48 protein-coding genes are annotated in these 50,575 nt (G+C 60.2%); 29 read left to right on the plus strand and 19 right to left on the minus strand.

The genetic code is table 11. The features are described from left to right. Positions 1-194, plus strand: a 194-nt coding sequence (locus LD28_RS23715) for a hypothetical protein (RefSeq protein ID WP_206538765.1), incomplete at its 5' end; no start/stop codon positions are given. Between the two features lie 176 nt (positions 195-370). On the opposite strand, the gene LD28_RS0114550 is transcribed toward LD28_RS23715, so the two are convergent. Next, entirely contained in the window at positions 371-736 is a 366-nt protein-coding gene (locus LD28_RS0114550) for a YijD family membrane protein (protein WP_033137671.1), read from the minus strand. A 19-nt stretch (positions 737-755) separates the two neighbouring features. Next, the gene (fabR, locus tag LD28_RS0114555) at positions 756-1,376 is read right to left on the minus strand and encodes an HTH-type transcriptional repressor FabR (RefSeq protein ID WP_005339921.1); all 621 of its coding nucleotides are present in this window, start codon (positions 1,374-1,376) and stop codon (positions 756-758) included. Between the two features lie 148 nt (positions 1,377-1,524). Here fabR and LD28_RS0114560 point away from each other — a divergent pair, with 148 nt between their 5' ends. Beyond that, on the plus strand, positions 1,525-2,643 hold the full coding sequence (locus LD28_RS0114560; RefSeq protein ID WP_033137672.1) for a fatty acid desaturase: 1,119 nt from the start codon (positions 1,525-1,527) through the stop codon (positions 2,641-2,643). 78 nt (positions 2,644-2,721) lie between these two features. Here LD28_RS0114560 and LD28_RS23130 read toward each other — a convergent pair whose 3' ends face one another. Continuing rightward, positions 2,722-2,865, minus strand: coding sequence for a hypothetical protein (locus LD28_RS23130; protein WP_162182404.1), 144 nt, complete (start codon positions 2,863-2,865; stop codon positions 2,722-2,724). 187 nt (positions 2,866-3,052) lie between these two features. Here LD28_RS23130 and LD28_RS0114565 point away from each other — a divergent pair, with 187 nt between their 5' ends. Beyond that, positions 3,053-3,679 carry a lysoplasmalogenase gene (locus tag LD28_RS0114565; protein WP_033137673.1) on the plus strand — a complete coding sequence of 209 codons (627 nt, stop codon included), beginning with the start codon at positions 3,053-3,055 and terminating at the stop codon, positions 3,677-3,679. A gap of 79 nt (positions 3,680-3,758) precedes the next feature. Here the strand turns inward: LD28_RS0114565 and LD28_RS0114570 are convergent, their stop codons facing one another. Then, on the minus strand, positions 3,759-5,312 hold the full coding sequence (locus LD28_RS0114570; RefSeq protein WP_033137674.1) for a DHA2 family efflux MFS transporter permease subunit: 1,554 nt from the start codon (positions 5,310-5,312) through the stop codon (positions 3,759-3,761). Further along, complete coding sequence (locus tag LD28_RS0114575; RefSeq protein ID WP_033137675.1) at positions 5,312-6,364, minus strand: HlyD family secretion protein; 1,053 nt, start codon at positions 6,362-6,364, stop codon at positions 5,312-5,314. Before LD28_RS0114575 ends, LD28_RS0114570 begins: the two co-directional genes overlap by 1 nt. A 96-nt stretch (positions 6,365-6,460) precedes the next feature. Between LD28_RS0114575 and LD28_RS0114580 the strand changes: the two genes are divergently transcribed. Together LD28_RS0114580 and LD28_RS0114585 are read left to right on the plus strand one after the other, a co-directional pair. Next, positions 6,461-7,363 (plus strand): LysR family transcriptional regulator, encoded by a 903-nt coding sequence (locus LD28_RS0114580; RefSeq protein WP_033137676.1) that lies wholly within the window; start codon positions 6,461-6,463, stop codon positions 7,361-7,363. Between the two features lie 9 nt (positions 7,364-7,372). After that, the gene (locus LD28_RS0114585) at positions 7,373-7,687 is read left to right on the plus strand and encodes a putative signal transducing protein (RefSeq protein WP_033137677.1); all 315 of its coding nucleotides are present in this window, start codon (positions 7,373-7,375) and stop codon (positions 7,685-7,687) included. A 7-nt stretch (positions 7,688-7,694) separates the two neighbouring features. On the opposite strand, the gene LD28_RS0114590 is transcribed toward LD28_RS0114585, so the two are convergent. Next, positions 7,695-8,978: a dicarboxylate/amino acid:cation symporter gene (locus LD28_RS0114590; RefSeq protein WP_033137678.1), complete on the minus strand. Its 1,284-nt coding sequence runs from the start codon at positions 8,976-8,978 to the stop codon at positions 7,695-7,697. 209 nt (positions 8,979-9,187) lie between these two features. On the opposite strand from LD28_RS0114590, the gene LD28_RS0114595 reads away from it, so the two are divergent. Together LD28_RS0114595 and LD28_RS0114600 are read left to right on the plus strand one after the other, a co-directional pair. Then, a complete protein-coding gene (locus tag LD28_RS0114595) occupies positions 9,188-9,433 on the plus strand; it encodes a YecH family metal-binding protein (RefSeq protein ID WP_033137679.1) in 246 nt (81 codons plus the stop codon). Between the two features lie 99 nt (positions 9,434-9,532). Continuing rightward, the gene (locus tag LD28_RS0114600; protein WP_033137680.1) at positions 9,533-10,132 is read left to right on the plus strand and encodes a YhgN family NAAT transporter; all 600 of its coding nucleotides are present in this window, start codon (positions 9,533-9,535) and stop codon (positions 10,130-10,132) included. A 79-nt stretch (positions 10,133-10,211) separates the two neighbouring features. On the opposite strand, the gene LD28_RS0114605 is transcribed toward LD28_RS0114600, so the two are convergent. Next, positions 10,212-11,180 (minus strand): LysR substrate-binding domain-containing protein, encoded by a 969-nt coding sequence (locus LD28_RS0114605; protein ID WP_033137681.1) that lies wholly within the window; start codon positions 11,178-11,180, stop codon positions 10,212-10,214. 276 nt (positions 11,181-11,456) lie between these two features. Here LD28_RS0114605 and tatA point away from each other — a divergent pair, with 276 nt between their 5' ends. From tatA to LD28_RS0114620, 3 genes are all read left to right on the plus strand, one after another. Then, positions 11,457-11,618, plus strand: coding sequence for a twin-arginine translocase TatA/TatE family subunit (gene tatA, locus LD28_RS0114610; protein WP_005339944.1), 162 nt, complete (start codon positions 11,457-11,459; stop codon positions 11,616-11,618). 16 nt (positions 11,619-11,634) lie between these two features. Continuing rightward, complete coding sequence (locus LD28_RS0114615; protein WP_033137682.1) at positions 11,635-11,937, plus strand: YfcZ/YiiS family protein; 303 nt, start codon at positions 11,635-11,637, stop codon at positions 11,935-11,937. A gap of 230 nt (positions 11,938-12,167) precedes the next feature. Next, positions 12,168-13,589 (plus strand): MltF family protein, encoded by a 1,422-nt coding sequence (locus LD28_RS0114620; protein ID WP_193354318.1) that lies wholly within the window; start codon positions 12,168-12,170, stop codon positions 13,587-13,589. On the opposite strand, the gene LD28_RS23580 is transcribed toward LD28_RS0114620, so the two are convergent. After that, on the minus strand, positions 13,567-13,743 hold the full coding sequence (locus LD28_RS23580) for a hypothetical protein (protein ID WP_005339947.1): 177 nt from the start codon (positions 13,741-13,743) through the stop codon (positions 13,567-13,569). The two genes, LD28_RS0114620 and LD28_RS23580, sit on opposite strands and share 23 nt — an antisense overlap. Positions 13,744-13,816: 73 nt before the next feature. Between LD28_RS23580 and LD28_RS0114625 the strand changes: the two genes are divergently transcribed. Beyond that, positions 13,817-15,070, plus strand: coding sequence for a phospholipase D-like domain-containing protein (locus LD28_RS0114625; protein WP_033137684.1), 1,254 nt, complete (start codon positions 13,817-13,819; stop codon positions 15,068-15,070). 526 nt (positions 15,071-15,596) lie between these two features. Here LD28_RS0114625 and LD28_RS0114630 read toward each other — a convergent pair. From LD28_RS0114630 to LD28_RS0114655, 6 genes are all read right to left on the minus strand, one after another. Beyond that, positions 15,597-18,152: a TRAP transporter permease gene (locus LD28_RS0114630; protein WP_033137685.1), complete on the minus strand. Its 2,556-nt coding sequence runs from the start codon at positions 18,150-18,152 to the stop codon at positions 15,597-15,599. Positions 18,153-18,255: 103 nt separating this feature from the next. Then, a complete protein-coding gene (locus LD28_RS0114635; protein WP_033137686.1) occupies positions 18,256-19,227 on the minus strand; it encodes a TAXI family TRAP transporter solute-binding subunit in 972 nt (323 codons plus the stop codon). 406 nt (positions 19,228-19,633) lie between these two features. Beyond that, positions 19,634-21,787: a S9 family peptidase gene (locus LD28_RS0114640; protein ID WP_033137687.1), complete on the minus strand. Its 2,154-nt coding sequence runs from the start codon at positions 21,785-21,787 to the stop codon at positions 19,634-19,636. 234 nt (positions 21,788-22,021) lie between these two features. Beyond that, positions 22,022-22,453: a DUF411 domain-containing protein gene (locus LD28_RS0114645; RefSeq protein WP_033137688.1), complete on the minus strand. Its 432-nt coding sequence runs from the start codon at positions 22,451-22,453 to the stop codon at positions 22,022-22,024. A gap of 45 nt (positions 22,454-22,498) precedes the next feature. Beyond that, positions 22,499-22,822 carry a hypothetical protein gene (locus LD28_RS0114650; RefSeq protein ID WP_033137689.1) on the minus strand — a complete coding sequence of 108 codons (324 nt, stop codon included), beginning with the start codon at positions 22,820-22,822 and terminating at the stop codon, positions 22,499-22,501. Positions 22,823-22,910: 88 nt separating this feature from the next. Continuing rightward, complete coding sequence (locus tag LD28_RS0114655) at positions 22,911-23,633, minus strand: SDR family oxidoreductase (protein ID WP_033137690.1); 723 nt, start codon at positions 23,631-23,633, stop codon at positions 22,911-22,913. Between the two features lie 143 nt (positions 23,634-23,776). Between LD28_RS0114655 and LD28_RS0114660 the strand changes: the two genes are divergently transcribed. The 5 genes from LD28_RS0114660 (at position 23,777) to LD28_RS0114680 (ending at position 28,897) form a co-directional block, all read left to right on the plus strand. Next, positions 23,777-24,619: a LysR family transcriptional regulator gene (locus LD28_RS0114660; protein WP_033137691.1), complete on the plus strand. Its 843-nt coding sequence runs from the start codon at positions 23,777-23,779 to the stop codon at positions 24,617-24,619. A 101-nt stretch (positions 24,620-24,720) separates the two neighbouring features. Then, positions 24,721-25,320, plus strand: a complete 600-nt coding sequence (gene kefF / locus LD28_RS0114665) for a glutathione-regulated potassium-efflux system oxidoreductase KefF (protein ID WP_033137692.1) — start codon at positions 24,721-24,723, stop codon at positions 25,318-25,320. A 64-nt stretch (positions 25,321-25,384) separates the two neighbouring features. Continuing rightward, a complete protein-coding gene (locus tag LD28_RS0114670) occupies positions 25,385-27,241 on the plus strand; it encodes a monovalent cation:proton antiporter-2 (CPA2) family protein (protein ID WP_033137693.1) in 1,857 nt (618 codons plus the stop codon). Next, a complete protein-coding gene (locus LD28_RS0114675) occupies positions 27,238-27,624 on the plus strand; it encodes a SirB2 family protein (RefSeq protein ID WP_033137694.1) in 387 nt (128 codons plus the stop codon). The genes LD28_RS0114670 and LD28_RS0114675 overlap by 4 nt, the downstream gene beginning before the upstream one ends. A 286-nt stretch (positions 27,625-27,910) precedes the next feature. Beyond that, positions 27,911-28,897, plus strand: coding sequence for a helix-turn-helix transcriptional regulator (locus LD28_RS0114680; protein ID WP_005339987.1), 987 nt, complete (start codon positions 27,911-27,913; stop codon positions 28,895-28,897). Positions 28,898-29,752: 855 nt separating this feature from the next. On the opposite strand, the gene LD28_RS0114685 is transcribed toward LD28_RS0114680, so the two are convergent. Continuing rightward, a complete protein-coding gene (locus LD28_RS0114685; protein WP_033137695.1) occupies positions 29,753-30,064 on the minus strand; it encodes a DUF1145 domain-containing protein in 312 nt (103 codons plus the stop codon). Beyond that, positions 30,048-30,677, minus strand: a complete 630-nt coding sequence (rsmD, locus tag LD28_RS0114690) for a 16S rRNA (guanine(966)-N(2))-methyltransferase RsmD (RefSeq protein ID WP_033137696.1) — start codon at positions 30,675-30,677, stop codon at positions 30,048-30,050. Before rsmD ends, LD28_RS0114685 begins: the two co-directional genes overlap by 17 nt. A gap of 111 nt (positions 30,678-30,788) precedes the next feature. On the opposite strand from rsmD, the gene ftsY reads away from it, so the two are divergent. The 10 genes from ftsY (at position 30,789) to hutH (ending at position 42,683) form a co-directional block, all read left to right on the plus strand. Next, entirely contained in the window at positions 30,789-32,525 is a 1,737-nt protein-coding gene (ftsY, locus tag LD28_RS0114695) for a signal recognition particle-docking protein FtsY (protein ID WP_033137697.1), read from the plus strand. Between the two features lie 89 nt (positions 32,526-32,614). Next, a complete protein-coding gene (gene ftsE, locus LD28_RS0114700; protein WP_033112579.1) occupies positions 32,615-33,283 on the plus strand; it encodes a cell division ATP-binding protein FtsE in 669 nt (222 codons plus the stop codon). Continuing rightward, entirely contained in the window at positions 33,283-34,236 is a 954-nt protein-coding gene (gene ftsX, locus LD28_RS0114705; RefSeq protein ID WP_033137698.1) for a permease-like cell division protein FtsX, read from the plus strand. Before ftsE ends, ftsX begins: the two co-directional genes overlap by 1 nt. Positions 34,237-34,687: 451 nt before the next feature. Continuing rightward, positions 34,688-35,542, plus strand: coding sequence for an RNA polymerase sigma factor RpoH (gene rpoH / locus LD28_RS0114710; protein ID WP_033137699.1), 855 nt, complete (start codon positions 34,688-34,690; stop codon positions 35,540-35,542). 125 nt (positions 35,543-35,667) lie between these two features. Beyond that, positions 35,668-36,327 (plus strand): carbonate dehydratase, encoded by a 660-nt coding sequence (gene can / locus LD28_RS0114715; protein WP_005339998.1) that lies wholly within the window; start codon positions 35,668-35,670, stop codon positions 36,325-36,327. An 11-nt stretch (positions 36,328-36,338) separates the two neighbouring features. Continuing rightward, positions 36,339-37,043 carry a histidine utilization repressor gene (hutC, locus tag LD28_RS0114720; protein WP_033137710.1) on the plus strand — a complete coding sequence of 235 codons (705 nt, stop codon included), beginning with the start codon at positions 36,339-36,341 and terminating at the stop codon, positions 37,041-37,043. A gap of 154 nt (positions 37,044-37,197) precedes the next feature. Next, positions 37,198-38,433 carry an imidazolonepropionase gene (hutI, locus tag LD28_RS0114725; protein ID WP_033137700.1) on the plus strand — a complete coding sequence of 412 codons (1,236 nt, stop codon included), beginning with the start codon at positions 37,198-37,200 and terminating at the stop codon, positions 38,431-38,433. Beyond that, entirely contained in the window at positions 38,426-39,370 is a 945-nt protein-coding gene (hutG, locus tag LD28_RS0114730; RefSeq protein WP_033137701.1) for a formimidoylglutamase, read from the plus strand. Before hutI ends, hutG begins: the two co-directional genes overlap by 8 nt. A gap of 54 nt (positions 39,371-39,424) precedes the next feature. Next, positions 39,425-41,146, plus strand: a complete 1,722-nt coding sequence (hutU, locus tag LD28_RS0114735) for a urocanate hydratase (protein ID WP_033137702.1) — start codon at positions 39,425-39,427, stop codon at positions 41,144-41,146. Positions 41,147-41,150: 4 nt separating this feature from the next. Further along, on the plus strand, positions 41,151-42,683 hold the full coding sequence (gene hutH, locus LD28_RS0114740) for a histidine ammonia-lyase (RefSeq protein WP_033137703.1): 1,533 nt from the start codon (positions 41,151-41,153) through the stop codon (positions 42,681-42,683). A gap of 145 nt (positions 42,684-42,828) precedes the next feature. Here hutH and LD28_RS0114745 read toward each other — a convergent pair whose 3' ends face one another. Then, positions 42,829-43,926: a calcium:cation antiporter gene (locus LD28_RS0114745; RefSeq protein WP_033137704.1), complete on the minus strand. Its 1,098-nt coding sequence runs from the start codon at positions 43,924-43,926 to the stop codon at positions 42,829-42,831. Between the two features lie 275 nt (positions 43,927-44,201). Here LD28_RS0114745 and LD28_RS0114750 point away from each other — a divergent pair, with 275 nt between their 5' ends. Then, positions 44,202-44,852, plus strand: coding sequence for a class I SAM-dependent methyltransferase (locus LD28_RS0114750; RefSeq protein ID WP_033137705.1), 651 nt, complete (start codon positions 44,202-44,204; stop codon positions 44,850-44,852). On the opposite strand, the gene LD28_RS0114755 is transcribed toward LD28_RS0114750, so the two are convergent. Further along, complete coding sequence (locus LD28_RS0114755; protein ID WP_033137706.1) at positions 44,849-46,375, minus strand: EAL domain-containing protein; 1,527 nt, start codon at positions 46,373-46,375, stop codon at positions 44,849-44,851. The genes LD28_RS0114750 and LD28_RS0114755 overlap by 4 nt on opposite strands. A 502-nt stretch (positions 46,376-46,877) precedes the next feature. Here LD28_RS0114755 and LD28_RS0114765 point away from each other — a divergent pair. Then, positions 46,878-48,806: an EAL domain-containing protein gene (locus LD28_RS0114765; protein WP_033137708.1), complete on the plus strand. Its 1,929-nt coding sequence runs from the start codon at positions 46,878-46,880 to the stop codon at positions 48,804-48,806. Positions 48,807-48,870: 64 nt separating this feature from the next. Here LD28_RS0114765 and LD28_RS0114770 read toward each other — a convergent pair whose 3' ends face one another. Beyond that, positions 48,871-49,797: a 1-aminocyclopropane-1-carboxylate deaminase/D-cysteine desulfhydrase gene (locus LD28_RS0114770; RefSeq protein WP_033137709.1), complete on the minus strand. Its 927-nt coding sequence runs from the start codon at positions 49,795-49,797 to the stop codon at positions 48,871-48,873. 87 nt (positions 49,798-49,884) lie between these two features. On the opposite strand from LD28_RS0114770, the gene LD28_RS0114775 reads away from it, so the two are divergent. Further along, the coding region (locus tag LD28_RS0114775; RefSeq protein WP_033137711.1) for a hypothetical protein at positions 49,885-50,575 on the plus strand (691 nt) is incomplete at its 3' end.

Here is a 50,575-nt window from a genome sequence, read left to right on the forward strand (position 1 = left end):
TTGGTGTTTTTAGCGTGTTAAACAGCCAATATCTTGCTTTTGTCTGCCGCAAGAGAACTAAAAAGCCGGTTATTTCCACCATCTCCTGGCTATATCAGAGCCTTATTAGCTTCATTAACAGCCATTTGAACGCCTCTACAGGCGGTCAAATCAGGCTTCTGCCGCTTGCTGGCTATAGGGCAGTGCCATATTGACCACCCCCTCTTCCATCTGGACGTCGATCTTGAAGCCACGTCGCTGGCGAGGTTGGCTATGTCGCGATTGCCGGGCGTGGCGGATTAATCAGGTACAGCGCAAACAAAGAGGCCTTCCCGTTGGGAAGGCCTCTTTGTTTTATCTATCAGGTGATTACCATCACTCGGTCGATTTATCAGGGCTTCTCTTTCTTGCCAATGCTCAGGCCCAGCTTGATGGAGAGAGCCGCCAGTAGCAGCAGCATCATGATCAGGGAGAAGAAGTTACTGCCGAGTTCCGGGTATTGCACCTTGAGCAGCGCAGAGTGGCCGAAAGCACCGATAAAGAAGCAGAGCAGGGTACAGATGGGGGTGTTGCCCACCATGGGTTCATGGCGATAGTGCTGGAACAGCTGATAGGCTGCCAACCAGAGGGCAATCAGCGGGAAGAAGGAGAAGGGCACGACCGAGTTGGTCAGCACTGCCAGAGAGGCATCGCCACAGATGCCAATCAGCATTGCCATGGCGAGCGGTTTTTTCGGGATCATAAGCTGTTCAGGCATGTCGTTCTCCATCCTGTGGTCATGGGTGAGGTTCACGGCGCTTCTGGTTTTGTACCTCGGCGCCCATGGCGATCATCCGCAGTTGGCGAATTGTACGGTCGGAGAGTGCCCGGCACTCTTCGCTGGTCATGTCGAGTGCATCGGCACCGGCACTGAAGACGATGGTGACCATGGCTTCTGCCTGGATGTAGGCATCTTCCCGTGGCGCTTCGGTGGTGGCTTCCAGATAATCGGTCAGCTCGGCAATGAAGTGCTGGATCTCGCGAGCTACCGCCTGACGAAAGGCGGCCGAGGTGCCGGATCGCTCCCGCAGCAGCAGCCGGAAGATGTTGGGGTTGTTCTCGACGAACTCCATAAAGGTCTGCACCGAGGTGCTGATGACACTGCCACCACCGGCAATGCGCTGGCGTGCCTGGCGCATCAGTTGGCGCAGGGTGAGACCCCCTTCGTCAACCAGGGTCAGGCCCAGTTCCTCCATATCGCGAAAGTGGCGATAGAAAGAGGTGGGAGCGATACCCGCTTCACGAGCGACTTCCCGCAGGCTGAGATTGGAGAAACTCCGATTGGCGCACAGTTGGCTGAATGCAGCATCGATCAATGTACGCCGGGTTTTTTCTTTTTGTTGAGCGCGAATACCCACGAAATCAGTCACCTTCAGCTTATTGAGGCCAAATGATAACCCGAAGGCGCCTCAGGGGTCAGGTTTGTATCCTACTTTTTTACCATTGACCGTGAGGAAATCGCCATAGAAAATGGCTAACAGCTGTTCGCTGAAAGGATGCAATGAGATGGCCAGACCCCCCATTATTTTGACTAATACCCTGCTGTTCTCCCTTTCCGGGATAGTGGCGCTGATTGTCGTGCCCTGGTACGGCGTGACCCACGGTTACGATCTCTGGCAGTGGGCCAGTTTCCTGTTGTTGTTCTGCCTGAGTGGTCTCTCCATCACTGCAGGCTATCACCGGCTCTGGTCGCACAAGGCCTATAAGGCGCACCCCGCTTTGCAGTGGTTGTTTGCCATCGGCGGTGCGTTGGCGCTGCAGAATTCGGCATTGCACTGGTCGGCCGATCATCGCCGTCATCATCGCCATGTGGATGACAACGAAAAAGACCCCTACAGCGCGGGGCGCGGTTTCTGGTATTCCCACATCGGCTGGATGTTGCGGGAGCATCAGGGAGAGCGCTATGGCGATTACAGCAATGTGCGGGATCTGCAGAACAACCCCGTGGTCGCGTTTCAGCATCGCCACTATCTGGCGCTGGTGCTGGCGACCAATCTGGGCCTGCCGCTGCTGTTTGGCCTGATCCACGGGGACCTGCTAGGCATGCTGCTGTTGGCGGGCGTGCTGCGGATGGTGATGACTCACCACACCACCTTCTTTATCAATTCGCTGGCCCATATCTGGGGCAGTCAGCCCTATACCGACCGCAATACCGCTCGCGACAACGGCATCCTGGCCTTTTTCACCTTTGGCGAGGGATACCACAACTTTCACCACCTGTTCGAGAATGACTACCGCAACGGCATTCACTGGTGGCAGTTCGATCCGACCAAGTGGCTGATCCGGCTCGCCTCCTGGTGCGGTCTGGCGGGGGACCTCAGATCCTCACCGGAGGAGCGTATTGAGCAGGCCCGGTTGCAGATGCAGCTGAAGCGGGCGCAAGCCAGATTGCGCAAGCAGGAAGATCGCGAACTGTGGCTGGCGCTGCTACAGGAGGAGTACGACAAGCTGAGCCAGCAGCTGCAACACTACTATGCCAGTCGCAAACGGCTGCTGGAGCTGCGCAAGCGCAAGGCGCTGGCGCGCTATGACAGCCTCAAGCTGCAACTGGAGTACCGAGCCCTGCGGGACGGCGTTATCGCTGGTAAACGCAACTGGAGTCGCCTGCTGGCAGGCATTGCATGATGCTTTTCTGGTATCACGCATACCAAAGAGAAGACCGCCAGCTGGCGGTCTTCTCTTTGGTATGCGTGTTTGAACGGGCTAGTTGGCTTGGCTCTGCTGTTGCTGCAACTGATCCAGTGCCTGTTGCTCCTGCTGGCTGAGACCCAGCTGTTCGCAGGCCTGCTCAAAGCTGATCCCCAGATGGCACATCATGATATCGATGGCGGGCAGATAGTTTTTCATAGCTTCTTCCATGGTGATCCTCCAGACCCGTCTCTTATGCCCTGAACCACTCGATGCGGCAATTAGACTTTAGGCTTAGTCTGTCCATTTGATAAGCACCCCTGCCACTGGGGGAGGGAATTTGTTACCCTGCACCATGATAAAAACGGTTGCCGTATGACTGCGAGCAACAGGTGAGGAGCAGGGCATGTTATTGAGTTTCTTGATCATCGCTTCAGGTTGGTGGCATATCCGTGCCGCCTACGGTTCAGACAGCCGCCAGTTCTATATCAGCAAGCCGCTGACCATGCTGTTTATCATCGCGTTGGCGTTCGGCTATCAGAGTTATGACCACGACGGTTCTCACGCCTGGATCCTGCTCGGTCTCTGCCTCTCGCTGGCGGGCGATGTGCTGCTGATGCTGCCAAGCGATCGCTTCATTCAGGGGTTGGCGGCATTTCTTGTCGCGCATCTCTGCTATATCGTCGGCTTTGCCCAGGGGCCGTTGGTGCTCAATCTGGTGGATGGTTTGCTGCTGTTGCTGATCGCCGGCATGGTATTTGGCCTGCTGTGGGGCAAGCTGGGGGAGATGCGGATCCCGGTCTTCTGCTACATGCTGGTGATCATCGGCATGGCCTGGGTGGCCGCCGGTGCCTGGCATGCCTCTCTCACTGCCGGTTCTGCCGCCGCTCTGGTGGGGGCGCTGATGTTCCTCTTCTCCGACAGCATGCTAGCGCTCGATCGCTTCCGCCGGCCTTTTCCCCACGCTCGCGCCTGGGTCATGAGCAGCTACTTCGCTGCGCAATTCCTGATCGCGGGGTCGCTGGCGGGCTAACGCCATCTGGTTGAGTGCAGGTAACAGATAAAGAAAAACGGGCGCTTGCCCGTTTTTCGTTTTATGCCTCGGCTGTTTTTCACGCCTCTAGCGGCTCGGCATCCGCTGTCTGTGGGGCGGGGGATTTGAGCAACAGCATCAGGCCGCTGGCGATCAGCAGGAAGATCCCCATGATGTAGAACACCTGGTTGTAGGCCATGATGGCCGCTTCCCGGTTGATGGTGTTGGCCAGTATGGCCCGCGCTTGCTGCTGGGCAATCTCGGGGCCTGAGCCCTGCGCCATCATGCTCTGGGCCAGTTGTAGCAGGTAGCTCTGCCCTTCGATACTGCTGGCGGCCAGAGTGCTGCCGATCTGCAGTGCATGGGTGCGGGTATCGTTGTCGAGCAGGGTCGCGATGATGGCGATACCGAACGCGCCGCCGAGGTTGCGCAGCACGTTGAGCAGGGTTGAGGAGGAGGGGATCTCGTCGTGGCTCAGACTGGCGGTGGCGACCAGGGAGAGTGGTACCATGATGAAGGGCTGCCCCAGCGCCCGCACGATCAGCGACTGGATCAGTTGCGGCCCGGCGTAGTCGGCACTCATGTTGACGTTCATAAAACAGCTGACGGCGAAGATCAGAAAGCCAAAGCTCACCAGATAGCGCGGGTCTATCTTGTGGGTCAGCCTGGGCACCAGTGGCAGCACCAGCAGTTGCGGCAGCCCCATCCACATCAGCACCTCGCCGATTTCCAGCGCGTTGTAGTTATGGATCTGGGTCATGTAGAGCGGCAGCACATAGATGGAACCCATCAGCGCCATGCCGAGGATCAGATAGGCGAAGCAGGCCAGCGCGAAGCGCGGGTTGTGCAGCAGCCGCAGATTGACCAGCGGGTGACGGCGGATCAGCTGGCTGATGACAAAGAACACCAGCGCCACCACCGAAATGACCGCCAGTCGCACGATGAAGCTTGAGCCGAACCAGTCCTCCCGGTTGCCCTCCTCCAGTACTACCTCCAGCAAGCCGAGGCCGAGTGCCATGGTGACGATGCCGATGAGATCCACCCGCTTGATCACGGCCCAGTCCACCGGCTTTTTGTCCAGTCCATGGGCCAGCATGGCCATCACCAGCAGTCCCGGCGGCACGTTGAGATAGAAGATGTAGTGCCACGACATCTGCTCGGTGAGCCAGCCGCCGAGGGTCGGGCCGATGGCGGGAGCGAAGGTGGCACAGAGGCCAAACAGCGCCATGCCGGTGGCCCGCTTCTGTAGCGGCAACAGGGTGACGATGAGGGAGAAGGCCATCGGGATCAGTGCCCCGCCGGTGAAGCCCTGCAGCGCCCGGAAGACGATCATGCTGGTGAGGTTCCAGCTGAACGAGCAGAGCACGGAGGCGACGATAAAGGCGCCGGTGGTCCACAGCAGGTAGCGGCGCACGCTCAGCCCCCGGCTCAACCAGCCGCTCAGGGGGATGGCGATCATCTCCGCTACCAGATAGGAGGTGGAGATCCAGGAGCTTTCGCTCAGGGTGGCAGAGAGCGCCCCCTGAATGTCCTTCAGGGAGGCATTGGTGATCTGGATATCGAGGATGGCCATGAAGGCGCCGATAAGGCCCCCCATGACTGCGATCCAGTTGCGACGTGGAATGGGTTCCATCAGTTGGCGGCAACCACGGGTTCAGGAGTACGGGTATCCACGATCACCTCGCTGGAGAGGCCCGGCAGCAGCTTGCCAGCCAGCGGGCCCGGCTCGGGGATGCGGATCTTGACCGGCACCCGCTGCACGATTTTGGTGAAGTTGCCGGTGGCATTCTCCGGCGGCAGCAGGGCGAACTTGGCGCCGGTCGCCGGAGCCAGGCTGTCGATGATCCCCTCGACCGGTTGATCCGGGTAGGCATCCAGCACCACTTCGACCTTCTGGCCCGGCTGCATATGGGCGAGCTGGGTCTCCTTGAAGTTGGCCTCGACCCACACCTGTTGCAGCGGCACCAGGCTGGCGACCTGCATGCCGGACTGGACGTAGAGCCCTTCCCGCAGGCTGCGCTTGCCGATGATGCCATCGGCGGGTGCCCGCAGTTCGGTGTAGCCGAGCTCCAGCTTGGCCTGCTCCAGTTGTGCTTCGCTCAATGCCAGCTTGGCCTGGTTCTGCTTGCGCTCGGCATCCAGTACCAGCAGCCGTTCACGGGCAGCCTGCAGGGCGGCTTTGGCCTCCTGGGCTTGCGCCTGATTGACCTGCAGACCGGCACGCACCTCGTCCAGACTGTCTTGCGAGCTGTAGTGGCGCTGGTTGAGCTGGCTGATCCGGTTGACCTGCTGGCTGGCGCGCAGCTGTTCGGCGCTGGCAGAGACGACCTTGGCCTCGGCCTGCTGGATCAGACTCAGTTGTTGGGTGCGGGTGGCCGCCAGATTTTCGGCCGTTGCCTGATTGAGGTGCAGGTCGGCTTCGGCCTCCGCGACCTTGGTCCTGTATTCGCGATCATCGAGACGGGCGATCAGCTGGCCAGCCTTGACCGGCTGGTTATCGGTGACCAGCACTTCGCTGATATAGCCGGGCAGCTTGGAGCTGATCCCGGTCACTTCACTCTGGAGATAGGCGTTGTCGGTGCTCTCAAAATAGCGGCCGTGAAGATACCAGTAACCGGCGAACAGCAGACCGAGCAGCGCCAATATCATGGCTGCCAGTAGCGGGATTTTTTTATGTTGACTCATTTTTGTGGTTCCTGAACTTAAGGCGGGCAGGCTAACACTGGCTAACTGTTTCGATTAGTATTGATTTACGAGATATACAGTTTCACTGGTGCAACAATGGATCTCAATGCCGCGTTAATTCTGGTACGTATTGTCGATAAAGGCTCGTTTACTGCCGCCGCCCAAGAGCTGGGAATGACCAAAGCGATGGTCAGTCGTCGTATCGCCGAGCTGGAACAGCGGCTCGGGGTGCGGCTGCTCTACCGCTCCACCCGTCAGCTCACCCTGACCGAGGAGGGGGAGCAGTACTATCTGCACTGCAGCAAGGCGGTCGATGCCCTGACCGAAGCCGAGCTGATGCTGAGCGCCAGCCAGCAGGAGGTGACCGGCACCCTCAAACTGGCGGTGCCCATCGAGACGGGGCAACTGGTGGTCGGGCGGCTGGTCGCCAAATTCTTGCAGGCCTATCCCGGTTTGCAGGTGGAGCTGGAGCTCACCAACCGGGTGGTGGACCCCATCAGTGAAGGGCTGGATGCGGTGGTGCGGATTGGTGACATGAGCGACTCCAATCTGGCGGCACGCCGCCTCTGGAGTACCGGACGGCTGCTCTGTGCCAGCCCCGCTTATCTGGCGCGTAGCCCGGCAATCAAGCAGCCGGAGGATCTGGCTCGGCATGAACGGGTTGAGGTCAGCGGCAGTTTTCTCGCCTCCCACTGGTGCTTCGAGCTGGATGGTAGAGAGGTGCTGGTTGATCCGCCTTCTCGCTTCCGGGTCAATAACATTACTTGTGCTCGCGAGGCGGCGAAGGCGGGGCTGGGGGTGGCTTCGTTACCCGCTATGCTCTGTCAGGATGAGCTGGCCAGCGGCGAGTTGGTGGCCTTGCTGCCGGAGTGGCAGCAGCCCCGAGTGCCCATCTATCTTTTGTTTCCGGAGCGGCAACTGATGCCGCGCAAGCTGCGTGCTTTCATCGATTTCATGGTAGAAAATGGCGCCGAGTTCGGCATCGACAGGCTGTTGTAAGGGGGAGCTATGGATAACTGGATCAATCTCTATCGCGCTTCTCACACTCTGGAGGCCCATGCCCTGAAAGGCGCGTTGGAGGCGGAAGGGGTGGCGGTGCGCCTCAATGGCGATGGCTTGTCAGGGGCGTTTGGCGAGCTGCCGGTCGATATGTTGCAGGTGACCCTGATGGTACGGGCCGAGGACCGCAGCAAGGCGGGACGGGTGATCGAGCGCTATCAGCAGCGTCAGGGCAATGGCTGGCTGTGTGGCCAGTGCGGGGAGGAGAACGGCGCCAACTTCGACGTCTGCTGGCGCTGTCATCACGATCCCCACGACAGCTGATCTTTCGCTAGCGCAACGGGAACTCGATATCTTCCCCTGCGCTGGCATCGTGATAGATCGCCAGATCCAGCTCCTTTTCGCTGCGGGCGATCAGTACTGACACCAGAATATCCCCCGAAACATTGACCGTGGTGCGCGCCATGTCGAGGATCCGGTCAATGCCCGCAATCAGTGCCACCCCTTCCAGTGGCAAACCGACCGCCGTCAGCGTCAGGGTCAGCATCATCAGCCCGGTGCCAGGAGTGCCTGCGGTGCCGATACTGGCCAAGGTGGCGATGCTGATGATGGTCAGATAATCCACCATGTGCAGATCCACCCCGAATGCCTGAGCCACGAACAGCGCAGTGACTCCCTGATAGAGGGCGGTGCCATCCATGTTGATGGTGGCGCCGATGGGCAGCACCTTGGCGGTGATGGAGGGGGAGACCCCCAGCCGCTTCTCGGCGCAGGCCAGGCTGATGGGCAGGGTGCTGCTGCTGGAGCTGCTGGTAAAGGCCACGGCCTGGGCATCGACGATGCTTTTGAAGTAGTGCAGCGGATTGAGCCGAGCCAGCAGAAGCAGCAGGGTGCTGTAGACCCCGAGCACGTGCAGCAGGCAGCCGAGGTAGACCGCACCGATCACCTTGAGCAGCGGCAACAGCAGGTCGAGGCCATACTTGCCGGTCATCCAGGCCATCAGGGCGCAGACACCGTAAGGGGCGAGCGCCATCACCATCTGGGTCAGCTTGAACATCCCTTCCGCCAGTGAGGTGAAGAAGAGGATGGCGGGCCGGCCACGGCGACCGCTGGCGTTGAGGGCGACCGCCAGCGCCACCGCAAAGACGATCACTTGCAGGATCTTGCCATCCACCATCGCCTGTACCGGGTTGCTGGGCACCAGATGGCTCAGCACGCTGGCCAGGGTGGGTGGTTCCGACATGCCGATCCGCTCATAGGGGCCCATGTCGGCGCCCATGCCGGGCTCCAGCAGCCAGCCCATCATCAGGCCGATACAGATGGCGATGGCGGTCGAGCAGAAGTAGAGGCATATCGCCTTGCTGCCGATGCGATCCAGCCCCTTGCCCTTGAGCAGGGAGGTGAGACCGGCAATGACCGAGCAGAAGATGAGGGGCACCATCAGCATCTGGATGGTATTGACGAACAAGACGCCAAGGGGCTTGAGCAGCAGTGCCTGTGCTTCAAAACTGACGCCGAGGGCAACCCCTGTCAGCATGCCGATCAGGGTTTTGAGCCAGAGGGGGCGGCGGGTCCAGATCTGCCAGGGTTTGAAAGCCTCTCCATGGAACTGCATGACGCCAATATCCTTATACATTGTCTGCGATGGTCAAAAAGGGGCGCCAGTGTAGCGATCCCTGTGGCGGGTTGCCACATTATCGACAAAGCGGAGATGGTGACTACTCCCTTGGTCAGGTAATGCGCAATTTATTGGCCTATATCAAGATCCCTCAGAACAGGGCAGGATTTAATAGACATTAAATATGTTTATTATTGAGGTGAGAGATGTCGCAATCGGTACATGGTCACGAAGTGATGGAGATGATGCTGGCAACGGGAGGGCAATTTACCCGTGCCAGTCTCAAGCAGGCGATGACGGAGCGGTTCGGGGCTGATGCCCGTTTTCATACCTGCAGCGCCCGCGAGATGGATGCCGAAGCGCTGATCGATTTTCTGGCCGCCCGCGGCAAGTTCATTGACTCGGCCGACGGTTTCCAGACCCATGCCGACAAGATCTGCCACCACGGCTAACCCCTTGGCGAGCGCATCATGGCGCTCGCTGAACTGCGCGCCATTTGTTATATTTCGCCCCTTCTCTTTTCCCTATTCAAGGCGTAATCAGGGCGTTGTATGGATACTTTTTCTGCCGCAGTCATGCTGTTTCTGATCATGGATCCGCTGGGCAACTTGCCGGTCTTCCTCTCCATCCTGCGTCATATCGATCCCAAGCGGCGGCGCAAGGTGATGATCCGCGAACTGCTCTTCTCGTTAGCCATCATGATGCTGTTCCTGTTTGTCGGTCAGCAGATCCTCGGGTTCCTCAACCTGCGGCAGGAGGCAGTCAGCATCGCGGGCGGCATCATCCTGTTCCTGATCGCCATCAAGATGATCTTCCCCAGTGAAGGGGGCGTGACCGGACTGGCTGCTGGCGAGGAGCCCTTCCTGGTGCCGATGGCGATCCCGATGATTGCTGGCCCCTCGATCCTCGCCTCTTTGATGTTGCTGGCCAATCAGGAGCCGACCCGGATGGTGGACTGGTCGCTGGCGCTCTTTATGGCTTGGGCTGCCAGCGCGGTGATCCTGATGTTCTACGAGGTATTCAACAAGTTGCTGGGTGAGCGTGGACTCACTGCGGTGGAGCGGTTGATGGGGATGCTGCTGGTGATGATCTCGGTGCAGATGCTGCTCGATGGTGTGCACCACTACCTGGCGGTCACCGGTCAGAACTGACCGACCAACAGCTTCAAATAGAGAGAACGGGGCCGCCAGAGAGCCCCGTTTTGCTGCCTGCGATAAGCAGACCCTGTGGTCAGGCGTGTTCGACAGCAGTGGGTTCCAGCTTGCTCATGATCAAGGCGAGCAGGGTCTCCCGCAGCCAGCGGTGGCCCGGATCCTCGCTATGGCGCTGATGCCAGATCAGCAGGTGGGAGATGCTATCCAGTTCAAGGGGCAGCGGCAGCTGCAACAGCGGATAGACCTGGGTGGCATGGCGGGCATAGAGTTTGGAGAGGGTCACGATCATATCGGAGTGCATGCCGATCCGCAGCGCCGCCTCGAACGAGGGGACCGTGGCCTCGATGCGCCGGTAGAGATCCTGCTCTGCCAGCTTGTGATCCAGCATCCAGCGATCCCGCCCCTCGCAGTAAGTCTGCACATGGGGATAGCTGAGGTAGTGATCGAGATTCCAGTTGGGCTCTCGCAGGGCGGGGTGGTGTTGCTGCACCAGGCAGGTGAGATCGTCGATGGCCAGCAGGCGCTGGCAGATACTGCCGGGCAGGGTGTCGAGCCGGTAATCCGAGTTGATACAGTTCTCCCGCACCGCGAAGGCGATATCCACCTGCCCTTGGCTCATCTCGGTCAGGCTGGTTTCGGTCCACTCTTCATAACGCAGACGGATGTGCGGCGCCTGCTGTTTCAGCTCGCTCAGATAGAGCGGAGCAAACAGGGTGAAGGCGCTGTCCATGCTGGCGATGACGAACTCCCGCTCTGAGCTGGCGGGGTCGAACTCTGGCGGCTGGATCAGGTTGTCGAGCGACAACAGAATGGGTTGCAGCTGCTGTTGCAGCGCCAGCGCGCGGCCGGTAGGTTCCAACCCGTAGGCGGAGCGGATAAAGAGGGGATCATCAAAGGTATCGCGCAGGCGACCGAGCGCCTTGCTGACGGCTGACTGACTCAGATGGAGGCGGCGGGCGGCCTTGCTGCCATTGCGCTCTTCCAGCAGCACTTGCAGGATGATTAGCAAGTTGAGGTCGATGCGACCCAGTTGTTCCAGTAGCATGATATGAATCCTTTTCAATTCTAAGATGAATTTATACCATTTGTTTTCATATCTTGGCGACCTTATCCTCAAGTGGTCTCAGGTTCGCATGAACCACTGGTACAGGATGTAGCGGTTGAGGGGACACGTAGCACACTTAATATGGCGACCTCAGGGTCGCCCTATTTTTTGGCTCTGATTTATTTGCCCGCTTGCACCCGCCTTGATTTTGCCCAACAATCCCAGCGTTCTATTTTGATATAAGTAACAGATATCTCTTTGTGAGGGAGTATCCCTATGGGACTCGGTGGAATTCATATCTGGCATATGTTGATCCTCTTGCTGGTTGTCGTGCTGGTCTTCGGCAGCAAGCGTCTGGCCAGTGCAGGTGAGGATCTGGGAACCGCTATCAAAGATTTTCGCAAGGCGATGCGCGACGACGCAAATCATCCGAAATAAGCAGTAGGAGTAGAAAATGTCTGTAGACGAGAAAGTTGAACTGAACGAAACCTGTGACAGCTGTGGCTGTTTTGCCGAGATCGGCACCATCATCGGCGAAGGCGACGATGTGATGGATCTGGTGATTGAAGCCGCTGCCGAGGCGGATGCCCGCACCAAGCTGGCTGCCTATGAAGCACTGGCCAAGCAGGTCACTGCCGAAGCTCAAGTGAGCAGCGAACTGACCCAGGGCGCCAACGGCGTGATCCTGAAAGCCCGCCTGCAATTCACCTGTACCGCTGAAAAACTGATTTTCGAAATGCGGGCTCGCTCTATCTGAGTGGTCTGATAACGCGGCAGGGTTTGCCTGCCGTGTTGACCCTTCTGCTGTGGGTCGGCGTTCTATAGTTACTCTATCCCGCAGACGTTTTTGCCCGGCGCGAGTCGGCCAACAGAAGGCGTAAATATGATGACGCAGCGATGGATCTCTGCCGTAACACCTACCTTCTATAGCGGTTTCTCTTGTGGGCAAATAGCCGATATCGCGCTGCAGAAGGTGAGCACATCATGATGCGGCGCTGGATCTGGGCTCTACTGGCCCTTTGTTCTCTTCCCCTGCTGGCGGCTGATCTCAAGCCACAGCGTCTGCCCCAACCCGGGGATCTCGACAGCATTCTGCAAAAGCGCGAACTCAGGGCCCTGGTGGTCTATGAGCGCGGCTTCTATTTTCTCGATCGTGGCTCCCAGTACGGCATTCTGGTCAACCAGCTGCAAGGGTTCGAGCGCTGGCTGAACAAGACCTATCTCGCCAAAGAGAAGGTCAAGCTCAAGGTGGTCTACATCCCGGTGCGGCAGGACAAGCTGCTGGACTATCTGGCGGAGGGGCGCGGCGATCTGGTGGCGGCGACCATGACGGTGACCCCGACCCGGCGCGAGCAGGTGGCCTTCTCCCGGCCGCTTATCTCCTCTATCGAAGAGTGGGTGGTGAGCCAGAATAGTCTGCCCGCCTTCAACCGCATTACCCAGCTCTCCGGCCGTCGGGTCTGGGTGCGGGCCAGCTCCAGCTACTACGAGAGTCTGCGCCAGCTCAACTGGCTGTTTCGCGAGTTGGGGCTGCCCCCCGTCTATATCGAGACGGTACCCGAATACCTGCAGGATGGCGATCTGCTGGAGATGGTGGCCGCAGGCATCATCCCGTTGACGGTGACCGATAGCTACAAGGGACGGATCTGGCTGGGGGGCATGATCTCCGGCCTCAAGGCCCACAAGCTGGTGCCGCTGCGCAGCAACGGCACCAGTGCCTGGGCACTGCGCAAGAACAGCCCCGAGTTGCTCAAGGCGGTCAACGGCTATCTGGCGAGTGCCAGCCGCAACAGCCTTTATAGCGACATGACTCTGCGCCGGTTGCTGGTTCACAGTGATCAGATGAGCAATATATTGGCGCCGGATCCTATGGGGCGACTGGCGACCATTCGCAAGGTGCTGGAGCTGCACGCCAATAAATACGATCTCGACTGGCTGATGCTGGCGGCGCTCGGCTACAAGGAGTCCGGCCTCAACCCCAAGGTGCGCTCGCACAAGGGGGCTGTGGGCATCATGCAGCTGCTGCCCAGCACGGGGCGGGAGGTCGGCATCAATGGCGCCAAGCTGACCACCCTTGAGGGCAATGTGGAGGCCGCCTGCCGCTACATGCGGTTGATCCTCGATACCTACTTCAATGATCCCAAGCTGGATCGGCTCAACCGCCACCTGTTTGCCCTCGCTGCCTACAACGCGGGGCCGAACCGGGTGCAGGCGCTGCGGGGCAAGGCAGAGAAGCTGGGGCTCGATCCCAATGTCTGGTTTGGCAACGTGGATCAGCTGGTGGCCAACGAAGTCGGGCAGGGGCCGATCAACTATGTCGGCACCATCTACAAGTACTACGTGGCCTATCGTTTCAGCCTGCCCCAGATCGAGGGCAAGGCTGCCGCTATCGAAGCGGCTCGGCCCTGAGCCGGTTGACCGGCAGGGTCGCCTGCACGGTCGGCAACTGCCAGCCGCCGTCCCTGTGTTGCAGGAACCAGTGGGCGGGGCCGGTGGCCGGTATGAGATCTGGCTGGCTGAGCTGGCCCAGATAGCGCAACATCGGGGTATCATGCAGTTCCATCAGCAACTCCTTTTGAATATCTGACGAGGCTCGCCAGCGTTATGACACCCGGCCATGACAGCAGGATGACACCATGATCCCCGGATCCTTTGCCCTGATCGACGATCCCCTGCTGGCACTCAAGGTGCGCTGCCACTGGATCCGCCATGCCCGTGAGCGGATCCAGGCGCAGTACTACAGCTGGGAGGAGGACAGCAGCGGCAAGCTGCTGCTGAGCGAGCTGCTCCATGCCGCCCGGCGCGGCGTCAAGGTTCAGCTGCTGGTGGATGATCTCTATGCCGGTGACAACCGCTTTCTGGAGATGGTGGCTCACTACCCGGGGATCGAGGTGCGGCTGTTCAACCCCTTCTGGCTGCGGGGCTGGCGCCCGCTGGCACTGCTGCTGGAGGGGTTGCTCAGCTTTCGCCGTATCAACCACCGGATGCACAACAAGCTGTTGCTGGTGGATGGCAAGCTGGCGCTGATTGGTGGGCGCAATATCGGCGATCGCTACTTCGGTCTGGATCCGCAAGCCCCCTTCGTGGATCTCGATCTCGCCTGCCAGGGTGGCCTGTGCCAGCAGATGGCACAGGGGTTCGAACAGTTCTGGCACAGCCGCTGGAGCCACCCCATCCGCCATCTGCTGCGCCGCGAGCTGCTGCCCGCCGAAATAGAGGTGGTCAACGACTTCCTGCTCACCATGATGGATCCGGCGGTGGCAAGGGTCTACGATCTGCCCGCGGAGCTGTTTGATGAGGCTGACGTGCCGCTGCAGTGGTATGAGGGACGGGCCGAGGTGTGGTTCGACCATCCCGGCAAGGGGCTTATCTCCCGCCCCACCACCGCTCGTCAGCTCTGGCGTCTGCTGGCTGACAATCCCCGCTCGCTGGGGTTGGTGACCCCTTACCTCATCCTCACCCGCGGATTTCGGCACCGCCTGGCGCGGCTACGCCAGCAGGGAGTAGCCATCGACATTCTCACCAACTCGCTGGCCAGCACCGATGTACCGCTGGTCTATGGCGCCTATCAGCGCTATCTCGGCTGGTTGCAACGTCAGGGGATCCGGGTCGCCGAGTTTGACCATGGCCACGGCAGCCTGCACGCCAAGCTGATCCTGCTGGGGGAGGAGCGGGCGCTGTTTGGCAGCCTCAACCTCGATCCCCGTTCACTCTTTCTCAATACCGAGCTGATGCTGCATCTGCACTGCCCGCCAATTTGCGAGGCGCTGCGAGATTGGTTGGCTCGCTGGCAGGAGCAGACGGGTGGATCGCCACGCCAACCCGAGGGGTGGTCAAGGCGGCTGATGGCCCGCCTGAGTGACTGGTTGCCACTGCGTCGCTGGCTGTGAGGCGGCCATTTTTTGTGCGAGATCTCGCAAAGCCTTGTAAGCCATTGCAGACGACCCTTGCGGGTGAATAACTATCTGAGAAGCTATCTGGCTGTTTTATAACAATTTAGTTGTGATGATAAGGCTGTTTTTTGTACTCTTATGTGAATGGAATGGCCATAAAAACGTTTTTTATTTTGTTTTTATGCGTAATATTTCAGTTGCAAGGACAAACACGGCGGCTTGTCTGCCGTGTGGACGAAGGTTGTAACGGGTTGCTGGCCAGTTGCATCGCTGCAATTGGCGCGCACTTCAGATGGGTCGCGAACTATCGGAAAGTGAAACAGAGACCCGGCGTGGCCGGACTCCAATATGGAACATGCTATTTGCGAGGGGGTGACATGGATATGTCACCCCACTTTTTTTGGCCGCTCGCCACCGTTTAACGTTTTCCATGACGGTCGCCCATTACAAGGCATCCGCAACGATGGCAACGCAATAAAAAGAGGGCCGCACTGGCGGCCCTCGGTCTTATCTGTTCGGTGGATTAACCGGCCTTGACGTTGCGGCGACGCTGCAGCCAGACGATCACCCCAAACAGCAGGAAGCCCGGGATCCACATCCACTCCTTGGTCCAGCGCTCGGTCGGCGCCTTGACGGTGAGGATCTCCTGATCGAACTCCAGCCCCATGGTGGCGGCCGGGCTGCCAAAGGCGACGTTGTCGATCAGCGTCTTGCCATCCTGCTCATAGAGGCTCAGCCCCAGATTGGCCAGCCGCTCCTCGCCATTTTCCCCATCCGGTACGGCGACCAGCAGGGTGAACTTGCGTGGCTTGCCCACTGCATCTTCACCGAGGATCCGCAGCCGCAGGGTGCTCTCCGCCTCCACCTCGCCCAATGTTTTCGCCAACTCGGCAGATGGGGTAACCCGATAGGGATCGTGGAGCCTGTCCATCCAGAAACCCGGGCGGAACAGGGTGAAGGCGACCAGCAACAGCAGCACGCTCTCGTACCAGCGGCTCTTCACCAGGAACCAGCCCTGAGTGGCGGCGGCGAAGATCAGCATGGCGATGGTCGCCACGATGAAGATCAGCACCCCGTGGGCGAAGTCCACGTCGATCAGCAGCAGATCGGTGTTGAAGATAAACAGGAACGGCAACGCCGCGGTACGCAGGCTGTAGTAAAACGCCGTGATCCCGGTCTTGATGGGATCGCCCTTGGAGACGGCTGCAGCCGCGAAGGAGGCCAGCCCCACCGGCGGCGTCACATCGGCCATGATGCCGAAGTAGAAGACAAACAGGTGCACCGCGATAAGCGGCACGATCAGCCCGTTCTGCTGCCCCAGCGTCACTACTACCGGTGCCAGCAGGCTGGAGACGACGATGTAGTTGGCGGTGGTGGGCAGCCCCATGCCGAGGATCAGGCTCAGCAGGGCGGTGAGCAGCAGCATCAGCAGCAGGTTACCCATGGAGAGGAACTCCACCAGATCAGCCAGCACCAGACCAACCCCGGTCTGGGAGACCGCACCCACGATAATCCCCGCGGTGGCGGTGGCAATGCCGATACCGATCATGTTGCGGGCACCGGCAACCAGCCCTTCCCGCAGATCCACCACGCCGTCAGCGACGGTGCCGTAGTCATGCTTGCCGTCCTGGCGCAGCCAGTTGAGCAGCGGGCGCTGGGTCAGCAGGATGATCACCAGCATCACGGTGCCCCAGAAGGCTGACAGCCCCGGCGAGAGGCGCTCCACCATCAGGCACCACACCAGTACTACCACCGGCAGCATGAAGTGCAGGCCGGAGAGCAGCACGGCACGGGTATCGGGCAGCTCGGTGAGCGGCTTGTCGGGATCTTCTGCTGCCAGCGGTTCGTTGTTGGCGGCGATCTTCAGCAGCCCCAGATAGGCTAGCGCCAGCAGCAGACTGATCCCCGGCAGGGCGTAGTCACCCAGCACAGGCTTGAGCCAGCCGAGGCCATAGTAGACCGCCAGCGACAGGCCGCTGATGAGGGCCGCGCCAAAGGCAAAGCCGGTCAGGCGGTGCAGCCAGGGTTTGGGTTGATGGTTGCCGATGGGCTGCATGCCCAGTTTCAGCGCTTCCAGATGGACGATGTAGAGCAGCGCGATGTAGGAGATGGTGGCAGGCAGGAAGGCGTGCTTGATGATCTCCACATAGGGGATGCCCACATACTCCACCATCAGGAAGGCGGCCGCCCCCATCACCGGCGGCATGATCTGGCCGTTGACCGAGGAGGCCACCTCGACCGCCCCCGCTTTCTCTGAACTGAAGCCCACCTTCTTCATCATCGGAATGGTGAAGGTGCCGGTGGTCACCACGTTGGCAATCGACGAGCCGGAAATCAGACCGGTCAGGCCGGAGGCGACCACTGCTGCCTTGGCCGGGCCGCCGCGCAGGTGGCCGAGCAGGCTGAAGGCGAGCTGGATAAAGTAGTGACCGGCACCGGCACGCTCCAGCAGGGCGCCAAACAGCACGAACAGGAACACGAAGCTGGTGGAGACGCCAAGGGCGATGCCGAACACCCCTTCGGTGGTGATCCACTGATGGTTGGCCAGCGCGGTGAAGCTCACCCCGCGGTGCGCCAGCAGCCCCGGCATCCAGGGGCCCGCCAGGCTGTAGACCAGAAAGACGATGGCGATGACCGCCAGTGCCGGCCCCAGCGCGCGACGCGCCGCTTCCAGCAGCAGCGGGAGGCCGATGCAGGCGGTCACCAGATCGGCGGTGGTGAGGGTGCCGGGACGCAGGGCCAGCGCTTCGTACATCACGAACAGGTAAGAAGCGGCGCCAGCAGCGATCAGGCCGAGGGCGATATCGCCGAGGGGGACCCGATCTCGCGGCGAGGATCGAAATGCCGGGAACACCAGAAAAGCCAGCAACAGGGCAAAGGTGAGGTGAATGGAGCGGGTTTCGGTGTCATTGAGTACGCCAAACCCCACCATGAAGGGGAGTGGTGAGGCGATCCAGAGCTGAAACAGCGACCAGGCCAGTGCCAGGGCTGTGATGATCCAGCCCAGCGGGCCTAACGGCAGGCGAGCACCCACATCCTGAGCGATCAGCTCCTCGGTAGAGAGTTCTTTATCTTGCATAGGGTTAATTTGTGCCAACGAGTACAACAAGAGCGACACCCGCCCCCGCAATCAGGCGGCAGACGGGCGTCGAAGAGAGTGACAAAGGCCCCGGGGCCTGCAATCAGATCCAGCCGCGCTCTTTGTAGTAGCGGGCAGCCCCTTCATGCAGTGGTGCAGAGAGGCCCACCTTGATCATGTCAGCCTCTTTCAGGTCGGCAAAGGCAGGGTGCAGGCGCTTGAAGCGATCCAGGTTGTCGAACACAGATTTGACCAGCTGATAGACCACTTCCGGATCGGTTTTGGCGCTGGTGGAGAGCACCGCTTTGCCACCGATGGAGGGGGTGGGCTTGTCGCTGCCCTTGTAGATGCCGCCCGGGATCTCGGCCTTGCTGTAGTAGCTTTTCTCGGCCAGCAGCTTGTCGATCTCGGCGCCGGTCACAGGTACCAGTACCGCATCGGTGGTGGTGGAGGCTTCCTGAATGGCACCGTTCGGGTGACCTACGAAGTAGCTCATGGCGTCGATGTTGTTGTCACCGAGGGCGGAGGCCTGTTCGGCCGGTTTCAGCTCGGAGACCAGACCGAAGTCACCCTTCTTCCAGCCTTTGACCGCCATGATCTCTTCCATGGTGTCACGCTGGCCGGAGCCCGGGTTGCCGATGTTGACGCGCTTGCCCTTCAGGTCGTCGAAGCTGGCGATCTTGGCATCGCGGCGAGCCAGGATGGTGAACACCTCGCTCTGCAGGGAGAAGACGGCGCGCATATCGTCCATGGCCCCTTCGGCCTGGAAGGGGGGGAGCCCTTTCATCGCTTTGAACTGGTGGTCGGATTGCATGATGCCGAAGTTGAATTCACCGCTGCGGATGCCGTTGACGTTGGCAACACCACCGCCACTGGCCGGGGCATTGCACTTGATCTGGTGATCGGCGGCGCCGCGATTGAGGAAGCGGCAGATGGATTGGCCCGCCACGTAGTAGACACCGGTCTGACCGCCGGTCCCTATGGTCACGAAGCGCTCCTGCGCTTGCACCGGACCACCGAATGAGACACCGACCAGAGCTGCCGACAGGGCGCACGCCAAAGTTAATCCTTTCATCTATTCCATCCTTTTCATTGATTTATCTCACCCGTTCCACGGGTGAATGTGCGGTCAAGTTCCGTTCTGCGTCGGGCTTGCCGATAGGGCCTCGTACGAGGAAAGGTCAGGCTGTTACCCCCTCCCAAAAAAAGCCACCATCATCCTGTGGTGAGATAACCGGCGTCCTGCCAGCAGAAGATAATTTGGCCCCGGAGGGGCCAAATAAAAAGCGATAACGACTTCGATTAAGCACATCACACCAACACAAATCAAACAAAACGGCAAAAAAGCAGCGTTAAATATCGAAAAGTTTGATGTCGGTCATCAATTTCTTGATCGTGGATTAATTCGGCGGGCAGGGCGGGGGGGTGATGGGGGGTGTCTTATGCGGCCCTTGCTACGCAAGGGCCGTGGTCATGATGGCTCACTTGGCCGGGGTGGCCAGATCCAGGATAAAGGCGTACTCCAGCGCGATATCCTCGTAGGCTTTGAAGCGGCCCGACTTGCCGCCGTGGCCGGCGTCCATGTCGGTATTGAGTAACAACTTGTTATCATCCGTCTTCAGCTCGCGCAGCTTGGCGACCCACTTGGCGGGCTCCCAATACTGCACTTGCGAGTCGTGCAGCCCGGTGGTGACCAGCAGGTTGGGGTAGGCTTGCGCCTTGACCTGATCGTAGGGGCTGTAGCTCTTCATGTAGTCGTAGTAGCGCTTCTGGTTCGGGTTGCCCCACTCGTCATACTCCCCGGTGGTGAGGGGGATCGACTCGTCCAGCATGCTGGTGACCACATCGACGAAGGGCACCTGTGCTACCACGCCGCGATAGAGCTGGGGTGCCTGGTTGATGACGGCCCCCATCAGCAGGCCACCGGCACTGCCGCCCATGGCGTAGACCTGATCCTTGGCGCCATAACCCTGGGCGACCAGCGCTTCGGTGACATCGATAAAGTCATTGAAGGTGTTCTGCTTTTTCAGCAGCTTGCCATCTTCGTACCAGTGGCGGCCCAGCTCTTCGCCACCGCGGATATGGGCGATGGCGTAGACGAAGCCGCGGTCCAGCAGGCTCAGGCGCGAGCTGCTGAAGTCGGGATCCATGCTGGCGCCGTAGGAGCCGTAGCCATAGACCAGCAGCGGATTCTTGGGCGAATCGGCGTGCTCTTTCTTGAATTTGTCCTTGCGATAGACCAGCGACACCGGCACCGAAACGCCGTCGCGGGCGGTGACCCAGACGCGCTCGCTGGCGTACTGGTCGGCCTTGAAGCCCGCTACCGGCTGCTGCTTGAGCAGGGTGCGCTTGCCGCTCGCCATATCCAGCTCATAGGTGGAGGCGGGGGTGGTCATGGAGGAGTAGCCATATCGCAGGGCGCTGGTATCCGGCTCCGGGTTGTAGGCGAGCCAGGTGACATAGGCGGGATCGTCGAAGGCAATCTCCTTCTCGTCGCCGCTCTGCCAGTTGATCTGGCGCAGTCGGGTCAGCCCCTTGCTGCGCTCTTCCAGCACCAGCCAATCCTTGAACAGGGCGTAGCTCTCCAGTAGCACGTCCGGATTGGGGGCAATCACCGCCTTCCAGCGATCGAGAGGGCTCTCCTTGGTCTCATAGAGACCGAAGTTCTTGCCGTCCTTGTTGGATCGCACATAGAAGCGGCCGCGGTAGTGATCCAGGCTGTATTCGTGATCCACCTGACGGGGCAGGAACAGTCGTGGCGACTGGCTCGGCGCGTTGGCATCGATCAGTCGCGCTTCGCCGGTGGTGGTGCTGGAGAGGGCGATGACGATGAAATCTTCCGAGGTGGTGGTATAGAGGCTGACGTAGAAGGAATCATCCTTCTCCTCGTAGACCAACTGATCCTTGGCCGGATCGTTGCCCAGCTCATGGCGATAGACCTGATAGGGCAGCAGGGTCTGCGGGTGCTTGCGCACGTAGAAGACGGTCTTGTTGTCGTTGGCCCACACCAGATTGCCGGAGGTATTTTCCAGTTTGTCGGTGGCCCACTTGCCGCTCTCCAGATCGAGGAACTGGATCTGGTACTGACGGCGGGAGAGGAAATCTTCCGCTACCGCCAGCCAGCGGTTGTTGCGGCTCACCTCTAGTGCGCCGAGGGCATAGAACTCGTGCCCATCAGCCCGCTGGTTGCTGTCGAGCAGCAGGCTTGCCTGCTCTTCGCCGAGCTTGGTGCGGGAGTAGATACCGTACTCCTTGCCCGGCTCATAGCGGGTCTGGTAGCGGTAGCCGTTCTTCACATAGGGGACTGACTCATCCTGCTGGGGGATGCGGGCGACCATCTCCTTGTAGAGCTGTTCGCGTAGCGGCTGGGTCGGTTTGAGCATGGCCTCTGTGTAGGCATTCTCGGCCTCGAGGTATTGCAAGACTTCCGGCGCCTGACGCTGGTCGTCGCGCAGCCAGTAGTAGTTGTCGATGCGGGTATCCCCGTGCTTTTTCAGGGTATGGGGATGTTTGGCGGCCACGGGCGGCTGGATTGGATGTTCGCTTGTCAGCATGGCGGGCTCTTCGTTGGCATAAGAACAGGGGAGGAGTGTCAGAAAGGCTAGCAGCAGAACTCCTCGGGAAAAGGTAAACATGTCGCATCCTTGGCGCTGGAAAGGGTTGGTAGACCTGAGCATCGGCTCCATGAATAAGTGTTCAATCTGCCCCTTGTCGCCATTCGTTGCAAGCAATCCCTTGTTATTGCAGGAAATGTAATCAAAAAAAGCCGCTATCTCGCGATAGCGGCCCTCTTTCTGGCCATGAGCGGCAAAAGTCCGCTCAGGTGTGCCTCACATGATATGGGAGTGCCCTCTCATGACCAGTTTTCGTCAGCCGGGGTAGCTCGACCAGCTGTTGGTCGCGCCCTCGTTGCTGATACTCAGTACCTCATAGGGCTGGCCCGGAATATCCATGCCCGGCGCACTCTGGGGCATGCCCGGAATGGTCAGGCCGCGGATCGCCGGTTTTTCCCTGAGCAGCTTCTGCACATCGGCGGCCGGTACATGCCCCTCGATCACATAGCCGTTCACCACGCCGGTGTGGCAGGAGGCCAGTTCCGGCGCGATACCGTATTGCTGCTTCACTGCGCCGAGCTGTTCGGTCTCGATGACCTCCAGTTCGAAGCCATTCTGCGCCATGTGCTCGTTCCAGCTTTGGCAGCAGCCACAATATTTGGATTTGTAGACGGTCATCTTCTCGGCCGCGAGGGCCGAAAAGCTGACGGTACTGGCCAGCATGGCCAGTAACAGGGGTTTGTACATCACTCACCTCAGATTAAAGAAAAGATGCCCGATACGGGATGAGTTTCAGATCTGAGTGCGAGGGGGGCGTTCGAGCCGCTCCAGCGGCGCTTCCGGCATATAGAGAGAGGGGGAGGTGAATTCGGGGGTATCCGGTTCCAGCACGGCGACCGTCAGGCTGTCGCTGCCTACCAGTGTCATCGAGAGGGCGGTGGTAAAGCTGCCGCAGGGCATCGCTTTTTCCAGGGTACGCTCGCTCTGGCTGCAGTGGGTGGTCAGGGTACAGAGGTCGGTTGCAGCCCGGCTGCCGAACGACATCAACACCAGCACCAGACTCCACAAGGGGAGCCAGCGACGGGCGTGAGCGAGTTGGCGACGGGTGAGAACCATGGAATGACTCGAAAAAAACAAGGGGCACATGGTAACCCTGTGCCCCGGGGGAGGGTCAAGCCCTCCCCATGGTGTCAGTCAGCCCGGATTAAGGTTGCTGACGGGTCGCCGCCAGCACGATCTCGCGCACGCAGACGTTGGCAGGCTGGTTCCAGGCGTAGAGTACCGCCTCGGCGATCACTTCCGGCGCAATGACGCCGCCCATCTGATCTTTCCAGTCGTGATAACCGGCCTTGATGCTCTCGTCAGTGGTATGGCTGAGCAGCTCGGTCTCGACCGCACCCGGGGCAATGGTCACCATCCGCACGCCCACATCGGCCACCTCTTCCCGAATGTTCTCGGTCAGGGCGTGTACGGCGAACTTGGTGGCGCAGTAGGCAGCATGGTTCGGGAAGGTCTTGCGACCAGCGATGGAACTGATGTTGATGATGGTGCCGCTGCGGCGCTCTTTCATGCCCGCCAGCACTGCGTGGACGCCGTTCAGCACGCCCATCACGTTGATGTTGAGCATCTGCTGCCACTCGGCGGGATCCTGCACGTCAGCCTGACCCAGCAGCATGACGCCAGCGTTGTTGACCATGCAGCCCACCGGGCCGAATTGGGTTTCCGCCTGCTGGACGGCGGCCTTCATGGCGGCGGTGTCGGTCACATCGACCCCGATGCAGAGGGTATTGGGCAGATTCAGTGCCTGCATCGGCTCGACCCGGCGAGCCAGCAGCAGCAGCGGATGACCGGCAGCAGAGAAGGCGCGGGCGATGGCGGCACCAATCCCGGCGGAGGCGCCGGTGATCACGACGAGAGATTTGGACATGGGTCTTTCCTTCTGATTCAAGAGTCGGTTTGAGCAAACGGGTGGCTGGCCAGCACGGAACCCAATCACTATAGTCACTGCATCTATAAGTGATAAATATTGTTTTCCGCTGGTTATCATCTGAAAAAACTATGGTTGGGCTTATGCTGGACTTGAGATTGCTGCGTTTCTTCATCGCCATCTATGAAGAGAAGAACATCACGGCCGCCGCCGAGCGCTGCCACGTCAGCCAGCCCTCCCTCTCGGCGGGGCTGCGCCAGCTGGAAGAGGTGCTCGGTGACAGCCTGTTTGTCCGGGGCAAGAAGGGGGTGGTAGCGAAAGATCCGGCCCACTATCTCTATCCCCACGCGGTCAAGCTGGTGGAGGAGGCGCGCCGTCTGCCGGAGCTGTTTCGCCAGAAAGCGACGCGTGCGCGGCTCAATATCGCCATCATGCCGGACTTGAGTCGCCGCCGGGTGGCCGGGCTGTTGCAGCAAGTACAGAGCGTGTTGCCGCAGCTGGATCTCACTCTCTCCGATTACACCACGCCCGCCGACTGCCGCTTGACGCTCGATGCCCTGCGCCGGGAGGACGAGATCTTCCTGCCGCTGTGGGAGGAGGATTACGTGCTCTGCGTGCCGGTCGACCATCCCCTGGCCAGTCGCGGGAGGATCGAATTGGCCGAGCTGCAACATTATGATTTTATTGAGTGCCCGCCCTGCGAAGCCCATCAGCAGACCATCGGCCTGTTGGCCTGTGACCGCCTTACCCTCAATCTGGTGGCCAAGGCCGAGAGCAAGGGGCTGGTGATGGCGCTGGTGCTGGCGGGGGTCGGCATCAGTTTTCTGCCGGACGGGCTGGTGGAGGATGAGGCGGGGCTCTGTACCCTGCCGGTGAGCGGGCCGCGGATGTTTCGCCGGATCGGCCTCTGCTATCCCGCCCACCAGACCCTCAATCCGGCGCTGCGGGAGCTGATCCCCGAGTTGGCAGGCTATGGTGCTTCCTGATAAGGTCGCTTTCCTGTGCACCTTTACGATGCAGCTTCCCAGACTCCCCTTTTCTGTTTACCGCGCCTTGTACAGCAAGGCTTTGTTCGGGTGATGTGGTCATGAAACGCATTCTGGTTATTTTTTCCCATCCCGCTCTGCAGAGCTCGCGGGCCAACAAGCAGCTGTTGCAGGCGATTGAGGGGCTGGAGGGGGTCACGGTTCACGACCTCTATCAGCACTATCCCGACATGTTCATCGATGTGAAGCGGGAGCAGGCGCTGCTCTGTGAGCACGACATCATCGTCTTTCAGCACCCGTTTTACTGGTACTCCTGCCCGGCCATCATGAAAGAGTGGATGGATCTGGTGCTGGAGTATGGCTACGCCTACGGCCCCGAAGCGCACGCCCTCAAGGGCAAGCAGTGGCTGAGTGCCATCACCACTGGCGGGGCGCCGGAGTCCTACTGCAGCGAGGGGTACAACAGCCGACCGCTGCTCGACTTTTTGCTGCCATTTCAACAGGCTGCCACCTTGTGCGGCATGAACTGGCTGCCCCCTTTCGTGTTGCACTCCTTTCACAAGATCAAAGATCCCGCCGCCCTGCGCCGCTGTGGTCAGGATTATCGCCAGCTGCTTTGTGCCCTGCGTGACGATCAGCTGACCCCGCAGCAACTGGCCGGGCACCCCTATCTGCGCGATCTGCTGGAGGTACTCTCATGAAATACGGGCAGCTTGTTGGCCGAGCTCATGAGCCGGACCAGATGTTCACTCGGAGGGCTGACTGATGGGCCACGGGATCCTGTTTGATGCCTTTATCTATCTCTCTGCCGCCGTTATCGCGGTGCCGCTGGCCAAACGCTGGGGGCTGGGCTCGGTGCTCGGCTATCTGCTGGCGGGGATTATCATAGGCCCCTTCCTGCTGGGGCTGGTGGGGGAACAGAAGGATGTGATGCACTTCGCCGAGTTTGGCGTGGTGCTGATGCTGTTTCTGGTCGGTCTTGAATTGCGCCCGGCCCTCTTGTGGCAGCTTAAGGGGCCGATCCTCGGCACCGGCGGTCTGCAGGTACTGCTTACCACGGCGGCGCTGACTGGCGTGGCGCACCTCATCGGCCTGCCGCTGCAACAGGGGCTGGCCATCGGCCTGATCCTGGCGCTCTCCTCCACCGCCATCGTGTTGCAGAGCCTGCAGGAGCGCAAGCTGATGCAGAGCGAGAGTGGTCGATCCGCCTTTGCGGTGCTGCTGTTTCAGGATATTGCGGTCATTCCGATCCTGGCGCTGTTGCCGCTGCTGGCCATCGCGCCGGTCGCCAGCAATGGCGGTTCCGAACTGGCGGGCTGGCAGCATGGTCTGCTGGTGGTTGCGGCGATCTCCGGCATCGTGCTGGGTGGCCACTACCTGATGCGACCGGTGTTTCGCGCCATCGCCCAGTCCCATATGCGGGAGATCTTTGTCGCCGCCGCTCTGCTGCTGGTGATCGCCATCGCGGTGCTGATGGAGTCGGTGGGGCTCTCCCCCGCTCTTGGCTCGTTCCTCGCCGGTGTGGTGCTGGCCGACAGCGAATATCGCCACGAGCTGGAAGCGGACATTGAGCCGTTCAAGGGCTTGCTGCTCGGCCTTTTCTTTATGTCGGTGGGGGCGGGGATCGACTTCGGGCTGTTTGCCGAGCACCCCTTCCTCATTCCCACCTTGGTGGTTGGCCTGATGGCGCTCAAATGGCTGGTGCTGATGGCGCTCGGCTTTGCCATTCGCATCTCGCCGAGCCAACGCTGGACCTTTGCGCTGGCGCTGGCGCAAGGGGGCGAGTTTGCCTTCGTGCTATTTTCGTTTGCCGCCCAGAACCGGGTGCTGCCCGGTGAGACCATCTCGCTGCTGACACTGGTGGTGGCGCTCTCGATGGCGCTGACCCCGTTGCTGCTGATCCTCAACGATCGGGTGATCCAGCCCTGGTTCGATTACCGTAACCAGAGCGACGCACCGCAGCATGAGCAACCTGAGCTGGTGGAGCATCCGGTGATCATCGCGGGTTTCGGCCGCTTCGGCCAGATCGTGGGACGCTTGCTGCATGGTCACGGTATCGGCACCACCATCCTCGAACAGGATGCCAGCCAGATAGAGACGCTGCGCAAGTATGGCTATCAGGTCTTCTATGGTGATGCCAGCCGGATCGATCTGCTTCATGCCGCAGGGGCGCACAAGGCGAAGCTGCTGGTGCTTTCCATCAACGATCCGGCTACCTCGCTGGCGGTGATTGAGATGGTGCAGAAGCACTTCCCGCACCTGAAGATCCTGGCGCGAGCGCTGGATCGACCCCATGCCCACGAGATCCTGCGTCACGGGGTAGAGAGCGTGCACCGGGAAACCCTGGGTTCGGCAGTCGATCTGGGGGTGGAGGCGCTGACTCAGCTCGGTTTTCGGGCCAATCAGGCCTGGCGGGCGGGGCAGACCTTCAAGCAGCACGATAACTGGCTGTTGCGCGAGCAGGTCAACTATCTGGACGACGAACACACTTATATCAACAAGAGCCTGCAATACCGGGAGATCCTCTCTGATCTGTTGCAAGACGATGAGGAGGGGCAGGAGCGTATCCATGCCCACAACTGGAACAGCGGGCTACCCGACGACGACAAGGAAGCAAAATGATTGCCTATTACCCCATGTTCAAACACCTGCATATGACGCTGGCGCTGGTCAGTCTGCTGCTCTTTATCTATCGCTGGCGTCTGGCGCTGGCCGGCAGCGATCGGTTGCAGCAGAAGTGGCTGAAGATCCTGCCCCATATCAACGACACCTTCCTGCTGCTGTTTGGCGTGCTGCTGGCGGTGACCTTGCAGCTGAGTCCAGGTCAGCAACCCTGGCTGATGGCCAAGCTGATTGCACTGGTGCTCTATATCGGTCTGGGTGTCATGGCGCTCAAGCGCCCGGCCCGCGGTCAGAAGCTGGTGGCCGGTGTGGCGGCGCTGGCGGTGTTCGGATACATGATCGGTGCCGCCATCACCAAGTCAGCCTGGTCATGGCTGATGTGAGCAAGGGGGGAGGGTTACACCTCCCCTGAAATCATATTCTGTTATGAATTAATTAATCGGAGTTTTATGCTGGCAATAAATCGTAGTATAGAACTTTAATTTGAAGGTTTTTTGGCTAATTTTAGCCTCTGCTGGCTCCTTTTTTGTGTGAATTGTCCTTTAAAATTAATTGGTTAGTGTTTTTTGTATGAAAATGGCGACAGTTGTCGCAGCAAAACTTGCGACATAGACTGTCGCAAGTCACGACTAGCATACAGTCAACGCTAAACCAGTGAAGGCAAGCACCATGAGCAAGAAGCTGTTACGACAACTGACCTTGGCGCGTTGCATCCCGCACCGCCCTTACAAGCTGACCGCCAGCCAACTCCAGGTAAAACTGGAAGAGGAAGGTATCCACGTCAGTCTGCGTACCGTGCAACGGGACCTGGAGGAGATGTCCGGCATGGGACTGTTCGACCTCACCTCGGATGAGCGCAGCAAACCCCATGGCTGGTGCTTCGAGCGCCACGGCCTCAACGACTTTGCCAATATCATGCCGCTTTCGCTGGCGGTGGCCCTGAAAACCTGGAGTGATCAGGCGAGCCAACTGTTGCCGGCGAGCGTACTGACCGAATTGAACCCGCTGGTCGACAAGGCAAGCCAGGTTATTCGCGACAGCCAGAGTGAACTGGCTGAACGCTGGCTGGAGAGTGTCCACCAGTCACCGCGCCCGTTTGCCGGTAACCCGGAGATCCGCCGCAGCACCCTGATCCGCGATGCGCTCTGGCGTGGTCGCAAGTTCAGTGCCGAGATCCAGCGGGTGATCAAAGAGCGCACCGTGTGGCTCTGCTACGACCGTATCAACCCGCTTGGCATTCTCAATCAGCCGGACGGTCCGATCCTGCTCTGCACCCTGTCCGAGCTGGATCCCAAGGTCTACGGCATCCCGTTTGACCATATCAAAAACGTGGAGCTGACCAACTTCAGCGCTACCCAGCCGAAGGATTTCAATATCCAGAAGCTGATCCGCGATCAGGGCTATCAGGATGTGAGCGGCCCGATCCGCTTCGTCGGCCGGATTGATGCCAACAGCCAGTCGCTGGTGGACAACCAGATCCCCGGCAACAATCCACGCATGACCCGCTATGACAAGCGCAGCGTGGTGGTGGAGACTGAAGTGCAGGACACCCCGGAGTTTCGCAGCTGGTTGAACAACATCGGCGGTGAACTGGAGGTGCTGGCACCGGAATCGCTGCGCAAGGCCTATCTCAATCCGGCCAACCGCTTGAGCTGATTAAAAAATGGCAATATTGAAGAGTCGAGCTTGGTCTCGGCTCTTTTTTTTGCTGTTTTTTTAAGCATATTTATTCAACTAATTTTTAAGTCTTAACGACAGGATTGAACCGTTTTCCGGCCCCGTTTTTGAGGGCTAACCCCGTGTAAGAGATCTGCCATAGCCACTGTAAGAGGCTGGCGCTTTGAACCGTACGCGAAGCCATGCCAGAATGATCGAGCTTTCCTATGAAACTAAATAAGGTACTGATATTAAAGGGTTAGTTTTTAAGTTCGCTTTTTGAAATGGGAGCCGTATCGGATCTTTATCATCGGATGGCACTTGTTCGGGGTGCGCATTTCCTTAGTATGGGTCTCACAAGGACGGAGCTGGTCCGGCAGGATGCAGGGCAGCGAATAAAGATGGAATAGTCCGCAGGATGTGGACAAGGGACACCTCAGGATGAGCTCGATAGTCAGGATGATTATCGTCACGGATGAATAAAGGAACACCGCGGGATGCGGCAGGACACTCTCAGGATGAGAGCAGAACGAACGGACCCTCGTTCTTCAGGATGAACAGGACCTCGCCGGATGCGAGAGGAATACTTCAGGATGAAGTGAGATAACCCGGATGGTTATCTGTCAGGAAGACGCAAGGAACCCCACAGGACGTGGCAACGGACACCTCCAGGATGGAGACAGTGAAGCAGTTCAGGATGAATTGCCAGGCTAGGAACGCCGCAGGACACGCCAACGGATTGGAAAGGGGATATTCCAAAGGATTAGGATAACGTCAGGGATTGCAGGGAGCATTGCAGTTCTACGGACAGAACGACACGACTCTAGGGGACGGCTACCGCCGTCCCCTTTTCTTTTATGGTTTGCCGGAGAGATTGCCGCGCTGGGCGGCGTTGACGATCTCTTGCAGACGCTGACGAATGTCGACCATGCCAAACACGCCAAAGATCAACACAGTGACAAACTCGGCTTTGGTGACCGCAAAGTAGCGTTTGCAAGCTGCCTTGATCATGCTGGCCTGCAGCCAGTGAAGCAGCGCGACGATCACGCCGCAGACCGGCAGAAAGCCGTTGAGTTTGCCCGGCAGCGGGGCAATCAGGCTCACCAGCACGCCAAACCAGAAAAACAGTACCAGCCCCATCGCCAGCAGATTAAAGACTCGCTTCATTGTTTACCTCCCGCAGATAGAGTTGATAGCAGACCTGACCTGCTTGTTTGTCCTTGAGCAACTGCCAGCTGGCTGGCAGCGCCAGATCGACCATCTCTTTTTCCCGTTCCAGATAGATCAGGGCAGCCGGTGCCAGCCAGCCGCGCTGCTCCAGCAGCTCGCACACTTGCGGCAGCAGCTCGCGGCGAAACGGCGGATCGAGGAACACCAGATCGAAGGGAGTGGCGGGGCCTTGCAGCCAGCTCACCGCATCAGACTGGATCACCTGACCCTGACTGCTGCCGAGGGCGGTCAGGTTCTTCTTGAGCTGGTCGGCGGCCCCTTTGTCCATTTCGATCAGGGTCACTTGTTCGGCATAGCGCGACAGCGCCTCCAGTCCCAGTCCGCCACTGCCGGCAAACAGGTCGAGGCAGCGGGTGCCACGGATGTGGGGAGCCAGCCAGTTGAAGATGGTCTCCTTGACGCGATCCGTGGTGGGTCTGAGCCCCTCCACATCCTTGACCGGCAATTTGCGGCCTCGCCACTGGCCGCTGATGATTCTTACAAAGCCCGATTTTCCTTGCGGGGCGGGACTCTTGCTCGGGTTGCTACGGCTGGATTTCACTCTGGGCATCGCGTTTCATCGTCAGAAAATAAAGTGGTAGTATAAGGCGGTTCATTTTTATGCCGACCCGCCAAGGGACGGCTATCTTAGCAGTCAGCCAACGAAGTGAGTATTTTTTAGATGGCAAAAGGTTTGTTTTCCTGGCTGGGTTTCGGCCGCAAGAAAGAAGAGGCTGAGGCTGTCCAACCACAGACACCCCAAGCCACCCCCGTTACCGTTGAGCCCGAGGTCGCTGCTACCCCCGCTCCTGTTTCCGATACAACTGTTTCCGATAGTACGCCGGCTGTTGCCCCCGAAGTGCCCGCCAGCGCACAGAATCCCGTTTTGCACGACGATTGCTGCCCGCCAACCGAGCTGGATGACCATGGCCCGCTGGTGGTCGAGGAGTGTGCTTCCGACCTGGAGCCGGTGATCGTCAACGACGCGCTGATCGCTGAAGAAGAGCGCGCCGCTGCCGAGGTGCAGGCTGCGGAAGCCGCTCGTGTTGCTGCCGAGGTGAAGGCTGCCGAAGCTGCTCGCATCGCAGCAGAAGCGCAGGCTGCCGAAGCTGCCCGTATCGCCGCAGAAGCGCAAGCTGCTGAAGCTGCTCGCATTGCCGCGCAAGCACAAGCAGCCGAAGCTGCCCGTATTGCCGCAGAAGCCCGCGCTGCGGAAGAGGCTCGTATTGCTGCCGAAGCCCGCGCTGCGGAAGAGGCTCGTATCGCTGCCGAAGCCCGTGCTGCGGAAGAGGCTCGTATTGTTGCCGAAGCCCGTGCTGCGGAAGAGGCTCGCATTGCTGCGGAAGCCCAGGCTGCTGAAGAGGCGCGTATCGCCAAAGAGGCCCAACGAGCGGAAGATCTGCGCTTGGTAGCCGCGATGGAGGCTGAGGCCGCCGCGCTGGCCGCCCTGCCGCTGGCCGCCAAGGTGGACGACGACACCCAGGACAAACCGCAGCGGGAGGGCTTCTTTGCTCGCCTCAAGCGCAGTCTGGTGCGCACCAAGGAGAATATTGGCTCCGGTTTCTTCGGCCTGTTCCGTGGCAAGAAGATCGACGATGAGCTGTTCGAAGAGCTGGAGACCCAGCTGCTGACCGCCGATCTTGGCGTGGATACCACCAGTCGCATCATCGAAGGCTTGGTGCAGCACGCGGATCGCAAACAGCTCAAGGATGCCGAGGCGCTCTATGGCCTGCTCAAGCAGGATATGGGCGAGATGCTGGCCAAGGTCGAGCAGCCGCTGGTGATCGACACCAGCAAGAAGCCTTATGTGATCCTGATGGTCGGCGTGAACGGCGTCGGCAAGACCACTACCATCGGCAAATTGGCCAAGCAGTTCCAGGCTGAAGGCAAGAGCGTGATGCTGGCGGCGGGTGACACCTTCCGTGCCGCTGCGGTCGAGCAACTGCAGGTATGGGGTCAGCGCAACAACATTCCGGTGATTGCCCAGCATACCGGTGCCGACTCCGCTTCCGTCATTTATGACGCCATCGAGGCCGCCCGCTCCCGCGGGGCTGACGTGCTGATTGCCGACACCGCCGGTCGCCTGCAGAACAAGAGCAACCTGATGGAAGAGCTCAAGAAGGTAGTGCGGGTGATGAAGAAGCTGGATGAAGAGGCGCCCCACGAGATCATGCTGACCCTGGATGCAGGCACCGGCCAGAACGCGCTGAGCCAGGCCAAGCTGTTCAGCGAGGCGGTGGGCCTGACCGGCATCACCCTCACCAAGCTGGATGGTACTGCCAAGGGCGGCGTCATCTTCGCGGTGGCCGACAAGTTCCAGATCCCGATCCGCTATATCGGGGTGGGCGAGGGGATCGACGATCTGCGACCCTTCGTTGCCAACGACTTCATCGAGGCGCTCTTCAGCCGCGATGAATAAGTCCGGCCGCGATGAGTCAGCTCAGCCGTGATGAATAAGTGTTCCATGCCCCGACTCCGGTCGGGGTTTGTCAATTTCAGGGAACCGTTATGATTCGTTTTGACAAGGTCAGCAAGGTATATAGCGGCGGCCATCAGGCGCTGCAAAAGGTCAGCTTTCACCTGCGCAAGGGGGAGATGGCTTTCCTGACCGGACACTCGGGGGCAGGCAAGAGTACCCTCCTCAAACTGATCAGCGTGATGGAGCGACCGACCGATGGTCGCGTTTTCTTTCATGGCGATGACGTCAGCCATATTCAGCGCAGCCAGATCCCCTATGTCCGCCGCCAGATCGGGATGATCTTTCAGGATCACCGGCTGCTGATGGACAGAACTGTGTTCGACAACGTGGCGCTGCCGCTGGTGATCGATGGCTACAGCCACGCGGACATCAACAAGCGGGTCGCCGCGGCGCTGGACAAGGTGGGGCTGCTCGGCAAGGAGCGTTACCAGCCGCGCATGCTCTCCGGTGGTGAACAGCAGCGGGTCGGCATCGCCCGCGCCATCGTCAACAAGCCGCCGCTGCTGCTGGCGGATGAACCGACCGGTAACCTGGATCCCCAGCTCTCCATGGACATCATGCGACTCTTTGAGGAGTTCAACCGCTTCGGGGTCTCGGTGCTGATTGCCACCCACGATCTGGGGTTGATCGCCCGCATGCGCTATCGCACCCTGACCCTCAAGGCGGGGCGCATGTATTCGGCCGGGGAGGAGCTCTGATGGCTATCGTTCGTCATAAACAACCGCCGCTGCGCCGTCTGATGATGTACGGGGTTGATCATGTGCGGCAGGCGTTTGCCAGTCTCGGGGAGCTGTGGCGCAATCCGCTCGCCTCCCTGATGACGCTGGCAGTGCTTGGCGTCAGTCTGGCGTTGCCCTCCTGCTTCCACGTGCTGCTGAAAAATGCCGAGGTGGTGGAGGGGAGCTGGCAGACCAGCTCCCAGATCTCCCTTTACTTGCGCAAGGATCTGCCGGAGCAGAGCATTCTCGATCTGCAGCACAGGATCCTGCTCTATCCCGAGGTGGATTCGGTCACCTATCTGAGCCGTGACGATGCGTTGCGGGAGTTTCGCGAGATCTCCGGCTTTGGCGATGCCCTCGACTACCTCGACAGCAACCCGCTGCCGCCGGTGCTGAGCGTCATCCCGGATCCGCGCTGGCAGAACCCGGAAGGGGCCGCCGAACTGCTCGGCAAGCTCAACAATGAGGATGGGGTCGAGCAGGGCAAGCTGGATCTGCAGTGGCTGACCCGGCTGCAGGGGATCATGAACCTGCTGCGTCACACCATTACCGGTATCGCCGTGCTGCTGCTCTCTGCCGTGTTGCTGATCGTCGGCAATACCCTGCGTCTCAACATCCTCAACCAGCGCTCCGAGATCGAAGTGCTCAAGCTGGTGGGGGCGACCGACTCCTTCATTCATCGTCCTTTCCTCTATACCGGCATCTGGTTCGGGGTGATCGGCGGCATGCTGGCCTGGTGGCTGACCGAAGTGATGGTGATCTGGAGCGAAGGGGTGGTGAAGGAGCTGGCGGGCTTGTATAACAGTAACTTCCGGCTGGTCGGCATGGGGGCGGTAGACGGGATCAATCTGATCTTGCTGGGCGCCCTGCTGGGGCTGATTGCTTCCTGGTTCTCGGTCCATCGCCACATTCGCGATATCGAGCCATCTTGATTGATTTATCATCAAAGTAAATCGCTGGATTTTGAGAGGCGGATCAAGTAAAAGAGGGGCCGTTTCTGGCTTGGCCCCCATAGTCAGAGTATTCTGAATAACAATGATCTTCCGGATCTTCGCTAGATCCAGTGAACCTTCTGATTTATAAGCAGTCTATTAAAGCTGAAGCATTTATACGGGTGTGGCCCCTCTGCCTTGCTCGTCAGACTTGGCAAGCATGTGAAGGTTGCGAGCTCCGCAACAATGGACTTAGCATGCTACTTTTCGGGGGTCCTTCATTGTGACCCCCTTTTTTTGACTGTTCATTCATGATTCATCCTGCAGGCTTAAGATAATCCAGTCTAAAACTGGGCATGTTCTTTGATACACGCCGCAGAATGGCATCCGGTCAGTAGACAGGCCCTCTCAGGGTGTTAGACTGATTCGATTGAAAAGTAAGAGGTAACAGATGGGAACTTCATTGCAGCGCACTATGGCTCTGATTCCGCAAGGTAGTCTGGAAGGCTATATCCAGGCAGTAAACTCTATTCCGGTGCTGAGCGCAGAGGAAGAGCGTGAACTGGCTGAGCGTTTGCAGCAGGATGGCGATCTCGAGGCTGCCCGCCAGCTGGTTATGTCGCACCTGCGCTTTGTCGTTCATGTCGCCAAGAGTTATGCCGGTTACGGCCTGCCGCAGGCCGATCTGGTTCAGGAAGGCAACATCGGTCTGATGAAGGCGGTCAAGCGCTTCGACCCGACGGTCGGCGTGCGTCTGGTCTCCTTTGCCGTCCACTGGATCAAGGCCGAAATCCACGAATATGTATTGCGCAACTGGCGCATGGTCAAGGTGGCAACCACCAAGGCCCAGCGCAAGCTCTTCTTCAACCTGCGCAAATCCAAAAAGCGTCTGGGCTGGCTGAATCACGAAGAGGTTCAGGCCGTGGCGGCCGATCTCGGCGTCTCCGCAAGCGATGTGACCGAGATGGAAGCGCGGATGGCCAACTACGATCAGGCATTCGATCTGGTGGGTGACGATGAAGAAGAGGGCGGTTTCGCACCGGTTCACTATCTGGAGGATAAATCCTCCGATCTGGCCGCCACCATCGAGAACGACAACTGGGACGATCATGCGACCCGTCGCCTGAGCTCGGCCCTCGCCACGCTGGATGAGCGTAGCCAGCACATCATCCGCGCCCGCTGGCTCGACGATGACAGCAAGACCACTCTGCAGGAGCTGGCCGATACCTACGGCGTCTCCGCCGAGCGTGTGCGTCAGCTTGAGAAGAACGCGCTCAAGAAGCTGAAAGATGCCATGGAAGCCTAATGCTTCCTCGCTGAAAACAGGGCCTGATGGCCCTGTTTTTGTTTCTGCCGCCGATAATCGAGGCTTGCCCTGATAACCCTTGGGTGTGTTATGTTGCCGCAACTGCCACATTAGGGAGAGCAGAAGTGAAACTGTTGAACGACCTGTTTACCAACAACCGTGAGTGGGCCGAACGGATCAAGGCCGAAGATCCCGCCTTCTTTGCCACCCTCTCTGCCCAGCAGGCCCCCGAATACCTCTGGATCGGCTGCTCCGACAGCCGGGTTCCCGCCAACCAGCTGATGGGCTTGCTGCCGGGGGATGTTTTCGTCCACCGCAACGTCGCCAATCTGGTGGTGCATACCGATTTCAACTGTCTCTCGGTGCTGCAATACGCGGTGGAAGTGCTCAAGGTGAAGCACATCATCGTCTGCGGTCACTATGGTTGCGGCGGCGTCAAGGCCGCGATGCAGAATCAGGAGCTGGGTCTCATCGACAACTGGCTGCGCAACATCAAGGATGTCTACTTCAAATATGGTGAAGAGCTCGAGGCCATCGAGGATGAGCACGAGCGCTTCGACTACCTGTGCGAGCTGAACGTGGCCGAGCAGGTAGCCAACGTCTGCCACACCACAATCATCCAGAACGCCTGGCGCAAGGGGCAGGAGCTGGCGGTGCATGGCTGGATCTACGGGATCAAGGATGGCTTGCTGCACGATCTCGATCTTTGCATCAGCGGGCCGGATCAGATCCCAGATGTCTATCGCGCCTGGCCGGACATGCGTCCGCCCCACCGTCGGCGCTAGGGAGCTTCATGGTGGCGCCAGCCCTCTATCTGCAGATCAAGCAGCACATTCTGGACCGGATCCGCGAACGCCACTATCAGGCGGGGGACAGGATCCCGACCGAAGCGGCCCTGTGCGAGCAGTTCACCGTGAGCCGGATGACGGTCAATCGGGCGCTGCGGGAACTGGTGGCCGAGGGGTGGCTGGTGCGAACCGCCGGATCCGGCAGCTTCGTGGCGGACCGGCGTACCGAGTCGCCGCTGCTGGCCATTCGCAATATTGCCGACGAGATCGCCGAGCGTGGCGGCGAGTACAGTGCCCGGGTGATCCGGCTGCAGCGGCTGGCCGCCGACGAGAAGGTGGCGGTACAACTGGGACTGCGGGTTGGCGCCCCCATCTTTCACAGCCTGATCGTCCATCAGGCCGATGGCGAGCCGCTGCAGCTGGAGGAGCGCTTCGTCGATGCCGGGCGCTTGCCGGGCTATGGCGAGCAGGATTTTACCCAACAGACCCCCAACCGCTATCTGATGGATGTCTGCCCCCTCTCCGAGATGGAGCACGTGGTGGAAGCCGTGTTGCCGAGCGCCGGTGAGGCGGGATTGTTGCAAATTCGCGTAGATTCCCCCTGCCTATTGTTGCACCGGCGCACCTGGTCGGAGGGGCATCTGGTCTCCTACGCCCGTTTGCTCTCCCCCGGTTCTCGCTACAAGCTCAGCTCCAAGACTCAGCTAGAGTAAATGTCTATACAGCTCGATTTTTCAAAGCCCACCTCTTGGTGGGCTTTTTTGTGCTTAAACTCTAAGTTTGATGCTGTTATCAGGATGTGAACTCTGCTCTTTCTTTCGTCATAGAGATCGACTATAAGGATATGTATATACATTTGAGGTCGCTATGAACAAGGAACTGTTGAACTGCGAGCGGGTCTGGCTCAACGTGACGCCCGCCACCCTGAATGACGAGCTGGCCGACTACGGCCTGTTGCCGCTCCACGCCATCGGCGTGAAGGATGGCAAGATCCATGCGCTGATGCCGATGGCCGAGCTGCAGGGCCCCCATCCCACCCACTGGCAGGATATGCAGGGCAAGCTGGTTACCCCCGGCCTTATCGATTGCCACACCCATCTGGTCTTTGCCGGCAGTCGCGCCGAGGAGTTCGAGCTGCGCCAGCAGGGGGTGCCCTATGCCGAGATCGCCCGTCGGGGCGGCGGCATCATCAGCACGGTGCGTGCTACCCGTGCCGCCAGCGAGGATCTGCTGTTCGAGCTGGCGCTACCGAGGGTGACATCCCTGATCCGCGAAGGGGTCACCACGGTGGAGATCAAGTCCGGCTATGGCCTGACGCTGGCGGACGAGCTCAAGATGCTGCGGGTGGCCCGCCGACTGGGGGAGGCGTTGCCGATCCGGGTCAAGACCACTCTGCTGGCGGCCCATGCGGTGCCGCCGGAGTATCGCGACGATCCCGACAGCTGGGTCGAAACCATCTGTCAGGAGATCATTCCGGCCGCCGCCGAGGCGGGTCTGGCCGATGCGGTGGACGTCTTCTGCGAACACATCGGCTTCTCGCTGGCCCAGACCGAGCAGGTCTATCTGGCGGCGGATCAATACGGCCTGCCGGTGAAGGGGCATATGGATCAGCTCTCCAACCTCGGTGGCAGCACCCTGGCCGCCAACTTTGGCGCCCTCTCGGTGGATCATCTGGAGTATCTGGATCCGGAAGGGATCCTGGCGCTGGCCCACCGTGGCGTGGTCGCCACCCTGCTGCCCACCGCTTTCTACTTCCTCAAAGAGACCAAGCTGCCGCCGGTCGCCGCGCTGCGCAAGGCGGGGGTGGCGATGGCGGTCTCCTCCGACATCAACCCGGGTACCGCCCCCATCGTCTCGCTGCGGATGGCAATGAACATGGCCTGCACCCTGTTTGGCCTGACCCCGGTGGAGGCGATGGTCGGGGTGACCCGTCACGCCGCCAAAGCGCTCGGCGAGCAGGAGCACCTTGGCCAGCTCAGGGTGGGGATGGCGGCCGATTTCCTGATTTGGCACTGCACCTATCCGGCCGAGCTGAGCTACATGGTCGGCGTCGATCAGCTGGCAGGCCGCATCTTCAACGGCGAGGAGACCCTCCATGGATAAATTCAACCCGGTCGACATGTCGCTCTGGCAGGGACGACAGGATCCGGAAGATGGTGAACTGGCCCTGCGCTGGCATGACAAGGTGCAGTCCTGGGCTGCCGGGGCACAAGAGGCAGCTGGTGTAGTGCTGCTCGGTTTTGCCTGCGATGAAGGGGTGCGCCGCAACAAGGGGCGTGTCGGCGCCGCTGGGGCGCCGCTGGCGGTGCGCAAGCTGCTGGCCAACACTGCCTGGCACCTGAATCGACCCGTCTACGATGGCGGGGATGTGAGCTGTTCCGATGGGGATCTCGATGCCGCCCACGGCCGTCTGGCCGAGCGGGTCGCTGCTGCGCTCGAACTGGGCCACTTCCCGCTGGTGGTGGGGGGCGGCCATGAGGTGGCCTTCGGTAGCTGGAGTGGCCTCAACCTGCATCTGGCGGGTCAGGGGCGGGTCGGGATCATCAACCTCGACGCCCACTTTGACCTGCGCATGAAGCAGGATCTGGCCAGCTCCGGCACCCCCTTCTTCCAGATCGCCGAGCAGTGCGCCGCTCAGGGCACACCGTTTCACTACGCCTGCCTCGGGGTGGCCGAGACCGCCAATACCCAAGCCCTGTTTGCCCGTGCCAAGGCGCTGGGTGTGTGGCATGTGCTGGACGAGGCGATGACCCTGCGCGAGCTGCCAGCCTTGCTAAGCGGGCTGGACGCCTTTATCGCCGATTGCGATCACCTCTATCTGACCATCGATCTTGATGTGCTGCCCGGCAACCTGATGCCGGGAGTGAGTGCCCCCGCCGCTCGCGGCGTGGAGCTGGCGGTGATCGAACCGCTGATCGCCCATGTCCGGGCCAGCGGCAAGCTCAGGCTCGCCGATCTGGCCGAGTACAACCCGACGCTGGATCAGGACAACCGCAGTGCCCGCGTGGCCGCGCGACTGGTTCATCTGTTGACCCGTTAACCCCTTTGGCCGCCCGTCGCCGAAGGCACCCTATTGATACAACAAGGAGTGTGTATGTCTGTGCAACAGCAGGATCCTCGCGCTGATTCCAGAACTGACCCTAACCGCGTGATCCGTGCCCCGCGCGGCACCGAACTGACCGCCAAGAGCTGGCTCACCGAAGCGCCGCTGCGGATGCTGATGAACAACCTGGACCCCGAGGTAGCCGAGCATCCCCAGTCGCTGGTGGTCTATGGCGGCATCGGCCGCGCCGCCCGCAACTGGGCCTGCTTCGACAAGATCGTCGAGGTGCTGACCCGGCTGGAGGAGGATCAGACCCTGCTGGTGCAATCCGGCAAGCCGGTCGGGGTGTTCCAGACCCACAAGGATGCGCCGCGGGTGCTGATCGCCAACTCCAATCTGGTGCCCCACTGGGCCAACTGGGAGCACTTCAACGAGCTCGATAAGAAGGGCTTGATGATGTATGGCCAGATGACTGCGGGTTCGTGGATCTACATAGGTACTCAGGGGATCGTGCAGGGCACCTACGAGACCTTCTTCGCGGTGGCCAACCAGCACTTCAACGGCGAGCCTGCGGGGCGCTGGATCCTGACCGGTGGTCTCGGTGGCATGGGCGGCGCCCAGCCGCTGGCCGCCACCATGGCCGGTTTTTCGATGATCGCCGTGGAGTGCGACGAGACCCGCATCGATTTTCGCCTCAAGACCCGCTACGTGGACAAGAAGGCCCACAGCCTGGATGAGGCGCTGGCGATGGTCGAGGAGGCCAAACAGAGCGGCAGCGCCGTTTCCGTCGGTCTGCTCGGCAACGCCGCCGACGTCTTCGCCGAGCTGGTGGCCCGTGGCATCACCCCGGACGTGGTGACCGACCAGACCTCTGCCCACGACCCGATCCACGGTTACCTGCCCCGGGGCTGGAGCGTGGCCAAGTGGCGCGAGCTGCAACAGAGCGCCCCGCAGGAGGTAAATCTGGCCGCCCGTCGCTCCATGGCCCGTCAGGTGGAAGCGATGCTGACCCTGCAATCCCGCGGTGCGGCGACTCTGGATTACGGCAACAACATCCGCCAGATGGCGCTGGAGGAGGGGGTGAAAAACGCCTTCGACTTCCCCGGCTTCGTCCCCGCCTACATTCGTCCGCTGTTCTGCGAGGGGATTGGTCCGTTCCGCTGGGTGGCGCTCTCCGGCGATCCGGAAGATATCTACAAGACCGATCAGAAGGTGAAAGAGCTGATCCCCGATGATCCTCACCTGCACAACTGGCTCGACATGGCCCGCGAGCGCATCGCGTTTCAGGGGCTACCGGCGCGGATCTGCTGGGTCGGGGTCAAGGATCGGGTACGCCTTGGTCTGGCCTTCAACGAGATGGTGAAAAACGGCGAGCTGAAAGCGCCCATCGTCATTGGCCGCGACCATCTGGATTCCGGCTCGGTGGCGAGCCCGAACCGCGAGACCGAGTCGATGATGGATGGCTCCGATGCCGTCTCCGACTGGCCGCTGCTCAACGCCCTGCTCAACACCGCCGGTGGCGCGACCTGGGTCTCCCTGCACCACGGCGGCGGGGTCGGCATGGGCTTCTCCCAGCACTCCGGCGTGGTGATCGTCTGTGACGGCTCTGATGATGCGGCTCGCCGCGTGGGTCGGGTGCTGCGCAACGATCCGGCTACCGGTGTGATGCGCCATGCGGATGCGGGTTACGAGATTGCGATTAACTGCGCCCACGAGGCGAAACTGGATCTGCCGATGTTAGGCGGCGCCAACGGTGTCAAAGGAAAGGTGTAACACCATGTTTGAATTGACTATTACCCCGGGCGAGCTGGATCTTGCCACCCTGCGCCGCGTCAGCCGCGAGCCGGTACATGTTTCACTGGATCCGGCCGCGCTGCCGGGGATCCACGCCTCCGCAGCTGTGGTCACCAAGGTGATCGAGCAGAACCGGGTGGTGTATGGCATCAACACCGGCTTTGGCCTGTTGGCCAACACCCGCATTCCGGTGGATCAGCTCGACGAGCTGCAACGATCCATCGTGCTCTCCCACGCTGCTGGCATCGGCACCTATATGGATGACGCCACCGTGCGGTTGATGATGGTGCTCAAGCTCAACTCGCTGGCGCGCGGCTTCTCCGGCATCCGGCTGGCGGTGCTGGAGGCGCTGATGAAGCTGGTCAATGCCGAGGTCTATCCGGTGGTGCCGAAGAAGGGCTCCGTCGGCGCTTCCGGCGATCTGGCGCCGCTGGCCCATATGAGCTGCCTGCTGATCGGCGAGGGCAAGGCTCGTCACGACGGGCACGAGATCGATGCGAGCGAAGCGCTGCGGATCGCCGGGCTTGAGCCCATCGCGTTGGCACCGAAAGAGGGGCTGGCGCTGCTCAACGGCACCCAGGCCAGCACTGCCTTTGCGCTGGAAGGGTTGTTCCACGCCGAGGATCTGTTCGCCGGTGCCATCACCATCGGCGCCATGAGCGTGGAGGCGGCCCTTGGCAGCCGCCGTCCGTTCGATGCCCGCATCCATGCGGTGCGCGGCCAGCGTGGCCAGATCGATGCGGCCGCCTGCTATCGTCACCTGCTGGTGGATGGCAGCGAGATTGGCATGTCCCATCACAACTGCGAGAAGGTGCAGGATCCCTACTCATTGCGCTGCCAGCCGCAGGTGATGGGAGCTTGCCTGACCCAGATCCGCCACGCCGCCGAAGTGCTGGTGTGCGAGGCCAACGCGGTCTCCGACAACCCGCTGGTGTTTGCCGATGACGAGGAGATCCTCTCCGGCGGCAACTTCCACGCCGAGCCAGTGGCCTTCGCCGCCGACAATCTGGCGCTGGCCATCGCCGAAATCGGGTCGCTGTCAGAGCGTCGGATGGCGCTGTTGATCGACTCGCGCATGTCCGGTTTGCCCGCGTTTCTGGTCAACAACGGCGGGGTCAACTCCGGCTTTATGATCGCTCAGGTCACCTCGGCGGCGCTCGCCTCCGAGAACAAGAGCCTGGCTCATCCCGCCTCGGTAGACAGCCTGCCCACCTCCGCCAATCAGGAGGATCACGTCTCCATGGCCACCTTCGCCGCTCGTCGGCTGGCAGACATGGCGGAGAACACTCGCGGCATTCTGGCGGTCGAGCTGCTGGCAGCGGCACAGGGGCTCGATTTTCGCGCGCCGCTGCGCAGTACCGAGCTGATCGAGCTGGCCAAGGGACGACTGCGGGCAGAGGTGAGCTTCTACGACAAGGACAGGTACTTTGCGCCGGATATCGAGGCGGCCGCCGCCCTGCTGGGCCGTGCCAGCTACAACGATCTGATCCCGGCCGGGGTGCTGCCCAGCCTGTAAGCCTTGCTCCCCCTTCTCCCCTGGCGGGAGAAGGGTGGGGGATGAGGGGGAAGCCGCTTCACTGGCGCCGGTGAGATCCGGGAGCAGATGACAAAAGACCGCCCAATCGGGCGGTCTTTGCGTTTCTGACGTTGGTTGAGCGCGGTTATTCGTGCTCGAACATCAGGAACAGATAGACCACGAACAACACCAGATGGGTCGCGCCATGGAGCACATTGGTACGGCCGCTGCTGAAGGTCACTTTACAGACCATGAGAGTGGTGACCAGCAGCACCATGTCGGCGGCGGAGAGGCCGAGGCGCACCTCTTGACCCATGATGGCGCCGATAAGAAGTACCGCCGGTACTGTGAGGGCAATAGTGGCCAGCACCGAGCCGAAGTAGAGGTTCATCGCCCGCTGCAACTGATTGTTGAAGGCGGCCTTGATGGCGCCGACCGCTTCGGGGGCCAGCACGATACAGGCGACGATAAAGCCGCCCAGTGCGGCGGGCGCGTCCATGACATGCACCCCGTAGTTGATGGGGATGGCCAGGGTCTTGGCCAGCAGGATCACCACCAGCAGGTAGGCGAGCAGCAGGATGGTGTGATAGACGTTGCTCTGCAGCGGGCCGTGGTGCTCCTCGTAATCCTCGTGATCGCTGTCGACGAAGAAGTGGCTGTGGCTGCGGGTCTGGATCAGCAGAAAGACCCCGTAGAGCAGGATCGAGATGATGATCAGCATCCAGGACATGGCGCTCGACATGCTGCCGATCGTGCCGCCCCGGGTGAAGTTGGGCAGCACCAGACAGAGCAGGGCCAGCGGAATGATGGCCACCAGATAGGATTTGACCCCGTCCAGATTGAAGCTCTGGGTGTGGTAGCGCCAGCCGCCAAACAGCAGGGTGAAGCCTACCAGACCGGTACTCACCAGCATCACCACCGCAAACATGGTATCGCGGGCCATGGTGGGGTTGGGCTCGCCGGTCAGCATCACCGAGGAGATCATCACCACCTCCAGCGAGATGACAGAGAGGGTGAGGATCAGGGTGCCGAAGGGCTCACCCAGCTTGATGGCGAGGGCGTCGGAGTGGCGCACCACCGAGAAGATGGCCCAGGTGACGATGGCCAGCAGACCCGCCGATACCGGAAGATAGATCCCGAGCGGAGTTGTCTCTGTCAGCAGGTCGCTCCCCAGGGTCTTGAAAAAGAGCAGGGTCAGCAGGCCAACGGGCAGGGCAATCTCTTGCCGGATAAATGTCTTCATAGGCAATGGTTCTCTTTTGGGGGTCTGAATGACCGGAAACAAATGGATAAGGTGCGCACTTATCGGTTGCGCGATAACCAGCCCCTTATGATAAGGGCAGTTATCCCCGTCAGGGCAGATCATTTTGTTGCTGAATGTAAATAAGGGGTTGAAGAGGCCGGGTAGGCCTCCCCGATAGAGATAGGTATCGGGCCCGGGCAGGGGTAGCATGGCGAGGTAGCGGTCGTTGCGGCAATCCTGCTGCTGTGGCTGCTATCCCCGCGCTAAGGGTGCTTATGTCAGCGGTTCGTCTGCGTTACCACACCATCGAATTTGGTGAGCTGGATATCCACCTGCGCACACTGCGCGACAATCAGCAGTTCTCCGACGATGCGGGCGAGGCGGAGGCGCTCGGCATCTCCTCGGCATTCTGGCCGCTGTTCGGGATTGTCTGGGACTCCGGGCGGGTGCTGGCCAGCCAGATGGTGCGTCAGGAGGTGGCGGGACTGCGCATTCTGGAGGTGGGCTGCGGTATCGGACTGGCCAGTCTGGTGCTCAATCATCGTCATGCCGACATCACGGCCACCGACTATCACCCCGAGGCGGGTGCCTTTCTGGCCCGGAATGTGTTGCTCAATCAGGGGGCCGAGATCCCTTTCACTCGTACCGGTTGGGCCGATGCCGCCACGGATCTGGGCCGTTTCGATCTGATCATCGGCAGCGACTTGCTCTATGAGCGCGGCCATGTGGAGACGCTGGCGGCCTTTATCGAGCAGCACGCCAAAGCAAGCTGCACGGTGATCCTGGTGGATCCGGGGCGGGGTCAGCAGGGACGCTTTACCCGGCTGATGACCGGGCTGGGCTACCGGCACAGCCAGCATCAGCCTCATGATGTCGAACAGCTAGCCAAGCCGTTTCGCGGTCAGATCCTGCAATATCTGCGCTAGCTGGCCTCGCGGTATTGCTGCTGCCGCTCCCGTTGCCAGCGGGGCAGCATCTTCAGCGCCATGGGTTTGCCGAAGAAGTAGCCCTGGATCAGATAGACGCCGTGCTGGCTCAGATAGTCGACCTGCAGCTGGCTCTCGACCCCTTCGGCGATCATCTCCATGCCCGACTCCCGACCAAAGACGATGATGGCATCCAGCACGCTGCGTTTGAGGTCGTTGGTACCTATGGTATCGACGAACATCTTGTCGATCTTGATCTGGCGGATCCCCAGACTTTGCAGGTAGGCAAAGCCGCCGTAGCCGGTACCGAAATCATCCAGCTTGAAGTGATAACCCATCTGCTGCAGCAGGGTGATCTCCTCGGTGGCCGCCTTGATGTCGAGGATCGGCTTGCGCTCGGTCAGCTCGAAGGTGAGCTGGGTAGGTGAGGGGTTGTGGCTGTGGTTGAGCAGGGTGCGCAGCAAGGGCTGCTCGATATGGGCCGCCACCAGATTGACGCTGACCCACTGTTCTGGCGCCAGCTGTGGCAGGTCGCTGATCACCTGCTCCAGCAACTGCTCGGTCATTGGCAGGATTAGCCCCTGTTCCTCTGCATACTCGATAAAGGTGCCCGGGGGGATCAGCTCGCTTCCCCGCTGCCAGCGCAGCAGCGCCTCGAACCCCACCACTTTATTGGTGCGGATATCCACCACCGGTTGGTAGAGGGGAATAAACTCCCGGCGTATCAGGCCTGTCTGCAACAGCCCCTTGAGCGAGCGTCGGTAGTTGCGTAGCAGCCAGTATGTGGCAGTTAACAGGGTACCGAGCACAATGCCGAGCCAGAGGCCGTAGTGATTGAGCTGGTCATGGGCATATTGCTCCAGCGCTTTTCCCGCCCAGACCGTCTTTCTGGTGAGTTCATTCGGATCGTAGAAACTCAGGCTGCTATTGTTCTCTTCCTGCTTGATGCTCTTGTCGCCGCGTGGAAAGTGAACGGTGGCCGTATCGGGAGCCTGCCGGCTGAACTCCAGATAGAAGCAGTTGGCACAGGGGTGTTGCAGCCGCGCGTGGCTCCAGCTGTTATCCAGCACCCAGTAGGCGAGGTTGCCGCCGGACTGGTAGTAGGCCACCAGCTCCTGCTCGGTATTGAATTTGGCCACGGTAGCCGTGATCCCCAGTTTGCCGAACTTCTGCCCGCTGTTTTGGAGCTCCCTGAGCAGCGGGATCCCCATGCCCAGACTGGAGCAGCTGTTACCGGAGGCGAGCTCCAGCCCCTGCAGGCGGATGTGGTCGCTGTAGAAGCGGGGATCGCGCAGCAGCATCATGTCCTTGGCGCCACAGTCGAACTCAAATTGTGCCAGTTGCTTGTTGATGGTGGCATCCAGCTCCCGGTGGCGTTCTGCCATTGCCTCTTTGAGCTCGGTGACCTTATTTTCCAGCAGATGGAAGGCCATCGGCTTGGCAAGCCACAGGCCGAGAGACTGGCTACCGACGATAGGTAGGAGGAACAGCAACAGAGAGAGCCAGACGGGAGATATGCGCAAAGGAAGTACCTGCCAGTTTCATGAGACACAAATGGGCTGGTCCATCATAGTGCATTAGTGCAATCAATTTGAATCAGTGTTGATAAACTTGTTGGTGTAATTATTAAGCTTATGATTTTAAATGTTTTTATTGTGAACTTTGGCTGGATTCAATCGCTGACCTGTCATAAATGACAATTGCCCGGCTTATCCGAACTGCATTAGAGTACCCCTGCGGTTTGACTCACCGTGTGTTCAATACTCCTGTATCTGTTTTTTGTCAGTAGCACAGAGTGTTAGTTTTGATATGAGTGTTCCTTTTGGTCCCTTTTGAGGGACCATTTTTCTGTGCGTCATTTCTCCTCTCCCCGCATCAACGGCGCACCATCCTTGGTATTCTCTCTGTGCTTTGGGTATGCTGCCCCGCTTAAATTGCAGAAGCGGGATCTTCATCCATAGCAGTGGCCTGATCGCCGCTGCTACCATGAAGCCTCATGGATGTTGCTGGGCATACGGAAGGCGCATGAAACTGACTACACAGCTTGTCTCATTTATCACCCTGTGCGTGATCGCTGCCATGGCGATCGTGCTGATTGGCGGGGTGTTCAGCTTTCGTGAGCTGGGCATGGAGTTGCAGCAGAAGAAGGTCGATGCCCTGGTCGAGGTGATCGACAAGCAGTTCGATGTGGCCCACAACATGGATGAGATGAGTCACTGGCTACCCACTCTGCTCAGAGCCTCCCATGTGGTGGAGCTGGAAGTGCGTCAGAATGACCAGCGGGTCTACTGGTTCCGTGATGTGCAGCGTTCGGTCGATGAACAGCTGTTGGTGCCATACAGCCATAGGTTGCCTCATCAGGTCGGCATGCAGGTCAACTTCAAACTGGAACGCCCCTTCAAGGAGGCGGAGTACTCCATGAAGGCGATGTCCGGCATCTCCTTCGGCGTCTTTATCGTGGTGTTCGGTCTCTGGTACTCCATCCGCTGGCTGCGTCAGCAGCTGCGCGGTGCCGAATTGCTGGCCATTCGCGCCCAGCTGATCCTCGATGACAAACTCTCCAAACTGAATCATGACCCTGCCGAAGAGTGGCCGGTGGACGCCAGTCAGGCGCTTGACCATCTGCTGGCCGAGCTGGCCGATGCCCGCAAGGAGCGCAGTCGCTTCGACAACTTCATTCGCAGCAACGCCTTCGTCGACAAGATGACCGGTATCGGCAACCGACTCTTTTTCGACAACCGGCTGGAGAGCGCCATCATGGAGGCGAGCGTGATGAGCGGCGGGGTGCTGCTGATCGAGCTCGCCTGTCTGGAGGATCTGGAGGCCGAGCAGTTCGAATTGCTGGGCCACGATCTGCTGCTGGAGGCGAGCGCCACCATAGGTGCCTTCGTGCGCAAGCATAACGGCGCCCTGCAGGCCCGCTATGCCGGTCAGGTGTTTGCGGTGCTGCTACCCAATATGTCCGAGAGCGAGATGGTGGATGGCGCCAGCCAGTTGCTCAAGAGCCTGCAACGGCTGCACTGGCCGCAGGAGGTCAATCCCGATACGGCGGTCTATCTCGGCGCCGTCTGCTATCAGGCGGAAGATAGCCTGCTCAAGGTGCAGGAGGAGGCGGAGCTGGCCCTCAAGAGCGCCCGTCTGCAGGGGCACAACGGCTGGTTCCTCTACGAGAAGCAGCTGGACGAGGAGCAGAGCAGCAAGGGCACGGTGCGTTGGCGCACCCTCATCAGCCGTCGCCTCGAGGAGCTCGGCATCGATTTTTACATCCAGCCGATCCAGCAGGACCGGGGGCAGGTGGTGTTGCAGCAGGAGCTGCTCACCTATCTGCACGACGAGCAGGGGCGGGCCCTGCAGGCGGGGATCTTCATGCCGATGGCTGAGAAGGTCGGGCTGCTGCTGCAGTTGGATCGGCTGGTGGCGCAGCAGACTCTCGCTCTGCTGCGCCAGCGCTCCGAGCAGAGCTGCCCCATCAGCCTGACTCTGAGCGCCCAGAGCCTGCTCAACCGCGAGTTCCAGCGCTGGCTCTTCTTCGCCCTGTTCCAGCTGCCGCGCAGTACCAACGAGCGGTTGATCCTGCAACTCTCCGAATCCCAGGTGACCCGCCACTTCGAGGCGCTCAAGCGGCCGCTGCGCTCCCTGCGGATGCTGGGCTGCCAGCTGGCCATCGATCATGCCGGTCAGGATGTGGTGAGTACCCAGTACATCAAGGAGTTCGAGATCAACTTCCTCAAGCTGCACCCCAGTCTGGTGCGGGAGATCCATGCTCGCCAGGTTAACCAGATGGCGGTACGCAGTCTGGTGGGGGGCTGTGCCAATACCCGTACCCGGGTGCTGGCGGTGGGGGTGGAGAGCGGCGACGAGTGGAAGATGCTGCGCCACCTCGGGGTGCATGCCGGGCAGGGGGCCTGGTTTGCCGAGCCCCAGCGATTGGTGCTGGAACCGGCGGGTGATTGAGATAAACAAGAGAGGGTCGCCTTGGGGCGACCCTCTGTCGTTTGCGGCTACCTTCAGGCTGCGCTCACAGGCGCCCCTGCTCCCGCAGCCCGGCCAACCCCTGCATGCCGCCGGTGTGGATGAAGACGATCTTGCTGCCGGGGGCGATGCGGCCCGCCGTCATCTCGCGAAACAGCCCCCACATCGCCTTGCCACTGTAGATGGGCTCCAGTGGCAGGCCGGTTGTGGCGCTGAAATCCTGCACCCACTGCCAGAGGGCCGGACTGAATTTGGCATAGCCGCCATCGTGGTGATCGAGTGCGATCCGCCAACCGGAGATGCTGGCGGCCGCGGGATGGAGACGGCACACCTCGTCGGCGATAAAGCCACCCCCCTTCAGCACCGCAATGGCGAGGATCTGCTCCCGCTCCCGTTTACCGGCGATCAGGCCCGCCAGGGTGCCGCCGCTGGCGCAGGGCAGTACCCAGAGATCCGGCGAGAAGGGCACTTCGCTGACCAGTTCCGCCACCCCGGGGATGGCCAGCGGGCTGCTGCCTCCTTCCGGCACGATCAGGGTATCCGGCGCGTCGAATTGGGCCAGCCAGTCAGGATCCTGCCGTCGCCGGTAACTCTGGCGGTCGACGAAAACGAGATCCATGCCCCAGCACTTGGCATCCCGCAGGGTAGAGTTACTGACGGCATCGGATTCGCCCCGTATGATACCGGTAGTACGAAGACCAGATTGGCACCCCGCTGCCGCCAGCGCGTGGATATGATTGGAGTAGGCGCCACCGAACGAGAGCAGATGCTGTTTGCCCTGTTCTTTGGCGTGAATCAGATGGTATTTGAGTTTGCGCCACTTGTTGCCGGAGATGGCAGGATGGATCAGATCATCCCGTTTACACCAGAGTTCGACGCCATAGCGGGTCAGCAACGGATGGTGGATAAGTTGCAGGGGGGAGGGCAGGATGGCATGGCCATCTGTCGCTTCGGCTGGAAGGCTGGCTTGCAAGGATGAGTCCGTCTTTTATCTGGAGGCTAATTTACTGTTTATGTTAATATTTCACACATTTAACCAATGATGATGGGGCGGGCTAACATGAAACAACTGTTCAAACGGTCGACGCCAAGCCGCCAGGTAGGGCTCTTGCTGGCCAATGACAGGATCATGCTGGCCGCGGTGGGCAATCCCCCCGTCTTCGCGACGCGCACCATCAACGGCCCACAGGAGTGGGCGGTGGCCATGAACGAGCTGTTCAGTCGCCACGGTCTGGCCAAGTCTACGGTGCGGGTGGCCCTCGCCGCCAGCCTTTATCAGCAGATCCAGATCGACAAGCCTGCCGTACCCGATGCCGAGATGGCGGGCGCGCTCCCCTGGGCCATCAAGGATTATGTCAGCGAGCCCGTGCTGCAACTGGCGCTGGATTATGTGGACCTGCCCACCCCGCCGGCCGGTCGTCCGCGCATCAATGTGATCTGTCTGCCCAAGAGCCGGGTGCAACAGCTGGCCGATGCCATCAACGGCATCGCCACCCTGCAATCCATCATCAGCGACGAGTTGGCGCTTACCGCTCTCTATGACGCGGATGAGATGGTACGCATGCTGCTGTGGCAACCCAAGGGGCAGGATCTGCAACTGCTGGTCTTTCATCAGGGGGGGCTCTGCTTCTCCCGCCAACTGCGTGGTTTTACCAGTCTGACCGGCGAACATGAACCGGACAGCATGCAGCTCGACTCGCTGGCGCTGGAGATCCAGCGCTCCCTCGACTATCTGGCGGGTCAGCTCAAAT

The sequence above is a fragment of the Aeromonas finlandensis genome, from assembly GCF_000764645.1.
Classification (GTDB): Bacteria; Pseudomonadota; Gammaproteobacteria; order Enterobacterales; family Aeromonadaceae; genus Aeromonas; species Aeromonas finlandensis.

Bases quoted from the DNA above. Each gene is read 5' to 3' on its own strand.
- LD28_RS0114620 (WP_193354318.1), top strand. From the start codon at position 12,168: ATGCGGCGCTGGATCTGGGCTCTACTGGCCCTTTGTTCTCTTCCCCTG.
- LD28_RS0114670 (WP_033137693.1), top strand. From the start codon at position 25,385: ATGGGCCACGGGATCCTGTTTGATGCCTTTATCTATCTCTCTGCCGCC.
- ftsY (WP_033137697.1), top strand. From the start codon at position 30,789: ATGGCAAAAGGTTTGTTTTCCTGGCTGGGTTTCGGCCGCAAGAAAGAA.
- LD28_RS0114570 (WP_033137674.1), bottom strand. From the start codon at position 5,312: ATGGAACCCATTCCACGTCGCAACTGGATCGCAGTCATGGGGGGCCTT.
- LD28_RS0114615 (WP_033137682.1), top strand. From the start codon at position 11,635: ATGTCTGTAGACGAGAAAGTTGAACTGAACGAAACCTGTGACAGCTGT.
- LD28_RS0114595 (WP_033137679.1), top strand. From the start codon at position 9,188: ATGTCGCAATCGGTACATGGTCACGAAGTGATGGAGATGATGCTGGCA.
- LD28_RS0114680 (WP_005339987.1), top strand. From the start codon at position 27,911: ATGAGCAAGAAGCTGTTACGACAACTGACCTTGGCGCGTTGCATCCCG.
- tatA (WP_005339944.1), top strand. From the start codon at position 11,457: ATGGGACTCGGTGGAATTCATATCTGGCATATGTTGATCCTCTTGCTG.
- hutI (WP_033137700.1), top strand. From the start codon at position 37,198: ATGAACAAGGAACTGTTGAACTGCGAGCGGGTCTGGCTCAACGTGACG.
- LD28_RS23580 (WP_005339947.1), bottom strand. From the start codon at position 13,743: ATGGAACTGCATGATACCCCGATGTTGCGCTATCTGGGCCAGCTCAGC.
- hutG (WP_033137701.1), top strand. From the start codon at position 38,426: ATGGATAAATTCAACCCGGTCGACATGTCGCTCTGGCAGGGACGACAG.
- LD28_RS23130 (WP_162182404.1), bottom strand. From the start codon at position 2,865: ATGAAAAACTATCTGCCCGCCATCGATATCATGATGTGCCATCTGGGG.
- LD28_RS0114660 (WP_033137691.1), top strand. From the start codon at position 23,777: ATGCTGGACTTGAGATTGCTGCGTTTCTTCATCGCCATCTATGAAGAG.
- rsmD (WP_033137696.1), bottom strand. From the start codon at position 30,677: ATGCCCAGAGTGAAATCCAGCCGTAGCAACCCGAGCAAGAGTCCCGCC.
- LD28_RS0114650 (WP_033137689.1), bottom strand. From the start codon at position 22,822: ATGGTTCTCACCCGTCGCCAACTCGCTCACGCCCGTCGCTGGCTCCCC.
- LD28_RS0114605 (WP_033137681.1), bottom strand. From the start codon at position 11,180: ATGCTACTGGAACAACTGGGTCGCATCGACCTCAACTTGCTAATCATC.
- ftsX (WP_033137698.1), top strand. From the start codon at position 33,283: ATGGCTATCGTTCGTCATAAACAACCGCCGCTGCGCCGTCTGATGATG.
- LD28_RS0114550 (WP_033137671.1), bottom strand. From the start codon at position 736: ATGCCTGAACAGCTTATGATCCCGAAAAAACCGCTCGCCATGGCAATG.
- hutH (WP_033137703.1), top strand. From the start codon at position 41,151: ATGTTTGAATTGACTATTACCCCGGGCGAGCTGGATCTTGCCACCCTG.
- LD28_RS0114580 (WP_033137676.1), top strand. From the start codon at position 6,461: ATGGATCTCAATGCCGCGTTAATTCTGGTACGTATTGTCGATAAAGGC.
- LD28_RS0114750 (WP_033137705.1), top strand. From the start codon at position 44,202: ATGTCAGCGGTTCGTCTGCGTTACCACACCATCGAATTTGGTGAGCTG.
- LD28_RS0114745 (WP_033137704.1), bottom strand. From the start codon at position 43,926: ATGAAGACATTTATCCGGCAAGAGATTGCCCTGCCCGTTGGCCTGCTG.
- LD28_RS0114645 (WP_033137688.1), bottom strand. From the start codon at position 22,453: ATGTACAAACCCCTGTTACTGGCCATGCTGGCCAGTACCGTCAGCTTT.
- LD28_RS0114625 (WP_033137684.1), top strand. From the start codon at position 13,817: ATGATCCCCGGATCCTTTGCCCTGATCGACGATCCCCTGCTGGCACTC.
- LD28_RS0114640 (WP_033137687.1), bottom strand. From the start codon at position 21,787: ATGTTTACCTTTTCCCGAGGAGTTCTGCTGCTAGCCTTTCTGACACTC.
- LD28_RS0114685 (WP_033137695.1), bottom strand. From the start codon at position 30,064: ATGAAGCGAGTCTTTAATCTGCTGGCGATGGGGCTGGTACTGTTTTTC.
- hutU (WP_033137702.1), top strand. From the start codon at position 39,425: ATGTCTGTGCAACAGCAGGATCCTCGCGCTGATTCCAGAACTGACCCT.
- LD28_RS0114585 (WP_033137677.1), top strand. From the start codon at position 7,373: ATGGATAACTGGATCAATCTCTATCGCGCTTCTCACACTCTGGAGGCC.
- LD28_RS0114590 (WP_033137678.1), bottom strand. From the start codon at position 8,978: ATGCAGTTCCATGGAGAGGCTTTCAAACCCTGGCAGATCTGGACCCGC.
- rpoH (WP_033137699.1), top strand. From the start codon at position 34,688: ATGGGAACTTCATTGCAGCGCACTATGGCTCTGATTCCGCAAGGTAGT.
- ftsE (WP_033112579.1), top strand. From the start codon at position 32,615: ATGATTCGTTTTGACAAGGTCAGCAAGGTATATAGCGGCGGCCATCAG.
- LD28_RS0114630 (WP_033137685.1), bottom strand. From the start codon at position 18,152: ATGCAAGATAAAGAACTCTCTACCGAGGAGCTGATCGCTCAGGATGTG.
- LD28_RS0114565 (WP_033137673.1), top strand. From the start codon at position 3,053: ATGTTATTGAGTTTCTTGATCATCGCTTCAGGTTGGTGGCATATCCGT.
- LD28_RS0114765 (WP_033137708.1), top strand. From the start codon at position 46,878: ATGAAACTGACTACACAGCTTGTCTCATTTATCACCCTGTGCGTGATC.
- LD28_RS0114655 (WP_033137690.1), bottom strand. From the start codon at position 23,633: ATGTCCAAATCTCTCGTCGTGATCACCGGCGCCTCCGCCGGGATTGGT.
- LD28_RS0114675 (WP_033137694.1), top strand. From the start codon at position 27,238: ATGATTGCCTATTACCCCATGTTCAAACACCTGCATATGACGCTGGCG.
- LD28_RS0114575 (WP_033137675.1), bottom strand. From the start codon at position 6,364: ATGAGTCAACATAAAAAAATCCCGCTACTGGCAGCCATGATATTGGCG.
- LD28_RS0114635 (WP_033137686.1), bottom strand. From the start codon at position 19,227: ATGAAAGGATTAACTTTGGCGTGCGCCCTGTCGGCAGCTCTGGTCGGT.
- kefF (WP_033137692.1), top strand. From the start codon at position 24,721: ATGAAACGCATTCTGGTTATTTTTTCCCATCCCGCTCTGCAGAGCTCG.
- LD28_RS0114560 (WP_033137672.1), top strand. From the start codon at position 1,525: ATGGCCAGACCCCCCATTATTTTGACTAATACCCTGCTGTTCTCCCTT.
- LD28_RS0114600 (WP_033137680.1), top strand. From the start codon at position 9,533: ATGGATACTTTTTCTGCCGCAGTCATGCTGTTTCTGATCATGGATCCG.